The organism is Zhouia amylolytica AD3, assembly GCF_000511935.2.
GTDB classification, from domain to species: Bacteria; Bacteroidota; Bacteroidia; order Flavobacteriales; family Flavobacteriaceae; genus Zhouia; species Zhouia amylolytica.
The window spans coordinates 519043-576713 of the sequence record NZ_AYXY01000023.1 but is presented as its reverse complement, the minus strand read 5'-3'; the positions used below and the strand labels follow the sequence as shown (position 1 = coordinate 576713).

At 37.7% G+C, this 57671-nt stretch carries 59 protein-coding genes, 1 tRNA gene and 1 riboswitch (2 of these 61 only partly in view); of the genes, 37 read left to right on the top strand and 23 right to left on the bottom strand.

The genetic code is table 11. The features are described 5' to 3' along the window. From P278_RS13335 to P278_RS13280, 11 genes are all read right to left on the bottom strand, one after another. Positions 1-460, bottom strand: partial view of a hypothetical protein gene (locus P278_RS13335; protein WP_038267710.1) — the 5' portion only. It extends 443 nt beyond the left edge of the window; only the first 460 of its 903 coding nucleotides appear in the window; its start codon is at positions 458-460; its stop codon lies beyond the left edge, outside the window. 219 nt (positions 461-679) lie between these two features. Continuing rightward, on the bottom strand, positions 680-1369 hold the full coding sequence (locus tag P278_RS13330) for a LipL32 family surface lipoprotein (protein WP_038267708.1): 690 nt from the start codon (positions 1367-1369) through the stop codon (positions 680-682). Between the two features lie 204 nt (positions 1370-1573). Next, on the bottom strand, positions 1574-2140 hold the full coding sequence (locus P278_RS13325; RefSeq protein ID WP_038267705.1) for a hypothetical protein: 567 nt from the start codon (positions 2138-2140) through the stop codon (positions 1574-1576). A 131-nt stretch (positions 2141-2271) separates the two neighbouring features. Next, positions 2272-3009 carry a LytR/AlgR family response regulator transcription factor gene (locus P278_RS13320; RefSeq protein WP_038267703.1) on the bottom strand — a complete coding sequence of 246 codons (738 nt, stop codon included), beginning with the start codon at positions 3007-3009 and terminating at the stop codon, positions 2272-2274. Positions 3010-3018: 9 nt separating this feature from the next. Then, entirely contained in the window at positions 3019-5046 is a 2028-nt protein-coding gene (locus P278_RS13315; protein ID WP_235444297.1) for a tetratricopeptide repeat-containing sensor histidine kinase, read from the bottom strand. A gap of 490 nt (positions 5047-5536) precedes the next feature. Next, positions 5537-6145 carry an intradiol ring-cleavage dioxygenase gene (locus tag P278_RS13310; protein WP_200909619.1) on the bottom strand — a complete coding sequence of 203 codons (609 nt, stop codon included), beginning with the start codon at positions 6143-6145 and terminating at the stop codon, positions 5537-5539. An 842-nt stretch (positions 6146-6987) separates the two neighbouring features. After that, positions 6988-9144 carry a prolyl oligopeptidase family serine peptidase gene (locus P278_RS13300; protein WP_038267692.1) on the bottom strand — a complete coding sequence of 719 codons (2157 nt, stop codon included), beginning with the start codon at positions 9142-9144 and terminating at the stop codon, positions 6988-6990. A gap of 154 nt (positions 9145-9298) precedes the next feature. Beyond that, entirely contained in the window at positions 9299-10285 is a 987-nt protein-coding gene (locus tag P278_RS13295) for an aspartate-semialdehyde dehydrogenase (protein ID WP_038267690.1), read from the bottom strand. A 221-nt stretch (positions 10286-10506) separates the two neighbouring features. After that, a complete protein-coding gene (gene mscL, locus P278_RS13290) occupies positions 10507-10923 on the bottom strand; it encodes a large-conductance mechanosensitive channel protein MscL (protein ID WP_038267687.1) in 417 nt (138 codons plus the stop codon). Between the two features lie 68 nt (positions 10924-10991). Continuing rightward, positions 10992-12101 (bottom strand): alanine racemase, encoded by a 1110-nt coding sequence (gene alr, locus P278_RS13285; protein ID WP_038267685.1) that lies wholly within the window; start codon positions 12099-12101, stop codon positions 10992-10994. Beyond that, the gene (locus P278_RS13280) at positions 12094-12750 is read right to left on the bottom strand and encodes a thymidine kinase (RefSeq protein WP_038267682.1); all 657 of its coding nucleotides are present in this window, start codon (positions 12748-12750) and stop codon (positions 12094-12096) included. The genes alr and P278_RS13280 overlap by 8 nt, the downstream gene beginning before the upstream one ends. Positions 12751-12963: 213 nt before the next feature. Between P278_RS13280 and P278_RS13275 the strand changes: the two genes are divergently transcribed. The 3 genes from P278_RS13275 (at position 12964) to P278_RS13265 (ending at position 15343) form a co-directional block, all read left to right on the top strand. Next, positions 12964-13659, top strand: coding sequence for a hypothetical protein (locus P278_RS13275; RefSeq protein ID WP_038267677.1), 696 nt, complete (start codon positions 12964-12966; stop codon positions 13657-13659). A gap of 80 nt (positions 13660-13739) precedes the next feature. Further along, entirely contained in the window at positions 13740-14414 is a 675-nt protein-coding gene (gene rsmI / locus P278_RS13270; protein ID WP_038267675.1) for a 16S rRNA (cytidine(1402)-2'-O)-methyltransferase, read from the top strand. A gap of 8 nt (positions 14415-14422) precedes the next feature. Next, the gene (locus P278_RS13265) at positions 14423-15343 is read left to right on the top strand and encodes an alpha/beta hydrolase (RefSeq protein WP_038267672.1); all 921 of its coding nucleotides are present in this window, start codon (positions 14423-14425) and stop codon (positions 15341-15343) included. A gap of 1 nt (position 15344) precedes the next feature. Here P278_RS13265 and P278_RS13260 read toward each other — a convergent pair whose 3' ends face one another. Next, positions 15345-15935, bottom strand: coding sequence for a carboxymuconolactone decarboxylase family protein (locus tag P278_RS13260; RefSeq protein ID WP_038267671.1), 591 nt, complete (start codon positions 15933-15935; stop codon positions 15345-15347). A 62-nt stretch (positions 15936-15997) separates the two neighbouring features. On the opposite strand from P278_RS13260, the gene P278_RS13255 reads away from it, so the two are divergent. The 16 genes from P278_RS13255 (at position 15998) to P278_RS13180 (ending at position 31203) form a co-directional block, all read left to right on the top strand. Beyond that, positions 15998-16420, top strand: a complete 423-nt coding sequence (locus P278_RS13255) for an OsmC family protein (RefSeq protein ID WP_038267669.1) — start codon at positions 15998-16000, stop codon at positions 16418-16420. Between the two features lie 144 nt (positions 16421-16564). Then, positions 16565-18478: a peptide-N-glycosidase F-related protein gene (locus P278_RS13250; protein ID WP_038267666.1), complete on the top strand. Its 1914-nt coding sequence runs from the start codon at positions 16565-16567 to the stop codon at positions 18476-18478. A gap of 157 nt (positions 18479-18635) precedes the next feature. Next, complete coding sequence (gene recJ, locus P278_RS13245; protein WP_038267664.1) at positions 18636-20342, top strand: single-stranded-DNA-specific exonuclease RecJ; 1707 nt, start codon at positions 18636-18638, stop codon at positions 20340-20342. Positions 20343-20436: 94 nt separating this feature from the next. Beyond that, positions 20437-20898 (top strand): peptide-methionine (R)-S-oxide reductase MsrB, encoded by a 462-nt coding sequence (gene msrB, locus P278_RS13240; protein WP_038267663.1) that lies wholly within the window; start codon positions 20437-20439, stop codon positions 20896-20898. Then, entirely contained in the window at positions 20891-21433 is a 543-nt protein-coding gene (gene msrA / locus P278_RS13235; RefSeq protein ID WP_038267662.1) for a peptide-methionine (S)-S-oxide reductase MsrA, read from the top strand. Before msrB ends, msrA begins: the two co-directional genes overlap by 8 nt. Before the next feature lie 280 nt (positions 21434-21713). Then, complete coding sequence (locus P278_RS13230) at positions 21714-23285, top strand: protein adenylyltransferase SelO (RefSeq protein WP_038268010.1); 1572 nt, start codon at positions 21714-21716, stop codon at positions 23283-23285. Between the two features lie 19 nt (positions 23286-23304). Continuing rightward, positions 23305-23781, top strand: a complete 477-nt coding sequence (locus tag P278_RS13225) for a peroxiredoxin family protein (protein WP_038267661.1) — start codon at positions 23305-23307, stop codon at positions 23779-23781. After that, positions 23762-24280: a peptide-methionine (S)-S-oxide reductase gene (locus P278_RS13220; protein WP_038267658.1), complete on the top strand. Its 519-nt coding sequence runs from the start codon at positions 23762-23764 to the stop codon at positions 24278-24280. Before P278_RS13225 ends, P278_RS13220 begins: the two co-directional genes overlap by 20 nt. Before the next feature lie 11 nt (positions 24281-24291). Next, positions 24292-25518, top strand: coding sequence for a bifunctional alpha/beta hydrolase/OsmC family protein (locus tag P278_RS13215; protein WP_038267656.1), 1227 nt, complete (start codon positions 24292-24294; stop codon positions 25516-25518). 466 nt (positions 25519-25984) lie between these two features. After that, positions 25985-27424: an amidohydrolase family protein gene (locus P278_RS13210; RefSeq protein ID WP_082436159.1), complete on the top strand. Its 1440-nt coding sequence runs from the start codon at positions 25985-25987 to the stop codon at positions 27422-27424. Between the two features lie 17 nt (positions 27425-27441). Next, positions 27442-27957, top strand: a complete 516-nt coding sequence (locus P278_RS13205) for a DinB family protein (RefSeq protein ID WP_038267652.1) — start codon at positions 27442-27444, stop codon at positions 27955-27957. Positions 27958-28002: 45 nt separating this feature from the next. Continuing rightward, on the top strand, positions 28003-28674 hold the full coding sequence (locus P278_RS13200; RefSeq protein ID WP_038267650.1) for a hypothetical protein: 672 nt from the start codon (positions 28003-28005) through the stop codon (positions 28672-28674). A 159-nt stretch (positions 28675-28833) separates the two neighbouring features. Continuing rightward, positions 28834-29790 carry a hypothetical protein gene (locus tag P278_RS13195; protein WP_051413561.1) on the top strand — a complete coding sequence of 319 codons (957 nt, stop codon included), beginning with the start codon at positions 28834-28836 and terminating at the stop codon, positions 29788-29790. Positions 29791-29802: 12 nt separating this feature from the next. Further along, positions 29803-30150, top strand: a complete 348-nt coding sequence (locus tag P278_RS13190) for a VOC family protein (RefSeq protein ID WP_038267648.1) — start codon at positions 29803-29805, stop codon at positions 30148-30150. A gap of 185 nt (positions 30151-30335) precedes the next feature. Further along, entirely contained in the window at positions 30336-30782 is a 447-nt protein-coding gene (locus tag P278_RS13185; protein ID WP_051413560.1) for a cupin domain-containing protein, read from the top strand. Positions 30783-30858: 76 nt separating this feature from the next. Further along, entirely contained in the window at positions 30859-31203 is a 345-nt protein-coding gene (locus P278_RS13180; RefSeq protein WP_038267645.1) for a HopJ type III effector protein, read from the top strand. Positions 31204-31720: 517 nt separating this feature from the next. Here the strand turns inward: P278_RS13180 and P278_RS13175 are convergent. Then, complete coding sequence (locus tag P278_RS13175) at positions 31721-32080, bottom strand: winged helix-turn-helix transcriptional regulator (protein WP_038267643.1); 360 nt, start codon at positions 32078-32080, stop codon at positions 31721-31723. Between the two features lie 200 nt (positions 32081-32280). Between P278_RS13175 and P278_RS13170 the strand changes: the two genes are divergently transcribed. From P278_RS13170 to P278_RS13145, 6 genes are all read left to right on the top strand, one after another. Beyond that, the gene (locus P278_RS13170; RefSeq protein ID WP_038267640.1) at positions 32281-32661 is read left to right on the top strand and encodes a DoxX family protein; all 381 of its coding nucleotides are present in this window, start codon (positions 32281-32283) and stop codon (positions 32659-32661) included. Between the two features lie 86 nt (positions 32662-32747). Then, the gene (locus P278_RS13165) at positions 32748-33680 is read left to right on the top strand and encodes a ClpXP adapter SpxH family protein (protein WP_038267997.1); all 933 of its coding nucleotides are present in this window, start codon (positions 32748-32750) and stop codon (positions 33678-33680) included. Positions 33681-34480: 800 nt separating this feature from the next. Further along, the gene (locus P278_RS13160; RefSeq protein WP_038267637.1) at positions 34481-34921 is read left to right on the top strand and encodes a hypothetical protein; all 441 of its coding nucleotides are present in this window, start codon (positions 34481-34483) and stop codon (positions 34919-34921) included. 70 nt (positions 34922-34991) lie between these two features. Further along, the gene (locus P278_RS13155; RefSeq protein ID WP_038267634.1) at positions 34992-36098 is read left to right on the top strand and encodes a serine hydrolase domain-containing protein; all 1107 of its coding nucleotides are present in this window, start codon (positions 34992-34994) and stop codon (positions 36096-36098) included. Between the two features lie 269 nt (positions 36099-36367). After that, on the top strand, positions 36368-38062 hold the full coding sequence (locus tag P278_RS13150; protein ID WP_051413559.1) for an amidohydrolase: 1695 nt from the start codon (positions 36368-36370) through the stop codon (positions 38060-38062). A 206-nt stretch (positions 38063-38268) separates the two neighbouring features. Continuing rightward, complete coding sequence (locus tag P278_RS13145; RefSeq protein WP_038267632.1) at positions 38269-39189, top strand: homocysteine S-methyltransferase family protein; 921 nt, start codon at positions 38269-38271, stop codon at positions 39187-39189. Positions 39190-39227: 38 nt separating this feature from the next. On the opposite strand, the gene P278_RS13140 is transcribed toward P278_RS13145, so the two are convergent. The 4 genes from P278_RS13140 to P278_RS13125 form a co-directional block, all read right to left on the bottom strand. Next, positions 39228-39605 (bottom strand): hypothetical protein, encoded by a 378-nt coding sequence (locus P278_RS13140; protein ID WP_038267630.1) that lies wholly within the window; start codon positions 39603-39605, stop codon positions 39228-39230. Between the two features lie 146 nt (positions 39606-39751). Next, positions 39752-40531: an alpha/beta fold hydrolase gene (locus P278_RS13135; protein ID WP_161808361.1), complete on the bottom strand. Its 780-nt coding sequence runs from the start codon at positions 40529-40531 to the stop codon at positions 39752-39754. 88 nt (positions 40532-40619) lie between these two features. Beyond that, positions 40620-41378, bottom strand: coding sequence for a UDP-2,3-diacylglucosamine diphosphatase (locus tag P278_RS13130; protein ID WP_038267628.1), 759 nt, complete (start codon positions 41376-41378; stop codon positions 40620-40622). 69 nt (positions 41379-41447) lie between these two features. Continuing rightward, positions 41448-41900, bottom strand: a complete 453-nt coding sequence (locus tag P278_RS13125) for a 6-pyruvoyl trahydropterin synthase family protein (RefSeq protein WP_038267626.1) — start codon at positions 41898-41900, stop codon at positions 41448-41450. 147 nt (positions 41901-42047) lie between these two features. Between P278_RS13125 and P278_RS13120 the strand changes: the two genes are divergently transcribed. After that, positions 42048-42434: a hypothetical protein gene (locus tag P278_RS13120; RefSeq protein ID WP_038267623.1), complete on the top strand. Its 387-nt coding sequence runs from the start codon at positions 42048-42050 to the stop codon at positions 42432-42434. A gap of 88 nt (positions 42435-42522) precedes the next feature. Then, positions 42523-43167: a 2OG-Fe(II) oxygenase gene (locus P278_RS13115; RefSeq protein ID WP_038267620.1), complete on the top strand. Its 645-nt coding sequence runs from the start codon at positions 42523-42525 to the stop codon at positions 43165-43167. A gap of 2 nt (positions 43168-43169) precedes the next feature. On the opposite strand, the gene P278_RS13110 is transcribed toward P278_RS13115, so the two are convergent. Then, positions 43170-43838, bottom strand: coding sequence for a hypothetical protein (locus P278_RS13110; protein ID WP_051413557.1), 669 nt, complete (start codon positions 43836-43838; stop codon positions 43170-43172). A 963-nt stretch (positions 43839-44801) separates the two neighbouring features. Next, positions 44802-44897, top strand: a riboswitch (TPP riboswitch). 100 nt (positions 44898-44997) lie between these two features. Here P278_RS13110 and thiS point away from each other — a divergent pair. The 7 genes from thiS (at position 44998) to P278_RS13075 (ending at position 51056) form a co-directional block, all read left to right on the top strand. Then, positions 44998-45201 carry a sulfur carrier protein ThiS gene (gene thiS / locus P278_RS13105; RefSeq protein ID WP_051413556.1) on the top strand — a complete coding sequence of 68 codons (204 nt, stop codon included), beginning with the start codon at positions 44998-45000 and terminating at the stop codon, positions 45199-45201. Between the two features lie 45 nt (positions 45202-45246). Continuing rightward, positions 45247-47103: a phosphomethylpyrimidine synthase ThiC gene (gene thiC, locus P278_RS13100; RefSeq protein ID WP_038267616.1), complete on the top strand. Its 1857-nt coding sequence runs from the start codon at positions 45247-45249 to the stop codon at positions 47101-47103. A 79-nt stretch (positions 47104-47182) separates the two neighbouring features. After that, a complete protein-coding gene (locus P278_RS13095; protein WP_038267613.1) occupies positions 47183-47782 on the top strand; it encodes a thiamine phosphate synthase in 600 nt (199 codons plus the stop codon). Between the two features lie 99 nt (positions 47783-47881). Continuing rightward, entirely contained in the window at positions 47882-48517 is a 636-nt protein-coding gene (locus P278_RS13090) for a thiamine phosphate synthase (RefSeq protein WP_038267983.1), read from the top strand. 58 nt (positions 48518-48575) lie between these two features. After that, complete coding sequence (locus P278_RS13085; protein WP_038267611.1) at positions 48576-49355, top strand: thiazole synthase; 780 nt, start codon at positions 48576-48578, stop codon at positions 49353-49355. Further along, entirely contained in the window at positions 49348-50472 is a 1125-nt protein-coding gene (thiH, locus tag P278_RS13080) for a 2-iminoacetate synthase ThiH (protein WP_038267608.1), read from the top strand. The genes P278_RS13085 and thiH overlap by 8 nt, the downstream gene beginning before the upstream one ends. Positions 50473-50693: 221 nt before the next feature. Continuing rightward, a complete protein-coding gene (locus P278_RS13075; RefSeq protein WP_139226649.1) occupies positions 50694-51056 on the top strand; it encodes a hypothetical protein in 363 nt (120 codons plus the stop codon). A 35-nt stretch (positions 51057-51091) separates the two neighbouring features. On the opposite strand, the gene P278_RS16685 is transcribed toward P278_RS13075, so the two are convergent. The 4 genes from P278_RS16685 to P278_RS13060 are packed head-to-tail and all read right to left on the bottom strand — an operon-like array spanning position 51092 to position 53884. Continuing rightward, a complete protein-coding gene (locus P278_RS16685; RefSeq protein ID WP_175496554.1) occupies positions 51092-51256 on the bottom strand; it encodes a hypothetical protein in 165 nt (54 codons plus the stop codon). Between the two features lie 3 nt (positions 51257-51259). Beyond that, entirely contained in the window at positions 51260-52027 is a 768-nt protein-coding gene (locus P278_RS13070) for an enoyl-CoA hydratase/isomerase family protein (protein ID WP_038267606.1), read from the bottom strand. 22 nt (positions 52028-52049) lie between these two features. Then, positions 52050-53378: an MATE family efflux transporter gene (locus P278_RS13065; RefSeq protein WP_038267603.1), complete on the bottom strand. Its 1329-nt coding sequence runs from the start codon at positions 53376-53378 to the stop codon at positions 52050-52052. Next, positions 53375-53884: a GNAT family N-acetyltransferase gene (locus P278_RS13060; protein ID WP_394331295.1), complete on the bottom strand. Its 510-nt coding sequence runs from the start codon at positions 53882-53884 to the stop codon at positions 53375-53377. Before P278_RS13060 ends, P278_RS13065 begins: the two co-directional genes overlap by 4 nt. Positions 53885-53982: 98 nt before the next feature. On the opposite strand from P278_RS13060, the gene P278_RS13055 reads away from it, so the two are divergent. Then, positions 53983-54056 (top strand) — tRNA-Ala (locus P278_RS13055). Between the two features lie 72 nt (positions 54057-54128). On the opposite strand, the gene P278_RS13050 is transcribed toward P278_RS13055, so the two are convergent. Next, positions 54129-54557 carry a hypothetical protein gene (locus tag P278_RS13050; protein ID WP_038267601.1) on the bottom strand — a complete coding sequence of 143 codons (429 nt, stop codon included), beginning with the start codon at positions 54555-54557 and terminating at the stop codon, positions 54129-54131. 182 nt (positions 54558-54739) lie between these two features. Here P278_RS13050 and P278_RS13045 point away from each other — a divergent pair, with 182 nt between their 5' ends. Beyond that, a complete protein-coding gene (locus P278_RS13045) occupies positions 54740-56971 on the top strand; it encodes a tetratricopeptide repeat protein (RefSeq protein WP_038267598.1) in 2232 nt (743 codons plus the stop codon). A 120-nt stretch (positions 56972-57091) separates the two neighbouring features. Continuing rightward, on the top strand, positions 57092-57671 hold the 5' portion of the coding sequence (locus tag P278_RS13040) for an SDR family oxidoreductase (RefSeq protein ID WP_038267596.1). 134 nt of this gene lie beyond the right edge of the window; only the first 580 of its 714 coding nucleotides appear in the window; it begins with the start codon at positions 57092-57094; the stop codon falls past the right edge of the window.

Sequence of the window (57671 nt, the reverse complement as noted above, 5' to 3'; positions counted from 1 at the left end):
AAGTATGATTTCCCTTTTTGATACTCCCGGAATATCCCAGACTGTCTTCATGTTTTAAGAACGTACTGATCTTTTCAATGATATCTTTATTGCGAGTTATAAGAGGATTGCCTGGAGAGATTGATGATTGATACTTGCTGAACTTTATATTTGGTGATAATGAAAAACTGTTAATACTATTGGTTGTATCGTTTGTAAAGACATAAATATTTTGATTAGCCATAACAGTGCTGTCAACTGCTTTTTTAAGTGTAATAACTTTATTGTTATAAAGCTCTATAGAAGCTTCAGCTTCTTCTTTACTACCTCCGTAGAAGATTTGCTCCTTTTCTTTTTTCTGTTTGTAGTAACTTATTATGCCCGGGCCAAACCATTGAAACAGGTAAACGGAGAGTGTGAAAGTTACCAGGCAAAAGACAATAAGGTAGTATCTCCAATCAATTTTTTTATTGTTTTTCATTTCTTAAAAGTCAGGCTCAACGGTCTCGCTTATGACGATTGATAGATTTCAGTTTTGTCTTTTCAAATAATCTATTGGGTTTATTTCTTTTGCTAGTGGGTAAATTAAATGAGTAATAGCAGGTAACGTAAAAATTCAAATTAAACTGTCTACAGTCCTTGATATTTTATACATCACCTGCTATTGCTTATACAAAATGTTATGGGTAAATTATACTATCTATTTCATTTGCTCTAATAATGCATCAATTGTTTTCGCCATTTGTACACCGGGCAATTTAACCGGAGCGGCTACTTCAGCTAGGAAAGTACCCGAAACCTCACCTTTTTTATAAGTTGTAAACCCTACACGGTATAAACCAACTGTTAGTGCTTTTAATGGATCACTTACGTTACTCTTATATCTTAATAAAGAATTATACTTTCTTCCTCTCGGGTCTTTTGGTAGCTCACTGCTATCATCATTTTTTTCTAAAGTAACCCATTCAGCATTTGCTACTGCTTCGGTAGAAATATCCTCTTTTTTAAGAATGCTTGAACGCTCAAGTGTAATGTAAGTATCAAAATAATCTTTTGAGTCTTTATTATCAAGGTATTCTTGCGACTCAATGGCATCTTTAATTTTCATCTTATCAACTGGCGATATCATACGAACACCTAGTTCAGGTGCAGCCGCTGGAATCCAAATATAGATATAATAGAATTTTTTTCCATCCTTTACCTCATCTTCATTGCCTTGGGCTGCATATCCTAAATAGCTCACGACATCTGTGTAAGGTACTCTAACTGTTTTCGGGCCTATTTTTTTCTCAGTAGAGCTACCAAATTTTTTAAGCTTTTGAGCCTCTGCGTGTGAAATTGAAAAAATAGTAATGACTAAGATTGCTATTCCTTTAAATAATTTATTCATAGTGTTTCTTTTTTTATAATTAATTGAATTGTTTTTTCATAATAGATGGTTAGTACTTGATAATCTTAAAATTCACCCATAACAATTATTATCAATACCATTATACTTATTGTTACTACTATATTTAAGTTGTTATTTATCCTATAATTGTGATTTAAACGCTCTAATGTTTGTGTACAAATGGAGTATATTATTGGGTAGGGATTAATAATCCATTACCATAAGATCTCCATTTAACTTATAACTAAAAGTGAAAGTTGTGCCACCGTTAGGAGGAGTCAATATCACAACATATTTTGTTTTATTAGAATCACCGTTTTCTGGAAATTTGATAAATGCCATGCTTAAGACAGGGTCGTTGATGGCCTTTTCGGCAGTTAATTGCTTACTTGATTTTTCCACTAGTTCACCTAATTTTGAAAGGGAGATAGTATTGTTTAACTGAAACATAAAATCCGCAGCTTCACTTCCCTTAGGCACTTCTATAGAGATCTCTGAGCTTTGCAACCAGGTACCTTCTGTTGAATCCCATTCTTCCATTTTTAATGATTCGGGATTCTTAGAAACAACAACACTAATAATATTGCCTATCGATTCGTCATAGGTAATCGTTAGATCTGTATAAAAAGCGTTTTCACCAAACTTGCTCTTAAGTTCTTTTTCTATGACGGTAAACCCTTTTTGGTCTGGCAATTTTTTACCAGTTGAGCCTCCACAGGAAATCAACAAAACAACTTCTGTTACGCCTACAATGAATTTAAATATTTTCACGTTGGTGTTTTTTTATGTTTTATACCACCAAAAATAAATAGGAAAAAAATGCCTAGAAATAGAGAATCTATTTCCGAAGCATTACAGCAAATAAGTGAGGAGTTTTATGAAACATCCGTAAGAGTAATAGTTTAACTGTTAGTCCAACTTAAAAAAGTAGTTAAAAACTGTTCTTTTTTTCGGGAAGATACTGGTATTTTTTTACCGTTTTTCAGGTAAATGACTCCTGATTTATCATACTTGTCTATATACCTTAAGTTGACAATAAACGATTGATGCGTACGTATAAAATCAGTGTTAGAAAGACGTTCTTCAAATTCTTTTAAGGTTTTTGAAACTACGTGTTTTTTGTCGTCATTACAGTAAAAAGTGGTATATCCTTTATCTGATTCGCAGAAAAGTAATTCGTTTAAATCAATCACCTGGAAACTGTTATGCAATGATAAAATTAACTTTGAATCATCATTATTCCATGCCTGTTTAGTAACTCGCAGCTGATTTTTTTGTTGATTTAAGGGGAGTTGGACTACTTTTTGGAGTGCTTTCTGCAATTCATCTACATCAACAGGTTTTAGCAAATAGTCTATCGCCCCAATTTTTAAAGCGCGAAGCGCATGTTCTTCATAAGCGGTTATAAAAATTACTTTAAAGTTGAGGTTTTCTGTTTGGTCTAAAAAATCAAAACCAGTACCATCGGTGAGGTTAATATCCAAAAAAACCAACTCAGGATCACAAGCATTGGCAACGATGACTGCATCTTTTACCGATTCGCATTCCCCCAGTACCGTTATTTCAGTATCTAGTAGTTGCAGTAGATTGCGCAAACCTTTTCTAATGTATTCTTTGTCTTCTACTAATAATGCTTTCACCGGGTTATATTATTTTATATAAGGAATTACCAATGTAACAATGGAGCCTTGCTCATTATATTTTTTTCTGTCTTCGACGGTAAATGAACCTTTCTTTTTAAAATCTTTTGATAGTATTTTTAATCGTTCGGAGGTGATGGTGGTTGATAATGATTTTTTATTTTGATTTTTATTCACCTTTAAAGAATCAATGCCAATACCATTATCGGTAATAATACAAATTAATTCTTGGTTAGAGAGGATAAGTTTTATCTTGATTATTCTACCTTCTTTCTTATTAACAAAAGCGTGTTCTATGGTGTTTTCTACAAAAGGTTGAATAAGCATTGGAGGGATTTTAAATAGAGAGGTATCTATGGTTTCTTCTACAGAAATGGTATATACATAGGTTTCATTTTCTAAATTTTGAAGAGCTAAATAGTTTTCAATAGCAATTAATTCTTGAGAGAGCAACACGGTTCTGTCTCTGGAATTTTCTAAAATAATGCGAAGCAATTTTGAAAATTTTGATAAATAGGAAACCGATTTTTTCTGTTCTCTATTCAAGATCATACCTTGCAAAACGGAAAGCGAATTAAATATAAAATGAGGTGTCATTTGCGAGCGCAAAAGTTTTTGTTCTATGACTACATTTTGGGTTTTCGATTTCGCATTTCTAAGTTTTAAAAAGAAAATGATCGCGACTAATATTAATGTCGTAACCAAAAAACCGATAATGCCAAGTAGTAAATTACGTTGTGACCTTTTTAAGTTTTGAGAAGTGTTCATCACTGTCTTTGTGAGCTTTAATTCTCGAATACTGGCAGAATCTAAGGCTTGTTTATACTTGTATTCGTATTCTAATTGGGCAATTTTTTCAATGTTCTCTTTATTAAAAATACTATCGTTCAGTATTTTGTATTGTTGAAAGTTTACGAGAGCCTTTTTGTAATCACCTATGTTTTTATAAATTTGAGAGAGAATTCCTGAGGCTTTTTTTTGATTTTCTAACAGTTTAAGTTCTCCTGCTATTTTATTACCCTTTATGGCGTATGAGAGTGCTTTTTGATACTGTTTTACAAATAGATAGGTTTCAGCAATTCCTAAAAGACTAGCGGATAGAATACGGTTGTCATTTATTTTTTCACTAATGTCTTTCGCTTTTATATAGTTGTCTCGTGCAATTAACAGTTCGTTTTGTAGTAAATAAATATTTCCAATTTGTGCATAGCAAATAGCAATTTGTTTTAGATTAGTTATCTCCTCGCTGGCTTTTAATGACATTTCGAAATATTCAAGAGCCTTTGTATATTCTCTTTTTTTTAGGTAGATGTTACCAACATTACTATTGTTTGCAGCTATAAGGGTCTTGTGTCCTGTTTTTGATAAAAAGGTTAAGGCCTTTTCATGATATTCTAAAGCTTTGTCGGGTCTTCCTATTGAAGTGTAGGATTCTCCTAGATTATCAAGTCTTTTTGCCATGCCTAAAGTGTCGCCTGTTTTTTTATCATAGGCTAAACTTTTGTTATAATATTCTATAGCTAAGGGGTAGTTGCCTTGTCTTGAATATAGAACGCCTAAGTTTCTGTGAACAAATGAAATACCGTCTTCGTCATCAATAACTTCACTTAAAATTAATGCTTCTTTATAGCTAGCAATAGCTTTTTTGTACCTTCCCGTTTCAGAATATATATTTGCCGTGTTGATCAGGCTGGTAACAAGCCCTTTTTTATTATCCAAAACCTTATAAATATCAATAGCTTTTTTATAATTATCCAAAGCTTCTTCATATTGAGATAAATCATAATTTGTGATGCCAAAAGCAATGTAGATATCTGCGATTCCTTTTTTGTATTGAATAGATTGATAATGGTCTAGTGATTTTTTAAAATAGTTTAAACTTTCTGAATAATTTAATCTTGAGTTTTCCAGTATTCCTTTCAAATAAAATACACGTGCTTTGCCCTTTATGTAATTTAAAGCGTTATTCAAGTCTTCAGATTCTTGAAGATATAATTTGGTTTTCTTGATGTCTCTTTGAAAGTGAGCATATGCCAAATCGAATAAAATGTTTGCCCGTGTAGTATCTTTGGTCTTGTGATTTTCTAATTCAATTTTAAGACTATCTATTTTTTTGGATTGAGCTTGTAGATTAATTACGAAAAATATGTAAACAAATAAATAGAAGATGTACTTGTTAATTGAAATCATACAATTTTTTGATCTTTGGCATTGGAAATAATACGCGCGAATCTACCGATTTTTTAGAATAGGTTAGAACTACTTTATATTTTCTGATTAATTATATAGTTATAGTCTTATAATAGGTTTTGTTCATTTCCGATTGTTTACATTTCCATGAAAAGACAATAAGTGCATAAATAATTACCGCTAATTTGCTACCTTAAAGCCTCAATTTTATTTTAAAAGTACCCTTCTGTTGTAATAGGGAATAATTAATTGCGCAATGTAAGAAAATATGTGCGTATAATTGTAAAGTTGTAGTAAAGAAAGGAAGTGCAAAAAACACTTTTTTTATAAGGTAAGATCAATCTTTATCGCTATATCCCGGTACATTTCTGCCTAGTATAAGATCTCTTTTACCAACGAGGAGGTCACCTTCTTTGGTAAGTGTAAGGATGCCTGAGCCACCACCCCGAGGATTTAATTGTTCCTTTTCAGCTGCTTTTAAAAGTGAATCACCTTCGAAAAGGTAGTTTTCAACCCAGTAGTATTTTCCATTAGGTTCTAAAATGGTTAAATGAATATGAGCAGCTGCTGAGCGATTTGGATAGACCCCAGGTTTTAAAGTGTAAAATGTATACTGTCCTTTGTTGTTGGTTTTAATCCAACTGCGGATATAACCATGTCTTTTACCCCAACCTGTTTCAGTGCCCTTGGCAGGATAAACACCATCCTGATCAGTATGGTAGACATATAAAATAACATCTTTAGCCGGGGATTTTCCATCGGGTAGGTAAACCGTTCCCGATACTCTTAACCGTGGACCGTCATTATTAAAATCAGGAAGTGTATCTGTAGCATTAAGACGAGTGCCAGCATATTCAAATACAGCTTCACACCCTTCGCAAGGGCCGCCGATAAGTTGTGGCGTCATTTTATCTTGCGAACAACCAACAGTAGAAATGAAAAACAATATATAAAGTAACTTTCTGATAATCTAAAGGTTTTATTCACATAAAGTTACAAATTTATAGGGAATGAAAAAGATACGAATTAATAGAGTCTAGCGTCTGTCATTCCGCACTGGTTGCGGAATCTATGTAATGTGGAGTGCAAACAGGAAGTGTCATTCCAATGGTCATTCCGCATTTATTGCAGAATCAATTGTTCTTAGTAAATTGAAATTTGAAGATTAAAATCACTTCTTGATTTCATTGCTTAAAAAGTCAAAATAGCGTTTACTTTTAGAAGGTATAGAATGAGGTATGTAATTCCACCGCTGACAAATAGTGTACCTTGCCAATAAATGGCTTTGGATCCAAACTTTTTCCACATTTTTTCTCCGTAAACCTCATTTTTAAAATATGTGTGGGTAAATCTCCAAAAAAGAAAAGTGATAATTAAAAAAAGAGGTATGGCTATGATCCAAATATTTCCCATTGCTTAAGTTTTAATTTAGGTTCTTAAATAGAAAACTCCGAAAATAATCGAAATTTTTTAATCCTACAATGTAGGAAATCAAATTCAATCCTTATCATCCCACCTCCTTGCCATTCCGAATTAATTGCAGAATCTATGTAATGTGGAGTGTAACCAGAAAGTGTCATTCCAATTGTCATTCCGTATTTATTACGGAATCCATCGTGGAGTGAATTTGAACTTCACCCTTTTTATTACGGACCTGTTACGGAATTTATTTCCTCTGGCGAATTATTATTTGAAGACATGCTGATCAATACAGGATCAAAAAAAACCCGCTGCCATTGGCAGCGGGTTTTTTTGTTTTGTAAATAAGATAGTATACCTATCTGATTATTACATAGTATCTTTTACCTCGTCAAGGATGGCTTGATTAGGAAGCTCCTTGTAGCCCATATTATACAAGGTAAATCCGAAGATATCAGCATACTCATCGATCACCATTGAAGTAGGCTTCCCTGCACCGTGCCCGGCATTAGTATTAATTCTTATCAATACCGGGTTGTCACCGCTTTGCTTCTCTTGTAGTTCGGCAGCAAACTTAAAGCTATGTGCCGGTACCACACGATCATCATGGTCTCCCGTGGTTATCATAGTGGCAGGATACTGTGTACCCTCTTTTACATTATGCACCGGAGAATACCCTTTCAGATATTCGAACATTTCTTTGTTGTCTTCTGCAGTTCCATAGTCATAAGCCCATCCTGCACCAGCAGTAAATGTATGGTAACGTAACATGTCTAATACCCCAACAGCAGGTAAGGCAACCTTCATCAGGTCAGGACGCTGAGTCATTGTAGCTCCTACTAAAAGCCCACCGTTAGATCCACCACGAACAGATAGATAATCTGGAGAAGTATAACCTTGCTCAATTAAGAACTCTCCGGCACTGATAAAATCGTCAAAAACATTCTGCTTTTGCATTTTAGTTCCCGCATCATGCCATTTTTTACCGTACTCTCCACCACCTCTTAGGTTAGGAACCGCATAGATACCACCTTGCTCTAACCAAACTGCCATAGCAGTACTGAAGGAAGGGGTAAGGCTAATGTTAAATCCACCGTAGCCATACAGCATTGTTGGGTTCTTTCCGTTCTTTTCTAAACCTTTTTTATAAGTTATGATCATCGGAACCTTAGTGCCATCTTTAGAGGTGTAAAACACTTGCTCCGAAGTATAAGCATCACTGTTAAAATCGATATTCGGACTCCAATAGTTTTCTGAAACACCTGTTTCAGGATCAAACTTTAATATCTTACCTGGAGTGCTGTAGTTCGTGAATGAGTAATAAAGTGTAGTGTCTTCCTTCTTACCACCAAAACCACCTGCAGTACCAAGTCCTGGTAGTTCAATTTCACGAACTAGCTTACCGTCATAGTCGTATTGCAATACTTTAGATAAAGCATCTACCATATATTTTGCAAAGAAATAACCACTACCGGTAGAAACGCTTAATACGTTTTCTGTTTCAGGTATAAAATCTTCCCAGTTGTCCGGAGTAGGATTCGAAGCGTCTACTGTAACGATACGCTTATTAGGGGCATCGAGGTTGGTAGAAATATAGAGTTTAGAACCAACATTCTCTATGATGCCACTATCTGAATCATAATTATCGGTTATAGTAATTAATTCCGCATCAGGATCCATAAGATCTTTGATAAATAATTTATTTCCCGATGTGGCTACAGAGGCAGAAATTACCAAATAGTGATCGTCTTCAGTTACATAACCACCGACATACCTGTTTTTCTCTTCCGGAGTAGCCCCGAAGATTACCTGGTCGTCTTTTTGAGCTGTTCCTAGCTTGTGATAATATAATTTATGTTGATCGGTTTTTGCCGATAATTCACTGCCTTTAGGCTTGTCGTAACTAGAGTAGTAAAAGCCTTCGTTTCCTTTCCACGAAACACCACTGAACTTCACATCAACGAGTGTGTCTTCAATAATTTCCTTTTTAACGGCATCGATCACAATGATTTTTCTCCAGTCGCTACCTCCTTCAGAAATAGAGTAAGCTGCTAAAGAACCATCTTTAGAAAAGCTCAATCCTCCTAAGGAAGTAGTACCATCTTCTGAAAAGGTGTTTGGGTCCAGGAACACTTCTGCTTCCTCACCATCCTTTTCACGGTATATGACAGATTGATTTTGTAAACCATTGTTTTTGTAGAAGTACGTATAATCACCTTCTTTAAAAGGAGCTGATACTCTTTCATAGTTCCATAATTTCTCAAGACGTTGCTTTAAGGCTTCGCGATAGGGAATGTTTTCAAGGTAACCAAAGGTTACTTCATTTTCTGCCTGTACCCACTGTGCCGTTTCTTCAGAACGGTCGTCTTCCAGCCAACGGTAAGGATCTTTCACGTCAGTACCGAAGTATGTATCAGTGGTATCTACTTTTTTTGTAATTGGATATTTCAATATTTCTTTCTTTTCTCCTGAGCTGCAGGAAATGAGCATACAAGAAGATGCAAATAAAATGAGCGACTTTTTCATATGTGTTAATAGGTTGTTTTTGCGAAGGGAATATACAAAAATGTCAATTTTAAGATTTTAGTGTTAAGATAGTTTTAACGATTCCCTCTGAAATAAAAAACCCTTTCTGATGAAAGGGTTTAAAACAAAAAACAACTTAATGTCGCTGATATGATTATATCAGATCATTGGCAATAAGATATTCAGCTATCTGAACAGCATTGGTAGCTGCTCCTTTACGTAAGTTATCAGCAACAATCCACATATTTAATGTGTTTGGCTGAGATTCATCTCTTCTGATTCTACCGACAAAAACATCATTTTTTCCTTCAGCATAAATCGGCATTGGATATGTGTTCGTGTCAGGGTTGTCTTGTACAGTCACTCCAGGAGTTTCACTTAAAAGACGACGCACTTCTCCTAGTTCGAAATCATTGTCAAACTCAATATTAACGGCTTCACTGTGTCCACCTACAACTGGAATACGAACAGCGGTAGCAGTTACATTAATATTGTTATCAAGTATTTTCTTAGTTTCTCTTGTTAACTTCATTTCTTCTTTGGTGTACCCATTATCTTCAAATACATCACAGTGAGGTAAAGCATTTCTGTGAATTGGATAAGGATAAGCCATTTCGTCTTTAACACCTGCATATTCATTTTCTAACTGACGAACTGCTTTTACACCTGTACCTGTAATAGATTGGTAAGTTGAAACAACCACACGGTTAATACCATAGGTTTTATGGAGAGGGGATAGGGCCAATACCATCTGAATAGTAGAACAATTCGGATTAGCAATAATTTTATCTTCTTTAGTTAAGCTTTCTGCGTTGATCTCAGGAACCACAAGTTTTTTGGTAGGGTCCATACGCCATGCTGACGAATTGTCGATAACAGTTGTGCCTACTTCGGCAAATTTCGGAGCCCAATCTAAAGAAGTGTCTCCACCTGCAGAAAAAATAGCAATATCCGGTTTCGCTTCTACAGCAGTTTGTAATCCAATTATGCTATATGTCTTACCTTTAAATTCCATTTCTTTTCCAACAGAACGCTCAGAAGCTACTAATAATAATTCTGTAAATGGGAAGTTACGCTCTTCTAATACCCTCAACATAACTTCACCAACCATACCGGTTGCGCCTACTACTGCTACTTTCATTTGTTAATCTCTTTAAGTCTGTTTAGACTAATATTGTTTATATATATGCTTATTATGATACAGCAAATGTACATATAAAATTTACCTGTACAAGACCCCTTGATTAACTTTAAATTAAAAATAACAGAATGTTGTAAATATAACAAACAGTAAAAAAGAACCACCTCATGCCAAGGTGGTTTAGTGAAACATTAGAATAAGTAGCATAGCGGCTACGCGTCTTATTTAGCTTTTAATAAATCTCTGATTTCTGTTAGTAACTCTTCCTGGGTTGGTCCTTTTGGAGCCACGGGTGCTTCTTCTTTCTTCTTTTTAGTTTTCTCATAGGCCTTTAATACTATGAATATGGCAAATCCAATGATTATAAAATCAATGATAAACTGAATAAAAGATCCATAATTAATACTAACGGCCGCTTGGGTAACTTCCCCTGAGACATCGACAACGGCCTCTTTAAGTACATACTTAAGATCTGAAAAATTAACGTTGCCCAGTAAAAGACCAATTGGAGGCATTAAGATATCTTTGGTGAAAGATGAAACAATTTTCCCAAAGGCGCCGGCCACAATAACAGCCGTAGCAAGATTAACAATATCGCCCTTTAGCAAGAACGACTTAAAGTCTTTAAAGAATCCCATATATAAATCGGTTAGGTTAATAATGAGTATCAATTTAGTAATTTTTTTGATACTCCGAAAGCTACCATTTATTTGATGATCACTCTTTTAATTCGTTGAGAGATCCCGGTTATCAATTCATAAGAAATGGTATTGCCTGTTTTTGCAAAATCTTCAGCGCTCACCGGTCCGCCAAAAACAATTACTTCATCACCTTCCTCACAATCGATACCGTTTAAGTCAACCATCAACATATCCATACAAACATTTCCGATTATAGGAGCTCTTTTTGAACCGATGGTAAGGAAGCCCTTTTGTTTTCCAAAATGCCTTCCGATTCCATCTGCATGACCTACAGGAATGATCCCGATACGTGTGGTATTTGTAGCGGTGAATCCCATATTGTAACCAACGCTATCACCTTCGTTAACAGTATGTATTTGTGAAATTATGCTTTTTAAGGTTCCTATGGGTTTTAGTTCCTGGTCATAATCGGGGTCGTTACCATAGCCATATAGCCCTATGCCACTACGAACCATATCGAATTGTCCGATATCAGCATAGTTGAGAATCCCTGAAGTATTTAGTATGTGTAATAAAGGATGAAACCCAAATTGGTTCATAAACCTATCGGTAATATCCTTGAATTTAGAAATCTGTTTTAAGGTAAAGTCTTTTACGCTCAAATCCTCAGAGGCAGCCAAATGAGAAAATAATGATACTATGTTAAGTTGATTTTGCTGTCCTAATTGATCATAGAGGTAGTTCAGGTCTCTTGCTTCAAATCCCAGTCTATTCAGGCCTGTATTGAATTTAAGATGAATAGGGTAGTTTTGAATTCCTTTATGCTTCATCAATGACATGAATTCTTCCAACACTTTTTTGTTGTAAAGGTTCGGTTCTAAATGGAATTCAATAATTTCTTCAAATTGCGCTGGAATAGAATGTAAAACCAAAATAGGAGTAGTGATTCCTGCTTTTCTGAGGGCAACTCCTTCATAAGCATACGCCACCGCAAAATATTCAACACCCTTGGATTCCAGGAATTTTGCTATCTCACAAGAATCATTACCATATGCATAGGCCTTTACCACAGCCATGAGCTTTGTGCTTGGTTCTATTTTAGAACGCAGATAACGTAAATTATGTTCCAGCGATGTTAAGTTGATCTCCAGAACAGTTTCATTAGCTTTATGCATTAGATTCTTTGTCTGTATCTTTTTCGGTTGTTAGGTTTTCCGCCTCTCGAACATCAAGGCGGTTCACCTTATCCTGTAGCATTGCTTTAAAGTAAGCTGCTCTGCTTAAAGGTTCATATTCTTCAGTTTCACCCAATAAGACTAGATTGTCATTGTTCGATTTTCTAAAACTGTAGTTGGCCAGATTCCCGGTGCGAGTACAAATAGCATGTACTTTAGTCACATATTCTGCTGTGGCCATTAAATATGGCATCGGGCCAAAAGGGTTGCCTTTAAAGTCCATATCCAGGCCGGCAACAATGACACGAACGCCTTTATTGGCGAGGTCATTGCAAACAGAAACTATTTCATCGTCGAAAAATTGCGCTTCATCGATTCCAATAACATCGCATCCATCGGCAAGCAATCTGATATTTGCCGCAGCAGGAACGGGAGTAGATCGTATTTCATTTTCATCATGAGACACCACCATTTCATCATCGTACCTTACGTCTACCGCAGGTTTGAAGATTTCTACCTTTTGCTTTGCAAACTTCGCTCGTTTGAGTCTGCGAATCAATTCCTCCGTTTTTCCAGAGAACATTGAACCACAAATTACCTCAATCCACCCAAATTGCTCTTTATGATTTACCGTATTTTCGAGAAACATTTTGTATTTTTCAGAACGGAAACAAGTAATCCTGTTTCCTTAGGATATAAAATTAGATAAACCATCATAATTTTATGATTCAAAAATACATAAATTGAAAGACTAAAATTATATGGCAATTATCTGTTTTCAAATTAACAAATAATAAATTAATTTATTCACGGCAAATTTATCAAAAAACCAACGAGCCGTCAGGCTTAAATTGCAAAAGTTATGAAGAAGAAATTGGAAGCTGAGTTAGTAAACATAGCTCAAAGAATCTTAAAGCTCGAAGGAAAACAAGATATAAGTGCGTTGCACAATGAAGTCCTCAAAATCTACGAGAAACTAACCATTTTGAAATTTGTGGAAGAGCAACTAGGCTCATTTCAGCCAACATCAAGCCGACAAGAAGTTGCTGACAAATTTGAAGGTTTAGCAAACTCAGTACTCGATGAAAACAGACATGTTCCTGAGTCAAACCCTCATGAAGGAGAAGACGACCTCATGATCCCGGGTATCGAAACCATAAAAGGGATGGTACAGGAAATGCCGGAAAAAGAATCATTAGATGATATCCTTTCAGGAGTCTTTCCACAACCCACCTTTATAAAGGCAGAAGCCGATCATATTTCCCCCGACATAGAAGTAAAAAAGAAAACTGAAACAAGAAGCAGGTCCCTAAACGACCGCTTGAAAGCAAACAGCCTGAACATCGGTCTAAACGATAAATTGGCCTTTGTTAAACACCTGTTCGGTGGAAGTACAGAAGACTACAACAGAGTGGTTTCACAGCTAAGCACCATACAAGAGTGGAGTGAAGCACAAAATTTCGTTGAAAACATGGTCAAGCCTGATTATAATAACTGGGAAGGGAAAGAAGTTTTTGCCGATCGATTCATTGAAATCGTCGAAAGCAAGTTTTCATAAACGATAAAATATATTTATACTTGGCCGAAAGTTGTATCCCAGCTTTCGGCTCTTTATTTTTACAGGAATAATTAATTACTATGGGAAAACTATACCTGGTTCCAACACCAATAGGGAATCTAGAAGACATCACCCTCAGAGCTATAAAGGTGTTAAAAGAGGTAGATACAATTCTTGCAGAAGATACCCGTACCAGTGGTAAACTCCTTAAGCATTTTGATATCAACACTCCAATGCAAAGCCACCATATGCATAACGAGCATAAAACGGTTGATGCCTTGGTCAAAAGAATGTTGGCAGGAGAAACGATTGCCCTTATCAGTGATGCAGGTACTCCTGCTATTTCAGATCCCGGATTTTTACTGAGTAGAGCGTGTATTGAAAACAATGTAGAAGTAGATTGCCTTCCGGGTGCGACAGCTTTTGTGCCTGCTTTGGTGAATAGCGGACTCCCTAATGATAAATTTGTTTTTGAAGGATTCCTGCCTGACAAAAAAGGCCGACAGACACGGTTAAAGTTACTGGCAGACGAAACCCGAACCATGATTTTTTATGTGTCTCCCTATAAACTCCTTAAAACCTTAAAAGAATTCGCTCAATATTTCGGAGAAGACAGGTCCGTTTCAGTTTCACGTGAAATAACCAAACTTCATGAAGAAACAATTCGCGGAACGATAACAGAAGTATTAAAACATTATGAAGCCAAACCTCCTAAAGGAGAAATTGTAATGGTGGTTGGCGGTAATGGTAAATAAATAACTCAATGAGAAGTAGCTTCTTTATTTTTAGCCTTTATGCGATCATATTCGGAACATGTCTATTGAATGCTCAGGAGAGAGGTATGCCGATTTGGAGAGATCCCATACCAAATAAAATTGCAACCAACGAAGAAGAACTGGTAGAGCGCAGACCTGATAGGTGGATTGAAAAAGTTCAGGTGCCTACTGTAGAAGTATTCTTGCCCGAAAACACCTATGATGCTACTGATGCTGTTGTTATTTGTCCGGGAGGAGGCTATAAAGGAGTTGCTTATGATCTCGAAGGAACCAAAGTAGCAAAATGGCTTCAAAAAAGAGGAGTAGCAGCTTTTGTGCTGAAATACAGACTACCCACTTCAAAATCAGTAAAAGAGAACGAAAAAGTAGCAATACAAGATCTTCAAAGAACTGTCAGAATGGTTCGTGCTAATGCTAAAAAATGGAATATCAATGAAAATGGCGTAGGGGTAATTGGGTTTTCGGCAGGCGGACACCTTACAGCGACCTTGGCGGTACACCATGATACGAATTTCTATGAACCTCAGGATGCAACGGATACCCAGAGCGCAAAACCAAACTTTGTAGCTTTGATTTATCCGGTTATCACTATGCAATCATCATTTAAACATGCCGGTTCTGTCAGGAATCTGTTGGGGGAATCACCAGGCAAACAGACAATTGATTTCTATTCGCCCGAATTACAGGTAACCAAAGATACGCCTCCTTCCTTTATAGTACATGCTTCAGATGATAAGGCTGTGCCCGTAGAAAACAGTCTTGTTTTTTATGAATCCCTGATAGCAAAGGAGGTACTTGCCGAAATGCATATCTACCCCAAGGGAGGTCATGGATTTGGATTAGCCCAAAAAAATCCGCATTTGAGCACCTGGATAGAACGTTTCTATGAATGGATTCAAACTCAATAACCTACTGATGTTTTCCTACTTCCCAACCGTGTTTTCCTAAATATTGATTCCCGCTTTCAATAGCCCCTTCCTCTAGCGTAGTACCCATACTGTCATTCCAGCGGTTTAAATAGCCAAATAATGAAATTACTCCTAACATTTCTACAATTTCGCCTTCATCCCAATGGCGATGAAGCTCTTTTTTAATCGATTCATCAACAGCATTTGGAATAACGGAAGCAGCCAGCGAAAAGTCTAAAGCTGCACGTTCACCATCCGAAAAGGCCGGATGAGTTTTATAATCCCATATATGATCCAGCTTTTCCTGTTCCGCTCCATAACGTTCTGCAGCTCTGATTGCATGTGCCTGACAATATCGACACCCCGTTGCGTTGCTACTAACCCAGGCAATCATTCTTTTAAGCGAGGAGGTGACCCTGCCTTTATTATTCATGACAGCCTTGTTCAAATTAATAAAAGCCCTGGCGATTTCAGGCCTGATTTGCATGGTTAAAACCGAGTTCGGACAAAACCCTAAGGTTTCATTAAAAAAATCCGCCAATTCTTTGGTCTCAGGATCGTGTTCAGGAGGCAGTGGATTTACTAAAGGCATAATATTTCTATTCGTTAATTAATCTGTATTTTTGAATTTACAATTAACGAAAATTTAAAATCATGGCAAATAATCATATTACAACTACCTGGAAAGGCGATATGAAATTCGAAAGCGATAACCCTTCTGGGCATAATTTATTTATAGATGCCGGTGAAGAGAGTGGAGGAAAAGGTGATGGCTACAGGCCAAAAGCATTAATGCTTTCTGCGTTGGCAGGTTGTTCGGGTCTCGATGTAGCCTCCCTGATAAAAAAAATGCGCCTGGATGTCGATGATTTTGAAATCAAGATAGACGCTCAACTTACGGAAGAACATCCAAAATATTACGATAAAGTAACTATGGACTTTCATTTTAAAGGCGATAATCTGGATGAGACAAAACTTACCAAAGCGGTAGATCTTTCCGTTGAAAAATACTGCGGAGTAATGGCGATGTTTCAGAAATTCGCCGAGGTTAAAATCAATATATTTTTCAATAAGTAACCCTTAAAATTAACTAGTAAAATGAAACGGTCATGAGATTTATAATTCATATACCATCCCTGGAATATGATGTAAAATAGCATGAACGTTCCGGAATCTATTATGATGTTTTGCAGGATTCGTGCAAGCAAAAAAATTAAACACATGAGTAAAGTTAGCCTGTTTTTTTATGCTGCAATTTTTGCAGTACTATTCTCTAATGCTCAAACCAAAGAGCATGTTATTTCCCATAATGAAGAAATAATTGTTACCGATCCCTCAAAAGGAGCTAACAGTTACAAACGAACCACTACGTTTCCATCTTCTGATAAAGACATTCGTCAGATTAAGTTATTGTTGACTTTCGAGTGTCCGGATAAAGATAAAATGAGATGTGCCGATTGGGATTATGTGGATCATATTAATGTGATCCCAAAAAACGATACGACGACCTACGAGATCGCAAGGATGTTAACGCCTTATGGAGGTCGTTTTCAGAAAGACTGGATTTTTAAATGGGAGGTTGATGTAACCGATTTTAGTGAAATTCTCCGCGATGAAGTGGTAGTTGATTACATACATACCGGGTATGAGGATAATAAAACAAGAGGGTGGAAAGTAACGGTAGATTTTGAAATCACCTATGGAACTCCAGTCGCAAAACCTCTCGCCATTCATAAAATATATGATGGGAATTATTCCTATGGAGATAAAAACGATCCAATAGAAAACCATTTGAAACCCATCAGCTTAAAAGCGAATGCTGCAACTGCCTTTTCAAAAGTTAAAGTACACCAGACAGGTCATGGAATGGATAAAAATGGCTGTGGTGAATTCTGCGATAAATGGCGCGATATCCTTTTTAACGGAGAGGTGGTAAACCATAAAGATATATGGATGAAGTGTGGAGATAACCCGCTTTATCCACAAGCGGGAACCTGGATTTTCGATCGTGCAAACTGGTGCCCTGGGTATTTATTACAACCGGATGAAGTGCTTATAGCTGCTAAAAACGGAGAAGAGTATACCGTAGACATCAATATGCAGTCTTATGAAACTGAGAAACCAAGTGCGAAGGAACTTCTGGTAGCCTACGTAATAGAATATGGAGAGATTGCTTCGGCAAATGATGTAACCCTGCTTGATATTATCAAACCATCTGCTAAATTAAATTATAGCAGAATTAATCCAACAGGAGGCTTGCCCGTAATCAAGGTCAAAAATAATGGGAGCAAGCCATTGACCAAAATGACAATCAAATATTATCTGGAAGGTCAAAAAGCGAAAAAATATAAATGGACTGGTAATATAGCATTCGGTCAGGAAGCTCAAATCACTCTTCCGGAGGAAGTATATGCTGCTGAAGATGACCTTAAATTCACAGTAGAACTGGAAAGACCAAATGGAAAGCGCGATGGTTTTGAAGCTGATAATACACTTTCATCAACCTATCAAAAGCCTGATATTTTACCTCAGGATATTGTATTGCGTTTTAAAACCAATAAAAAACCTCGACAAAACACTTATCGGGTTGAAGATAGCTTTGGTAATGTGGTGTTTAAAAAGGATAGCACCGATTTAATGCCGGATCATCTTCATATGGATACTTTAAAGTTGAAAGACGGCAGCTATAGCTTTATCGTTGATGACACAGGTAACAACGGACTGGAATTTTGGTTTAATGCTAAAGAAGGCGCAGGAAATGTTAAAATACTGGATACCCTCGGACAGGCCATAAAACAATTTAAATCAGACTTCGGTAAAAACATCACCTATAACTTTGTAGTAAGAAATGGAGAAGAATACTCACTCGATCCTAATCCATCAGTAAGCATGTTTGGAGCGCGCACCGATGGACCGGTTATTGTTGATTATTTTGCCAACAAAGCGCAAGAGGTAAAGATCTATATTACTGAACAGGAGAATCCAAAAAACATTGTTCAGGCGCATATGTACCAAAACTTTAAAGAAGGTATTCTGGAATATGATTTGTCATACCTGCCAAAAATGAGATATACCATTATGGTAGTGGTAAACGGAGAAACAATATTTAAAAATAGAATCCGCCTCAAAGAATAATATAGGTTGAGTTGCCTGCCCGTTTCAAACGGGTAGGCAATAAAATATGTAAACCTATAACCGAAAGTGACATATCACTACAGAAGTATTGATTTTTTTATTAGATTTTTATAAAAAAGAGGCTGAAAATAGCTTTAAAAATAAATAAGTAAAACCTATGCGTTGGACGCTGAAGCCCAAACCGGAAATAGCTAAAATAAAAGAACTGGCTCAACAATTAAATGTTGATACATTTATAGCAACACTGCTATTGCAGCGCGGTATTGAAACGTTCGACGATGCAAAAAGGTTTTTCCGACCTTCACTTAATGATTTGCATGATCCTTTTCTGATGAAGAATATGGATAAGGCGGTAAGTCGTATCGAGGCTGCGATTACTAATAATGAGAACATTCTGGTGTATGGAGATTATGATGTAGATGGAACGACTGCGGTTTCTCTCATGAGTTCATACCTTTTGTCAATCTATCCTAATGTGGCTACATACATTCCCGATCGATATAATGAAGGTTATGGAGTTTCTTATCAGGGAATTGATTTTGCAGAAGATAATGACTTCTCATTAATAGTTGCGCTCGACTGTGGTATTAAGGCCATTGATAAAGTAGCGTATGCCAGTGAAAAAGGAATCGATTTTGTTATATGCGATCATCACAGGCCTGGTGATGAAATACCTCAAGCCATTGCCGTTTTAGATCCCAAACAAACTGATTGCCATTACCCCTATGATGAACTTTGTGGTTGTGGTGTTGGCTTTAAGCTTATTCAGGCACTGGCATCAGGGAGAGGACAGACAATAAACGATTTAATTCCTTATCTTGATTTGGTAGCAACCGCCATCGGAGCAGATATAGTGCCCATTACAGGAGAAAACAGGGTGTTGGCTTACCACGGCATGAAAGTGATCAATAACAATCCAAGACCGGGAATAAAAGCAATAACCCATCAGCTTAATAAAAAGAAATTAACCATCACAGATGTTGTATTCATTGTAGCCCCGCGTATCAACGCCGCGGGTAGAATGAAACACGGACAGCACGCAGTAAATTTGCTTACAGAAAAAGATCTTAATGTTGCCATCGGATTTGCATCAGAGATAGAAGATTTTAATTCAGATCGTCGTGACCTTGATAAGCAAATAACAGAAGAAGCCCTCGAACAAATACATGCTAATAATGAACAGGAAAGATATACGACCGTAGTGTATAAAAATGACTGGCATAAGGGTGTAATTGGTATTGTAGCTTCAAGATTAACAGAAACCTATTACAGACCCACTTTAGTGTTTACTAAAAGTGGTGAAAAGCTGGCAGCTTCGGCACGTTCCGTTAAGGGTTTTGATGTATATAATGCCTTAGATGCTTGTAGAGATCATATTGAACAATTTGGAGGACATAAATATGCAGCAGGTCTAACCTTAAAAGAAGAACAATATGAAGCCTTCAAACAAAAGTTTGAGGAGGTGGTCGATAGTACCATTGATAGAAAGCTATTAACACCGGAAGTATTAGTGGATGCAGAAATTGACCTCGATGTGATAACCCCTAAATTCTATAGAATTATAAAGCAATTTGCTCCTTTTGGCCCCGGGAATATGACACCTGTTTTTATGACGCAAAACCTTATGGATACTGGCTATGGTAAAGGAGTGGGAGCAGACGAAGCACATCTAAAGATAACGGTTACTCAATCCTTTGAATCTACCATTGGGGACAGTAAATCCATTGCAGGTATCGGTTTCAATATGGGTGATAAAATAGAGTTGATTAAAAACAAAAAGCCATTTAGTGCCGTATATTCAATAGACGAAAACGAGTGGAATGGTAATGTAAGCTTACAACTTAAGTTAAGAGACATTCGATAAGTTCGGGTGTTGTAAGGAGCATGCCTGAGAAACGACTACCCTTTCGTGAATAACGATCCATAATCACAACGATTTAAAGAAAGGAACTCATAATATGTTAACCTGGAGCGATATTATACACTTTACAGTTAAAGGGAATCCAACTCCTGATCAAAGGATGGAAAAAACAGAGGCCGAATGGAAAGACCAACTAACGCCCGAAGCGTTCAGAATTACACGACTTAAAGGAACGGAAATGGCTCATTCCGGTGCATTATGTGCTACCCACGATGCCGGTAAATATAATTGTGTGTGTTGCAGCACCCCCTTGTTCGATTCAACCATCAAATACAATTCCGGATCCGGTTGGCCTAGCTTTACTCAGCCTATTAAAGAAAACGCCATAAAGTATGAAAAAGACACCTCTTTCGGTATGGTGAGGGTTGAGGTTATGTGTAATACCTGTGATGCTCATTTAGGACATGTGTTTCCGGATGGTCCTGAGCCTGGAGGGTTAAGATATTGCGTAAATTCAGCATCCATTAAAATAGAAATAGAAAGGGATAGAAATGACTAATAAAAAACTTGAGATAGCAACGATCGGAGGTGGCTGCTTTTGGTGTACAGAAGCTGTGTTTCAACAAATAAAAGGAGTAGAAAAAGTAGTGTCGGGTTATACTGGAGGAAATGCCCCCGGAAAACCAACATACAGGGAAATATGTTCAGGATTAACAGGTCATGCTGAGGTAATTCAAGTACATTACGACCCGGAGCAAATAGCATACGAAGACCTGCTGGTTATTTTCATGACCAGTCATGATCCAACAACCCTCAACAGGCAGGGAGCTGATGTAGGAACTCAGTACCGATCAGTTATTTTCTACCACAACGAGAAACAAAAAGAAGTTGCGGAAACCGTACTAAAAGAAATGATTACATATTACCAGGACCCAATTGTTACAGAGATAAGTCCGGCATCTGTCTTTTATGAAGCAGAGGATTATCATCAGAATTATTATAACAATAACAGCACCCAGGGATATTGTAGTGTAGTGATTACTCCTAAACTGACCAAACTTCGACAACAGCATGCCGATAAATTAAAGGGGTAAACCTTATAAATCCATACAGGAATTTGTATCTTAATGATAAGAGTTTTAAAATGTTACTTGATAACTAGCATTTTTGACAATGGTAAATTATAATGAAGTTAATAGGTAAATCGAAAGGTTTAGCCTATGTGTGATTTAATATACTTAAGAAAAGATTCAAAGGCTAAAATCCCATGGAAAAGAAAAGTATAGCATAACGATTGTGTTAATTAGGTATGAAATTAAGGTATTTGATTATCAGTGTTGTTAAATGGAGCTCAATAACAAAATCCATACATCAATGAACAAACTAAAATTAAACATAAAAGACACTTTTAATAAAGAATTACCGGCAGATCCTGTAACTGACAATACCAGACGCCAGGTAAAGGAGGCTTGTTTCTCTTTCGTAACTCCGCGGAAAACTTCTAAGCCTGAGCTGGTTCATGTGTCTGATGAAATGTTGTTGGAAATTGGATTAACTACCGATGATGCTAAATCAGAAACTTTTCTACAGGTATTTACCGGGAATGAGATATTGGAAAACACGCAGCCTTATGCCATGTGCTATGCCGGTCATCAGTTCGGTAATTGGGCCGGACAACTGGGCGATGGACGGGCAATTAATATTACTGAGGTAGTACACAAAGGAAATCGCTGGGCTTTACAGCTAAAAGGGGCGGGAGAAACACCATATTCTCGAACCGCAGACGGATTGGCCGTATTGCGTTCGTCTATTCGTGAATACCTTTGTAGCGAGGCGATGTATTACCTGGGCGTACCCACTACAAGAGCATTGTCACTGGCACTTACCGGCGATAAGGTACTTCGCGATGTAATGTATGATGGCCATCCTGAATATGAAAAAGGAGCGGTGGTCTGTAGAGTCGCTCCCAGCTTTTTACGATTTGGGAACTATGAAATATTTGCTGCAAGGCAAGATGATAAAAACTTAAAAGTTTTAACCGATTACACAATAAAGCATTTTTACCCGCACCTTGGGGAACCTTCTAAAGAAACTTATATTAAACTCTTCAATGAGGTAAGCCAAAGAACCCTCGAAATGATTGTGCACTGGCAACGTGTAGGTTTTGTGCATGGTGTCATGAACACGGATAATATGTCAATTCTCGGACTCACTATAGATTATGGCCCATACGGTTGGCTGGAAGGTTTTGAATACGGATGGACTCCCAATACTACTGATGCCGGTACCAAACGATACCGTTATGGCAACCAGCCCAATATGGGATTGTGGAACCTGTTCCAACTGGCAAATGCTTTATACCCTTTAGTGGGAGAAGCGAAACCTTTTGAGGATGTTTTGAATCAGTACAAATTAGATTTCGAAAAGAAATCACTCGAAATGATGCGCGCTAAACTCGGATTGGTAGCTGAAGAACCTTCAGATGTTACACTTACCGCACAGCTGGAGGATAATTTGCAGCTTTCTGAAACCGATATGACTATCTTTTTTAGATTGCTGGCAGATTTTAATGTTGAACAACCACAAAATGGTTTAAGCGGGGTGCATAAAGCATTTTATAGCCCTGACGAATTAGATGACGAAAGAAAACAAAAATGGAATGATTGGTTCGCCGATTATGCTAAGCGATTAAAAAGGGAGGACACTAATAGTATGGAACGTAAGAAGCAAATGAATGCTGTTAACCCTAAATATGTATTGCGAAATTATATGGCGCAATTAGCAATCGATGCAGCTGATGAGGGAGATTATAATTTAATTGAAGAATTATATCAGCTGTTGAAAAAACCGTACGATGAACAGCCGCAGTACGATAAATGGTTCGCTAAAAGACCGGAATGGGCGCGTAATAAAATTGGGTGCTCCATGCTTTCTTGTAGTTCCTGATTTAATTATTAATATAAATATGGAGTTTAATTTAGTAGGTAAAACGATTCCCGAATGGCAGCTGCTTCCCATTTTTAATGAGAAAGTACCAACAGTAAAAGATTTTCGAGGAAAACCTTTATTGATCTTATTTTTTTATCTGGGGTGTCCTGGATGTAAGGGAAGAGCAATTCCTTATGCAAATAGAATAGTTTACGAAGATTTGGGGGTCAATGTAATCGGAATTCATACCAGGTTCGCGGGGAAAGTGTATACTGATGAACAACTACAGGCAATAAAAGAGGAGTTTCATATGCGGTTCCCTTACTATCGGGATAAGCCTGAAGCAACTACCTTTAACACCTATTTTGCAGGAGGAACACCTCATTGGGTATTGGTAAATAGTGAAGGTACGGTAGTGCAGTCGATGTTTGGTTCCGATCCTAATAATGCGCTGTTGCGATTAGACCTGAAAATCAAAGAGTTGTTACAGAGCCATGAAACCAAAGAAGGATAAAATAGCTTTTAGTGGAGGTTGCTATTGGTGTTTGGAAGCCGTTTTTCAATCTTTGAGAGGAGTCGATTCCGTCGAACAAGGGTTTATAGCACCAGATGCAGAGCCTAATGAATTTTCGGAAGCAGTAATCGTACATTATAACCCTGCCCGGATCGCACTCAAAACTCTGATCGAAATTCACTTACATACCCATAAAAGTACGGTTAATCATAGCATGAGGAGTAAATACAGGTCAGCAGTTTATGTATTTTCAAACAGATATTTGCCTGAAGTAAATGAAATTTTAAAAGAGTTACAAATACAGTTTGATGAAAAATTGATCACAAAAGCGTATCTTTTTAATGCTTTTGAACCATCGGAAGCAATGTTTAAGAATTATTATTATACCAACCCCCATAAACCCTTTTGCCTGAACTATATCAACCCGAAACTTCAGTTGTTAATTCAGAAGTTCAAGGGGACTGTCAATTTAGAGCAATTAGATGCGAGTAGTTTATAAATATAATTACCATGAAAAGCACGATACTTTCAATTACCAATAAAAAAGGGTATAATCTGCATGCCTCTCTGGAATTACCAGCCAATCAAAAACCGAACTATTATGCCGTTTTTGCTCATTGCTTTACCTGCAGCAGTAGTTTGATAGCCGTAAAAAACGTGAGCAGGGCTTTAACCAATCACGGATTTGGAGTGGTGCGTTTTGATTTTACAGGACTTGGGAGAAGTGAAGGTGAATTTGCAGAGAGCCATTTCTCTGCTAATGTTGAGGATTTGATCGCGGTTTACAATTTTATGTTGGAAAATTATGAGGCTCCCGTTCTTTTCGTAGGGCATTCTTTAGGCGGTGCGGCAGTTTTGGTAGCAGCCTCAAAATTACCTGAGGTAAAGGCAATTGCGACTATTTCAGCTCCCGCTGAAGTATCCCATGTAAAACATTTGTTTTCCCATCAATTGGAAGAGGCCGAGGCCAAAGGAGATGTAAAAGTGAATATAGGAGGCAGACCATTTGTAATTGATGATGAATTTGTAGAAGATTTTGATAAAACAGATTTGCCCGCTATTGTAAGGTCTTTGCGAAGACCATTGCTTATTATGCATGCGCCATTTGATACGATTGTCGGAATAGAAAACGCTCAAAAACTTTATAACAGTGCCATACACCCCAAAAGTTTTGTGAGTTTAGATGGAGCTGATCACCTGCTAAGTGATACCAAGGACAGCTTGTATGTTGGTGATATAATAGGTGCCTGGGTGCAACGTTATTTTGAACCTATGGAAAATAGGATGTTGGATACGGAGGGAGAACAATTGGTGGCTCATTTAAATTTGAAAGAAGATCATTTTACAACTAATATGCAAACCAAAGACCATGCAATGATCGCCGATGAACCCCTTAGTTTTGGAGGTGATAACTTCGGTCCTGGTCCTTACGACTATTTAAGCGCATCTTTGGCGGCTTGTAGCGCTATGACGGTAAAACTTTATGCCGAGCGCAAAAAATGGAATCTGGATGAAGTATTTGTTTATGTGACACATTCTAAAAAGCACACCGACGATTTAATGCTGGATGTAGAAAAGCCGGGACGAATCGACCATATGTCTAAAAAATTAAAGTTTGTTGGTGATCTGGATGAAGGTCAAAGAAATCGCCTCACCGAGATCGCTGCTAAATGTCCTGTGCATAAAACACTTCAGAGCGAAGTTGTTATAGTAACAGAAAGGATCAAAGAAGACTAACCCTTCTGTCATTCCGCACTTATTAAGTAACCCCCTGGAACAGGGCCGTAAACCAGACCATGCTGTCTAAATTGTCATTCCGTATTTATTACGGAATCCATTCAAAGACGCCTCCAAATCATCCCCCTGTCATTCCACACTTATTACGTAACCCCTTAGAACAGTGCCGTAAACCAGACCATGCTGTCTAAATTGTCATTCCGTATTTATTACGGAATCCACAGGCTATGGAACCGAAGCCTACTTCATTCCCCTAATGAATACTTTTCTTAACCACCTTGCGTTTATTAAGAAATTTCTCTTAATTTCGGAGGTATTTAATACAGAAGTAAAGTTGTTTTAGTGAACTCAATTCTGGTAGAGAATAACAAAGGTTAATATAAGTCATTCATTTGCCAGGATTGTAAAGCTTTGAACCCTTTCGAATTAAGATGAGCCAATTTCATGAAACTATAAAAAAACAGCGTTGAGATATTTTACATTGATTTTATTATTAGTAACGGTTTTAAGTTGTAAGCAGTCTGACAAAGTACAATTCATCAGTCTGAATTCACAGGCCAGGCTAACTTATAAACAATCAGAGCCAAGTCCTGATGTGCTTAAATATATCAAGTATCAAAACAATAGTATCGCTTTAACAAATGCTACCTTCTATGATGGTAAAGGGAATCCCCCCAAAGAAAATCAAACTCTTATTGTAGAAAATGGCCATTTTGTTTCCATTGGAAAAACCTCGAAAATTGCAATTCCGGAAGAAGCAGTGGTCATAGATCTGAAAGGAAAAACTGTTATCCCGGGTATCGTAGGAGTCCATAATCACCTTCATATCCCTCGCTTTCCGTTCATTGGAGAACTTGCTTCAAAATTATATTTGGCATCGGGAGTAACAACGATTCAAACGTGTGGATCTGCAGCACCACAGCAAGAAATTGAGTTAGCAAAAAGAATTGAAAAGGGGAAGTATATCGGACCGGATATTGTAACGAGTGGTCCTTATTTTACAGGAAAAGGAGGAAACCCAAACATGATAATCCCTGAGAGTGAAAGTCAAATACGGGATACCATTCAATATTGGGCTCAAAAAGGAGTTCGGTGGTTTAAGGTATATCGCAATACAACTCCTGAAGATCTGGAGATTATTATCAATGAAGCTCATAAACAAAATGCAAAAGTAACCGGGCACCTATGTTCAATTACTTTTGAGGAAGCAGTTCACCTCGGAATCGATGGGATCGAACATGGCTTAAACAGTACAAGTGATTTTAGGAATAATAAAACTCATGGTGTTTGTAATGGTTCCAGGGAATATATGGATGAACTGAAAATAGAGAGTGATGAAGTAAAGAACCTTCAGGAATTGATGATTAAAAATGATGTGTTTCTAACGTCGACACTGGCGATATATGAAGCAAGTATTCCGGAAAGAGCTTATGCAGACCAACGTACCCTGGCTATGATGTCTCCTTATTTAGTATCCCAATATCAAGAAAGAAGAAGAAATTATGATCTCAGAAAATCAAAAGATAGTATAAGAGTAAAAAGACTAAAGCGTATCATGGAATTCGAACATCAGTTTTATAAACTTGGCGGCACCTTAACTGCGGGTGTTGATGCCGGGAGGCATGTGTTGCCTGGCTTTGGTGATCAAAGAAATTTCGAATTGCTGAAGGAAGCTGGTTTCAATAATCAGGAAGCTTTAAAAATTATGACCGGTAACGGAGCCAAGGTTCTTTCAAATTCAGCTATAGGAACTATTGATATTGGTAAAAAGGCCAATTTTGTCATTTTAAAAGGTCCCATTGAAAACTCCATTCGACATGTTGAATTAGTTTTTAAAAATGGCTTTGGCTACGACCCATTATCAATTTTAACGGAGTTAAAAGGTAAATTTATAGAGGAACAGTAAAATAATTATGACATAATATGAATGAAGTGAATCAATTAAAACAGCGATATATCGATTACGCCAATTATAATATTTGGGCCAATAACAGATTAATCAGCGACCTTTTAGCACAAGAAGAAGGAATAATGAATAAAGAGGTTGCAGCAAGTTTTTCAAGCATACGTGCTACGGTTTTACATATTTGGGCAGCTGAAACTGGGTGGCTGTCCCGTCTGAAAGGAAACGGATGGAGCGAGGTATCAAAAGTAAGAGACTTTTCAGGGAGCAATCAAAGCTTGTTTAAAGCTTGGCAAGAAACTTCCGAAGAATTTAAAAACTTTCTGGTATCTGCCGATTTGGAGGAAGAAGTTTCGTTTGAACAGAAAGAAGAGAAGTTTTCGATTCCGGCACGGGAAATTACACAGACAGTTTTTAATCATGGGAGTTATCATAGGGGGCAGGTAGTTATGATGATGCGACAGTTGGGGGTGTCGAAAATCACCCAAACAGATTATATCGAATGGTGTAGAGAAAAACAAAGAGGCAATGTCTAAGGACAAAATGTAATTAAGATCTATTACTTTTTATAAATCTTTTATATGACAGAACAACTTCCGGTATATATAAAGGTCCTGTTCGGTTTAACGGTACTAATTACCTTAGTATGGTTCTTTAAAGCTGTAAAATCAAAATCAGTTTTAATAGTTATAATCATCTGGACTCTCATTCAAACTGTATTGGGGTTAAATGGGTTCTATCAGGATACAACCCATTTACCGCCAAGGATCTTGCTTGTTGGTGTTTTTCCGCCACTGATATTGATAGCAATCACCTTTTTTACCAGGAAAGGTAAATTGATAATGAATCAGATGGATCTTAAAATCCTTACAAACTTTCACGTTATTCGAGTACCGGTCGAGATTGTTCTGGCTTTACTGTTTTCTTATGAATTGGTATCCGTCTATATGACCTACCATGGAACCAACTTTGATTTGCTTTCTGGACTTACTGCGCCTATTATAGGCTTTATAGCATTCAAAAAAGAGAAAGTCAACAATAAACTTTTATTGATATGGAACATAGTATGCCTTCTGTTGTTATTGAATGTGGTTATAACGGCTGCTTTTGCCCTGCCTTCACCTTTTCAAAAAATTGCGCTCAATCAACCCAATGTTGCGCTGCTTTATTTTCCATTTAATCTGCTCCCTTCAGTAATTGTTCCGTTGGTGCTTTTTGCTCATTTAGTGGCGATTAAAAGAATCATAAAATAAAGTGCATTTCTTGTAGAATTGATCATTATTTGTTGAGTGATTACTAAACCATTGACCTTAAAAAAGAACCGTTTGGAGAGTATTCTCCATTGATTAACGGATCGTTTGCTAACTTGAAGAGATTGTAAATTATTGAATTTTAAAGTAAATTTTACGTTTATGAAGTTTTCACTTTCTTCCAGAAGCTCCACCTTTTTTGCCATATTAATAATGATTTTTTCGGTTTCTTGTAAGCAGAAAGAAAAATCTAAAAATGAAGCAACCGCAGTGAAAGAGCTCGCTGAGGTGATAGAAGTAACCACAGTAGGTATGGAATTTCAACTCGTCAATGAAATTGAGAGTGGTTGGACTACCTTTAGATACATCAACAAGTCCGAAGAACCTCATTTCTTTATTTTAGAGAAGATGCCGGATAGTATTAGAATTGACGATTATAAAAATGAGCTGTTTCCTCCTTTCATGGCAGCCTTTAAGCTATTTGACCAAGGGGATATGGAAGCCGGAATGAAGGAGTTTGAAAAAATTCCGCAATGGTTTTATAAGGTTGAACTTGGTGGTGGGGTAGGCCTGGTCTCTCCGCATACTGAAGCTATGTCAACCATATATTTAGATCCGGGAGTTTATGTGATGGAGTGTTATGTTCGCATGCCTAATGGGCAAGCACATGCTTTTATGGGGATGGTCAAAGAGTTGGTAGTTACAGAAAATAATAACGGACAAAAAGAACCAATAGCAGATTATCAAATTTCCCTTTCAAGTGAAACAGGCGTTCAATTTGTAGATTCATTAAAGGCGGGAACCTACACTTTAGGGGTTACCTTTAATGATCAGAAGTTATATGAGCATATGCTTGGTCATGATGTTAATTTGGTAAAGCTGGATAAAGGTGCAGAATTGGATACTTTAGGAGGCTGGCTTAATACTATGGATATTAAGGCATTTAGAACCCCGGCCCCAGAAGGGTTTACATTTATGGGAGGTGTTGAGGATTTGAAGGCACAACGAACCGGGTATTTTACGACTTCCCTAACCGAGGGTGATTATGTGCTTATATCAGAAATTCCGAACACTCTTGAGCGAAATATGTTCAAACGGTTTACAGTTCATAAAAATTAAATATAAATAGCCATGGGTTTGAAGGATAACCATGTTAATTACATCGAGCTGAGAGCTCCAGACTTAAATAGTGTCAAGGAATTCTATTCAACTACTTTTGGATGGACCTTCACAGACTACGGACCGGGCTATACCGCCTTTTCCAACAGTGGACTTGATGGGGGTTTTGAGCAGAGTGATAATGAGATTTTAAATGGGGTGTTGGTAGTCTTGTATCATCAAGATCTGGAAGCGGTAAAAGATGCGATAGTCGATAATGGTGGTAAGATATCAAAAGAGATTTTTTCATTTCCCGGAGGTAGAAGGTTTCACTTTTTAGATCCTGCAGGGAACGAGCTGGCTGTTTGGTCAGACCAATAAAAGAGAGAAGTACCTAGGCAATACATTAGACCTGCTAAAAAGTGAGTTTATATGAGATCCATCTTATCAATGAGATTCCCTTAAATTCACTATCTTAGATATGAAATCCCTCAAGCATTACCTGTGATAATTTAGCCTGTATAGAATGCGTTTAAAAATTGGAGATAACCAAAATTTGTTGCATTATGAAACTAACAACAATCACAGGGCTAGCGCTACTTGTTATAGGCATGGCAGCCTGCAATGACAAGACCAAATCACCCGATACAGATAAAGAACCTATAGCAAAAGCCGAACCCATTACAGAGTTAAAAATTGAAAGCCTTTTAAGAGATTCCTTAGCGCTTCAACCCAACCTTGAAGTTATTGTAAGTTATGTAGAAGTTCCTCCTAATATGGCATTGGAAAAGCACTATCACCCTGGCGAAGAATTCGCGTATTTAATAGAAGGTTCGGGTGAGTTCTGGTTAGACGGAGAGTCAATTGTAATTACCAAACCGGGAGAAGCCTCTAAAGTGCCCCTCAAGCGAATGCATAGTTTTAAAGCACTCGACAATGGTGCCAAATTCATTGTATTCAGAATACACGAAAAAGGGGCGCCGGAACGAATCATGGCCAATGAGGCAAACTAAGGGGTTATGTTTAGAGAGTTCACTCCATGTTATTACATTTGTGCTTCTCAATTAATAATGGATTAAATACAATAACATGGAGTTAAAAGCATTTATAGAACAATTATCAAATCATCCATCTGCTATAGAATTTATCGATACCATGGCCGTAATAGATGCACATTATTCATTTACACCTACTGAATTTAAAAATGGCGATATCCTCAACGAGGCTAATCAAAACAATGGTTCCTGTAAAATATTTGCTTTTGCACAACTCAACCAATTATCAAAGGAAGCTACATTGGCTTGCTTCGGAAAATTCTATACCGAAGAGGTATTGGAAGATCCTGAAGGAGATGGACACCAAAATATTCGTAATTTCATGAAATATGGCTGGGATGGTATCCAGTTTAAAGGGGAGGCCTTGATATCAAAATAAACCTAAAATTCAGGTTCTGATTTTCGTTCCCCTTTTCATCCCTATTGTCATTCCGAAATCGTTGCAGAATCCATAAAAGAAGTCAGTTCAAATCATCCCACTGTCATTCCGTACTTATTACGGAATCTACAAGAGAATGAGCCGAAACCAAAATACTCCATCCCCATTGTCATTCCGCATTTGTTGCGGAATCCATCTGAGGAAGAATTGTAACCAGAAAGTGTCAGCCAATTGTTATTCCGCATTTATTGCGGAATCCACTAGAATAGGTGGTCAAAATCATCACTCCTGTCATTCCGAATTCTTGTGCTGAACTTGCTTCAGTATGTTGCAGATTTTATTAAAATTGGAAATGAAAGTTTCTTATTGTCATTCCGCACCTGTTGCGGATTCTTGGCAGGAAGAATTGTAACCAGAAAGTGTCATCCATTTGTCATTCCGCATTTATTGCGGAATCCACATGAATAAAAGTCGATAACAGAACATTTAAGAACTTCGTGATGAAGGGATAAATGAATTAAGAAGCCGTCATAGAATCGCGATAAGCAGCTCCCCATTTTGCAAGCTCCTTAATAATGGGCTCTAGCGTTTTGCCATGCTTTGTTATGGCGTATTGTACCGTTACAGGCTTGGTGTTCATGACTGTTCGGGTAATAAGCTGATTCATCTCCAGATCTTGTAATTCTTTGGAGAGCATTTTGGTGCCTATACCTTCTATTTCCCTCATTAAATCCATAAATCCCAGTTTGTCCCCTTCTATTAGGGTTCCCAAAATATGGAATTTCCATTTCCCTGATAATACGCTCATGGCGTCATTAATTGCTTGAATTCTTACCTGACAGATTTCAGTACAATTTACTATCGGTTTTTTTTTCATGTATTTCCATTGATAAAATCGTAGCCAAAAGTACTAAATCATCAGGCAGTTTCCTAGAGGAACCTGGTTTCCAAAAGGAAACCCATAGCAATAATAAACAGGCAGTAATTTATGTTTGCAGCAGTATTATAAACAAAAAACCTTGGGATAAAACCTCAGGGTGTTTAAAACAAACACAGTTTGATTTTACAATAAAAATTATGAAAACATATAAAACGCTATTTTGGATAAGCACGGGTCTTTTTTCGGCCTTTATGTTGTTTAGTGCATTCAATTACCTTACTTCAGAAGAAATGAAAAACGCATTTGTTTTTATGGGGTTCCCGGAAGATTATTTTAGAATTCAACTAGCCATAGCGAAGATGTTAGGTGCTCTGGCTTTAATTTTTCCCTTTATCCCTAAGCCTTTTAAGATATTCGCCTATGTAGGTTTTGCTATTAACATTATATCTGCTATTATTGCACATATAGCGAAAGACTACCACGCTTATGGGTTTATAGTATTTTCACTGATACTTCTGATAGTTTCATATTATACCTACGAAAAAATCAACTTAAAAACGATACAAGCTGCTAGCTAATTATGAAAGGGAAAAGTGCTTTGGTTGTATTACTAATAGGCTTTTTAAGCTTTAGTGCTTGTGATGGACAGTCAAAAAAACATAGTATGAAAAACGAGACCAATAACAATCCGTTATTATGCGATCCACAGACAGGGGTGTGCGAAATGCCTGTTAACGATTCAGCTACGCAAAATTATAATACGCTGAAAGCTTCTGAAAAAACAGTTAAGATCATTTACTATACAGACCCAATTTGTTCTTCCTGTTGGGGTATTGAACCGCAGCTGCGTAAATTAAAACTGGAGTATGGTAATGAGGTCGATATAGAATACAGGATGGGAGGATTATTACCGGACTGGAGCTATAATAGTGGTGGAATTAGTAAACCTGCCGATGTCGCAAGTCATTGGGATGAGGTAAGCTTGTACTACGATATGCCTATTGATGGTGATGTATGGCTAGAAGATCCTTTGCATTCTTCGTATCCACCATCCATTGCTTTTAAAGCTGCACAAATGCAAGACAATAAAAAAGCACTCCTGTTCCTTCGCGAGATCAGAGAGATGGTATTCTTACAAAAAAAGAACATTACCAAGTGGACGTATTTGGAGGAAGCAGCTAAAAGAGTAGCCTTAGATATAGTCCCGTTTAAAGCTGATTTTGAAGGGAAAGCCAACTTATTGTTTAAAGAAGATTTGAAACTGGGGAGAACTATGGGTGTTCACGGATTCCCAACGATGTTCTTTAGAAACAATGATGGAAAAACAGAAATGGTATATGGTTCCAGGCCATACGCTGCTTATGAAAACGCTATACTGAAGTTGCTGCCAAACGCTAAAAAGCAGATGTATGATAAAAGCCCGGAGGCTATATTTTTGGAATATCCTACCCTAACGGCTAAGGAGTTTTCAGAACTGACCGAAACTTCGAGAGAAGAAGCTGAAAAAACATTGGACGAAATGACAGCAGATGGAACTTTGGAAAAGTACACGACCAAAAACGGTGCTATTTGGAAACTAATAAATACCAGTAATTAATAAGATTCAAAAACCTAAGGGTTAGGTTTGGTTACACTTTTTCGGTGTAATTTAATCTTCTGACAGCGGCTGGAAAGTAGAATGCTTTTCGTCGCTGTTTTAGTTTAACAAGGCAAGGAAGCCATTTTACACAATTTTCCTGTAATTCCGCCCCAATTGTCATTCCGCACTTGTTGCGGAATCCTCTCCCCACTGTCAATTCTCAGTCAATGTCATTCCGCACTTGTTGCGGAATCTAAAGGAATTGGAATTAGAATCAGAAGATACCACCCCAGTTGTCATTCCCCACTTGTTGCGAAACCCACAGTAGGTGGAGTCAAAATCATAACCTAAATCGTTATTATGTTCCTTTCATCAAAATAGTGCTCGCAATTCGAATAATAATCAGAAATTATTAGTAACTTAAATACTCATAATCAAACACTTTCAAAACCATCTGGAGTATAAGTAAGCAAGGCAGAAAAGCCTGTGCTATTTAATGAATAATCGGACTTTTTAAATGCGTCCCCTCCTCTCCCTCAAACCTCGTTTTTGTTAACGAAGAGGCTAGTTATGCAATTCATAGGTCCATATTAAGTATATCTTCCCATTAAAAAGTTTGATGCCATATCGGTAGAAGTTAGTAGCTGTAGTCTTATCCGTCTTTATAAGGGGATATAGTAATATTGGATTCCTATATTGCTTTTTAGTGTTAATTCCCCTATTTTCGAACTCAAAATTTGTAGGTATATTTTATATCTGAAAGTAATAATTAGCTTTCAAGCACAAATTGAATAGAACCCATTAAAACCAACATTACCATGAGAAAAATAATCTTATTGTTTTTATTCTTTATTTCAGTTTCCGTTTCAACTGCGCAACAATCACCACAGGAAATAACTTTTAACTTTTTCGAAACATATAAGAATAAAGGAGCCTCCATGGCCCTGGATCAATTGTATAGTACCAACCCATGGATGTCAAGATCAACCGATGCTATTACCAATGTAAAAAGTCAGTTAGAAGGATTAAATGAAGATTATGTGGGGAAGTATCACGGATACGAAAAGCTTAATGAAAAATTATTGGGTACCAGTTATATGCTGTTAAGTTATATGGTGAAGTTTGATCGCCAACCCATTCGATTCATATTTCATTACTACAAGCCAAAAGATAAATGGGTGATTTACCTATTTAAATTTGATGCTGCTATCGACGATGAAATGAATGAGGCAGCGAAATTGTATTATGAAAACTTATAGGTGTAATCAAATCATATTGCGTGCGAATTAATCGCTACCTATAATGTTAATCCTATAAAAGGAACTTTCAATGAGAACATTAATTTTGACCATAGTTGTTGCTGTATTTTTAATAGGGAAGGTATCCAAAGCCCAAATCAAAAATCAGAATTTTCTTGAGGAGCTCAGACAAGAAGTTCAAAAAGCCAAAATACCCGGATGTGCTGTTGTGGTTATTAAAAATAATGAGGTGGTGATATCCGAGTCTATAGGGCAGGCTGATGTGGCATTTTCAGTACCTGTTGACAAACAGACTATTTTTTCAATAAATTCACTGGCGAAAATCTTTGCCGGAACCGCTATTATGCAATTGAAAGAAGCGGGTAAGATTAATTTGTCTGATCCGGTTTCTCGCTATTTGAATGATCTCCCGTTGTCCTGGCAAAAAATTACCGTAAGGCAACTTCTGAGTCATACTTCAGGATTACCAGATATTGAAGATGTTGAAAATGGCGGATTGATTGGAGGAAAAGGCGATGAATATGCATGGGATTTAGTACGGGAAAAACCGATTCGATCAAAGCCGGGAGAGCAGTTTAATTACATCGCTACCAACTACCTGTTAATTCAAAAATTGATTGAGAGATTCGGACAGATGGACTATGTAGAGTTTTTAAAAAAGAATCAATTCGATAAAATTGGTATTAGTGATCAGGTGGTATTCGGAAGTTCCTATGACGTAGTTAAAAATAAAAGTACTACGTATATGTATTATATAAAAGACAAGCGAACCAAGGAGTATGTTAAAGTGGATGAACTGAATGAAATATCAGAAGACCTCTCACCAATTGTTTGGGCCGATACAGGTGCTTTTGCTACTGCTGATGCCATCACCAGGTGGATATTAGCACTTGAAAAGGGTGAATTTATTTCAGAAAAGAGTAGGAGTGAAATGTGGACACCAGTCTCTTTAAATAATGGTCAATATGGAGGTTTTGGAGAAGTCTTGAACGGATATGCCTATGGCTGGCCGGTAATCAGGAGAAGTAATCATCCGGCAATCGCACCCATAGGAGGTGGGCGTGCTTCTTTAATTGTGTATCCGGAAGATAAGCTAACCATTATTCTCCTTACAAATCTAACGGGAAGTTCTCCTCAAAAAATTATTGAAAAAGTAGCTCCCCACTTTTGGGAATAGCAGACGTATATTATTTAACAATTGAAATCAACAAGATGAATACGTTCATTTTGTAAAAGGAATCCTCATGAGATCCTTGTATGTTAATTTAATATTGGTTTTAAGTTTTATGTATTAACTTAGTGTTTGTTTGTAATTAGTTGTTAGTCAGCATGATGAAAAGTAGTTTTGAATCCTGTTAAGAATTTTATCGTAGTTTGTTCTTTAATAAAATCAAATGCTTTATGAAAAGTAATTCGCTCTTCTGTTTATGGGTTATATTTTTAATAATGGCGTCGTGCAAAACCGAAGCCAAAAAGAGTGTTCTTGAAGATGGATTGTCAAGCGTAACCATATATTATAATGGAGATATTATAACAATGGAGGGGAATGAAGCTAATTATGTAGAGGCTGTGGTTCAAGATAATGGTAGAATACTTTTTACAGGTACTAAAAATGAAGCCATAAAGCAGTATCCAAAGGCGGTTGATTTTGATTTAAAGGGTAAAACCTTAATACCAGGATTGATTGAGCCACACTTACATCCATCGCTGGCAGCTATAATGCTTCAAAATGAAATTATTGCTCCTTATGATTGGAAGTTGCCATCCGGTATAAAGAAAGGCGTACAGGGTCAGAAGGCCTATCTGGAAAGAATTAATGAATCCATAAAGTCTAATGCACAGCCTGATAAACTGTATTTTATATGGGGGTTTCATCAACTTTGGCATGGTGAACTGTCAAGAGAAGTTTTGAATAATTTAGCTGGAGATCAGCCAGTAGGGATTATTCATAGATCATTTCACGAGATTTATTTAAACGACGCAGCCATAAGTATGTTGGGCATTAAAGAAAAAGACTTTAAAGGAAACCCACAAGTTGACTGGCAAAAGGGACATTTTTATGAAGGTGGATGGCTAGCACTAGTACCTAAAATGGCTCCTGTGCTGTTAGAGCCCGAAGGGTACCTGAAAGGGTTGAGTGTTATGAGTGAGCTATTACTTCAAAATGGTATAACAACTATTGCAGAACCAGGATTTCCTAGCTCTGATTTTGACATGGAAATGGAGTTGCTTATGAGAGAGATGGATAATGATCCTCCTTATGATGTATACTTAATACCTAATGGAACTCAGCTCTATACAATGAAAGGAGGAAACCAGGAGGCAATGACTTTTATGGAGACGCTAAGTACCAATGAGCATTACAATACGGAAAAAGTTCACTTATTACCTAAACAGGTTAAGTTATTTTCAGACGGGGCTATATACTCGCTACTTATGCAGATGAAGGAAGGTTATTTAGATGGTCATGACGGAGAGTGGATGACTCCACTCGAATTGTTTGAAGAACAGTTAACGATGTATTGGAATAATGGTTATAAGATTCATGTGCATGCAAATGGAGATTTGGGACAACAAATGGTAATTGATTTGGTGAAAAAGAAACAGGCTGATAATCCAAGAGAAAACCACCGTCTAACACTTCACCATATGGGTTATTTTGATGAAGATATGGCTAGGGAAATGGAAGAATTAGGAATGGAGGCTTCGGTGAATCCGTATTACCTTTGGGCATTGGCAGATAAATATTCAGAATATGGATTAGGAAAAAAAAGGGCCGAAAATCTCGTAGCTCTCAAGCTGCTTACAGATCGTGAAATTCCACTCTCTTTTCATTCAGACTTTTCAATGGCACCTGTAGAGCCTTTAACCCTTGCCTGGACAGCCGTAAATAGAGAGTCTTCTCAAGGGAGTAAATTTTCACAAGACCAAAAAATATCAGTTTTTAATGCTATGAAAGCTATAACAATAGATACTGCTCGTACCTTGAATTTGGAGAACGAAATAGGATCAATACAAAAAGGTAAGATTGCCAATTTTACTATCCTGGATCAAAACCCTTTTGAAATTAACCCTAATGGTATAAAAGATATCAAAGTAAATGGGTTGGTCTTTAAGGGAAAATATGTATCAAGTAATTGATAAGATAAAGTTGATGCGTTCAAACCTGTCCATATTAATTAAGGAATCCATTGGAGCTCGCAGTCAAAATAGCCTCTAATGTCATTCCCCACGTGTTGCAGAATCCACTTTTAATTTTTTTGGTAAACCATTCAAAGTCTGACTGAAATGTACTTTACTATTACGTTCAATGTTACCTTTGTAACTCAAATAATGAAAAAGAAGCTATGTCTAAAGATCAAATAAAGTCGATCATTAATGATAATTCACTGATTCTTATGCAAGGAGGAGTAGTGGAGACACTCCGACGCTCCGGTAAGGTGAGTTTTCATCCTGATCTGATCCACAGCCCCCTCATTTATGATGAACATGGATCTATTGAAATGAAGACTGTTTTTAAAAGTTATATTGATTTAGCCAATAAAACAGCTTCACCTTTTGTTGTTTGTACCCCTACCTGGAGAGCCAATAAGCAAAATGTATTTAAATCCGGGGTCAATGTAGAAATAAACCAGGATGCTGTAAAATTCATGCAATCACTTAAACAGGAGTACCCTTTGTTGGAGAATAAGTTGGTCATTGGAGGTACCATTGGGCCTAAGAATGATTGCTATCAGCCTGACCAGGGGTTATCAGCAGAAGAGGCAGAAGAATTCCACGAATGGCAAATCGAAGAATTAGTTAAAGGAGGGGCTCAATTTGTGATTGCAGAAACCATCCCTAATGTTACCGAAGCACTCGGAATAGCCAAAGCGTGTTCAAAGAAAAACATCAATTACATCATTAGTTTTGTTATCGCTCGAGATGGAAGGATTCTTGATCAAACCGATATCAATACTGCCATAAAATACATCGATAGTGAGGTTGAAAGACCTCCTTTGGGATATTTTATCAATTGTGCACATCCATCCTTCTTATGTGCCGATAAACAACCCAAAGAAGTTTTTGACAGACTGATCGGATTCATGGGGAATGCTTCTGATCTCGATCATTGTGATCTTGATAATGCAACCCAATTACATACAGATGCTATTTCCAATTGGGGTAATGAAATGTTGACCTTAAATCATGTATATGGGGTCAAAATACTTGGTGGGTGTTGTGGTACGAATGCAGAACATATCAATTATATGAGAACGCACCAGTGAACGCAATAGGTAGCAGGAATTACAAAATCTGAAAAAGTTTAATTACATGCCCTGACAAAGTCATAATCAATACTCCAGGCAATCGTATTATCCAATTTCAGCCGTCCTTCATTCAGGATTATGATTTTATATTCGTCAAGCCCTTTTTTACCCGACTTAAAATTAACCCTCATAACCAAATTGTCATCAGATAGTTTGTAGGTCCCACGGTTGGTATCATTCATGAATTGGATTTTAAAAGTCATATCATCATAGAACTCCCATATGTGAGTTCGGTTATTACACTCCCAAACTACATGCCAGGTGCCTAAGATTCCTTCTTCAATATTTACAGAGATTGGAGAGATGCCTTCATCATCTGATGAACAAGAAAAAAACAGGAACATTCCGCCTAGTGTATAGATAAACCATTTCATCAACTTCATTTTCTATGCTATCAATAAGTTACGAACTTATTCTGGTGTTAGCACACGAAAAACAACCTATTGCACTAATAATCGTTTAAAAACATATATGGTTTAGGCTAAGATTTATGTCTGCTGTAGGGAGGCTATAATATTTCTTAATTCATCAATGTCAGGATATTTTCTATAACCAGTTTTTCTTTGGTCCACGGTGTAAAATGGTTTTCTCCTTTTAAGGTTTTCCCCGTAAAATATTCAGGATTGAAATGTGATTCGGCGAACTCCAGATTCTTATAGGGAACTAACATATCTTGATCCCCTTGAAGCATTAAAACCGGTACTGAAACCAGTTGCCAGTCATTCACATGTTTAATTAAAGCTTCGGCATGAGAATATTTTTCATCTCCAGAGACATTCCAGGAAGTAGGAATGAGCCACCGGGTTATTTGCCATTGAGTAAAATTTCCCGCCCAATAGTATTTTTCCAAATCCGGATCTAAAGCCGGAGCAATAAGAAGCGTAGCTTTAATATCTTTGGAAAGTAATGGAGCATAAGCAGCGATGGTTCCTCCATAAGAGTGGCCAACCAATACCACATTTGTTAAATTGTATTGAGCGATAAGCTCTACAACCACTTCGCTTTGGGTTGTTATTTCCGTAACAGCGTCACCAAATCCTGAGTATCCATACCCCGGACGATCGTAGGTAATAATATTGGCCTTCTGGTGAAGGCTGTCATTATTCAGGTAGCGATAGAAAGCATTACCTGAACCGGGAGATCCGTGTATAAAAATCACAGATTGATCTTTGTCAAAGCCTGTTGCAACGACCCTAATATCTCTGTCAGTCGCTTTCGACTTGAAATAGTCAATCTTAATGTCGGTGTGTAGTTCTTTAAAATAGGCTCTTGTTTCCCTGTCAGACGATCTGAAAGTCATAAATATATGTGGTAACACAAGGGCAATAAGTAGGAGAAAAAGAAAAATATATCTTTTACGTTTATAAAATGCTTTATTTGAGGCGCCCTTAGCCTTCATATATTTTTCGTTCCAGTTGTTTTCCGTCGAAAACGGCATAGGTATAATGCGTAATCCAGTCCCCCAGATTAATATACTTCGCATGATCTCCCAGGTCTATCTCCATAGGAAGGTGGCGGTGACCAAATACATAATAATCTCGGTGTTTACTTTCCTGTTTAAGTTTGGCATACTGTACCAGCCACTCGTTGTCTTCGCCTAAAAAGGTAACGTCCTCATCACCCGATATCAGTTTGTTTTTAACTGACAAGTATTGGGCCAGTCGAACCCCGAGATCAGGGTGTAACCATCTGAAAAACCATTTGGCTACCGGATTTGTAAAAACCTTTTTCATTCGTTTATATCCTATGTCACCCGGTCCTAAACCATCGCCATGGCCAATAAAAAAAGTAGTTCCGTTAAAGGTGAATTCCTGTGGTCGATGATACACCGGAATATTGAGCTCCTCTTCAAAATATCCATCCATCCACAGATCGTGATTCCCTACAAAAAAATAAACTGGGATACCCGAATCAGTAAGTTCTGCAAGCTTTCCCAAGGTGCGGGTAAAACCTTTTGGAACCACTGTTTTGTATTCAAACCAAAAGTCGAAAAGATCTCCCAATAAAAAAACAGCCGCAGCATCGTGCTTGATTTCATCGAGCCACTTTACAAATTTCTTTTCTCTTGGAAGACTTTGTGCCGGGGTTGGAGCGCCGAGGTGATTGTCGGAAGCAAAATATATTTTCTTTCCTTCAGGAATATTCATTCTGTTAAGTTCTTCTTGTAAATATATAACAAAATTTGCGTTAGATAGATTTGTAGATGCAAACAGTCTTTATAGGTTGTCGCTAGCATACCATTCGGCAAACGAAGTTTCTGTTTCTTGAAGCTTTAAGGAATGTAATTTGATATTTTCAGGGAGTCTTGCGCTGATCTTATGGGCAAAATCAATAACCATATTTTCACTGGTAGGCTGATAGTCTACTAAAATCACATTATGACCTCTGTCTTGAAGCTCCTTGGCAAGTTCAATATGTGGGGTGTTTTTATTAAAAACGGTGGCGTGATCAAAAATATCCACGATATCCTCCTTAACGATCTTCTTTAAATCACCAAAATCAATTACCATCCCCAGTTTTACATGAGACGTGTCAGTGATAGGAGAACCAATAACCGTAACAGCAAGTTTATAACTATGACCGTGAACGTTGCGACATTTACCGTCATAACCATAAAGTGCGTGACCGGTTTCAAAATCAAATTGTTTGGTGATGCGAATTTTAGACATACTAAATCTTATTTAAAATGCAAAGATACGGGTTTCGTGTTAGGGTTAAAGGAATCAAATTAATAATGTGAAAGTAGCTCTCGGATTGGTCCGACAACCACGCAACCTAAATGATTAAAAAGCATCTATTAAATAAAAAGCAAACCTATGAAACTGTATAAGATTATGATCTTACTGCTCACTATGAGTACAATGATTGGTTGTGAGAATGATGATAGCGATGATACCATTAGTGGAACCTACCAGGGAACCTTTACAGTAACAGATCCGGAAGGGCAAACTTTTACGGAAGATGTAACAGTAATATTCAGCGGGAATCAATATAGCTCTTCTTTGAGAGGGAGTGGGTCCTACATACAAAAATCGAAGACCATGATTTTTAGTGATAAGAATATATGGACAGCTGAATTCGATTGGGGATTAATCCTTAACGGGGTTTATGCATATGAATTTGGAAAAAATAGTCTTCGGTTAACAAAGGGAAATGGGGAACAGTTTCCAACCTACCAATACGATCTTGTGAAATCGGAGTAGTACACCATTCATTTTTTAAATTTTCGAACGTGAAAATGAATGAAAGTAGCCGTATATTTGTAGGCTTTTTTGAAATACTTATACCAAAGTGAACGAACTATATGAGCAGTTGGATTTCGTTGAAAATCCGCTGTTCGAGAAGGTGATTGCTGATATATCTGATCGGCATTATAGTGTAGTAGATAATTTCTTTTCTGCTGAAGAGGTCGTTTCCTTACGCAATTCGCTATTGCAAAAATATGAAGCCGATAGATTTAAAAAATCGGCAATAGGAAACCGAACAAATGAAATGATTGAAAAGGAAATTCGCGGCGATTTTATTCTTTGGATGAATGAAAATGAAACTAATGAAGCCGAAACTACGTTCTTTAATAAAATAAATAACCTGGTTAACTATTTAAACAGAACATGCTTTATGGGGATTCTCCATAAAGAATTTCACTATGCCTTATATCCCGAGGGTACTTTCTATCAAAGACATTTGGATACGTTTGAAAACGACGATCGTAGAGTGCTTTCGGTGGTGTGTTATTTAAATGATCAGGACTGGGATAACAATAACGGGGGTGAATTGGTGTTGTATTTGGATGAAAATGGAAGTGAAGTAGAAAAAAGGCTTTATCCACTTCCGGGACGTGTAGTGATTTTTGAAAGTCAGCGTATTGAGCATGAAGTTATGCGTGTTAATTCCTCCGAACGACTAAGTGTCACTGGATGGTTGAAAACCCGCTAAGATTATTCTTCCGTGTTGAGTTTAATAAAGTCCAGGTAGTAGCTTCTGAGTAAAGATTGCACAAGTTTTTTGTTGGTGTTTTTGTAAAGAAGCTTGTTCTTTTCTGCCACAAAGTAAATGAATAAGCCGAGCTGACTGCTTGGAACTTCAAGGATGTCCAGAATATAAAGGGTATATCCATTCTCTAAAAATGAAGCAGTACCTTCTTTTTGTGAAGCGGCATGCTCTTTTTTAAGTTGTTTACGACGGCCTGAGATCATATTGATTAGCGGATCGGCGCCGAAAACCATTCCTTTTTGTAGAAAGTCATCGGCATATTCAGAGGCGCTTTTCTTCTGATAACTGGCAGCGTATAAACGCCGTTCAGTCGGTGTCATGGCTTTTTTACTATTTATAAAAGGATAGTTCCGGACAGTCTGATGGACTGTAACCGCTTCAAGATCGATGATATCATTGTCAATGTCGATTTGTATTTTACCTGCCGATACATCTCTTGAAGTAACTTCATAAACATATTCCTCAAAACTTGAAGATGCTAATAACAGCCGGTCTCCTGTTTTAGCTTTTATTGTAGTAAAATCATCAGTTATTACCCCTTCAGTTCTGGAATCGATATTAGCAATTTCAAATGCAGAAATAGCTTTACCGTTTTTGTAAACAAAAACAGTCATTAACGAATCTTGCGCTTGTAATTGAAAGCAGCTTAGCAAAAGGAATAGTAAAATACCTCCGCTGGAGATCTTCTTAAGAAGGGGATAGTTGGTGGTAATAACCGTTCGTTTTTTGATTAATGTTGGATGAAATAACGAATAAAATGCATTGGTTACAAGCAGATTAACGTTTCTGAAACACTATTTGTGAACATGTTAACTTAATTAAATCATAAAATCCTTCCATTGTCATTCCGCATTTATTACCGAATCCACCAGATTAGGTGGTCGAAATTATCACCCATGTCATTCCGCACTTGTTGCGGAATCCATCGCAGAAGTTGGTTCAAAGTAGCCCTGTTCACTCTCCTGTCATTCTGTATTTATTACCGAATCCATTCGAAGAGGTGTTGAGACCATCCCCTTGTCCTTCCGCATTTATTGCGGAATCCATCACAGAAGTTGGTTCAAAGCAGTCCTGTTCACTCTCCTGTCATTCCGTATTTATTACGGAATCCATTCAAAGAGGAGTCAAAATTATCCCCTTGTCCTTCCGTATTTATTGCGGAATCCATCACAGAAGTTGGTTCAAAGCAGTCCTGTTCACTCTCCTGTCATTCCGTATTTATTACGGAATCCATTCAAAGAGGAGTCAAAATTATTCCCTTGTCCTTCCGCATTTATTGCGGAATCCATCACAGAAGTTGGTTCAAAGCAGCCCTGTTCACTCTCATGTCATTCCGTATTTATTACGGAATCCATCGCAGAAGTTGGTTCAAAGCAGCCCTGTTCAATCTCCTGTCATTCCTTATTTATTACGGAATCCATTCGAAGAGGTGTTGAAACCATCCCCTTGTCATTCCGCACTTGTTGTGGAATCTCCTATCCCTTGCTTAACCTCCTTTTTCTATAGAAACACAAAAAGAATAGGCTTAAAACCCAAGAGTTCTTTTAAGTTCCAGATATTATTCTATACCTTTGAACCTGAAACTTTAGGGGTGCTGACTTTGTCGGCTGAGATGATGACCCTTGGAACCTGATCCGGTTAATACTGGCGAAGGGAAAAGTTAGAACGCTTCATGTCTTAAAACAAACTTCTGTCGAAGTATTGTTTTCTGTTGTGTTGATACAGCCTGTATTGACGGTTCTCCTAAAGTTTATTGTAAAAAAGCATTTAGAAATGATTACAGTAAACGTAAACAGTGAGACAATTCAAGTTCCGGAAGAGAGCAATCTTAACCAGTTAATCGAGCAATTAAACATGTCAGACGACGGCATTGCCATAGCCCTCGCCAACAATGTGGTACCCAAATCTGAATGGGACACCACCTGCCTCCGGGAAAATCAAAACATTTTAATTATTAAAGCAACTCAGGGAGGATGATAACTTCATTCCTTCAATTAATAACAACACAACAATATTAGGTATATGAAAAAAGACAAAACACCAGGTAAACAGGCAATTTCAAGAGCTCCTTTTCCGAATTCGAGAAAGGTATACGTAAATGGATCTCTCTATCCAGACATAAAAGTACCCATGCGTGAAATCGCATTGAGCGATACCGTAGACAAGTTTAATGGGACCAAAGAACCAAATGAACCTGTATTGGTATATGACACTTCAGGACCCTATACCGATCCGGAGGTAACTATCGATGTTAAAAAAGGACTGGAGCCAATAAGAGAAGAGTGGATTACAAAACGAGGAGATGTAGAACAATTATCGGGTTTAACTTCAGCTTATGGGAATGAACGTTTGAACAATGAAAAGCTGGATGAGCTTCGTTTCAAGCATCTGAAAAATCCTCTTAAGGCGAAGAGCGGGGAGAATGTTACCCAAATGCATTATGCGAAAAAGGGAATTATAACCCCTGAAATGGAGTATATAGCCATAAGAGAAAACCAGAAGCTACAGGAAATTAAAGCCATTACAAAACAACACCCGGGAAATTCCTTTGGGGCCAGTATCCCTCCTGTAATTACTCCTGAGTTCGTAAGGGATGAGGTAGCCAGCGGACGCGCAGTGATCCCGTGCAATATAAACCACCCTGAAAGTGAACCGATGATTATCGGACGTAACTTTTTGGTAAAGATCAATGCCAATATAGGGAACTCAGCGGTTACCTCTTCGATTGAAGAAGAAGTAGAAAAAGCAGTTTGGGCATGCCGATGGGGAGCAGATACCATAATGGACCTCTCTACAGGGAAAAATATTCACGAGACACGAGAATGGATCCTTAGAAACTCTCCGGTGCCAATCGGAACGGTTCCAATCTATCAGGCTTTAGAAAAAGTAAATGGGAAGGCAGAAGATCTTACCTGGGAGATATTCAGAGATACACTAATAGAACAGGCAGAGCAGGGAGTTGATTATTTTACAATCCATGCCGGAGTGCGTTTACGCTATGTGCCTCATACTGCAAAACGCGTTACAGGAATTGTATCCAGAGGAGGATCTATCATGGCAAAATGGTGTCTGGCACATCATAAAGAAAACTTTTTATATACCCACTTCGAAGAGATTTGCGAGATTATGAAAGCCTACGACGTTTCTTTTTCTTTGGGAGATGGACTACGTCCGGGAAGCATAGCCGACGCTAACGATTATGCACAGTTTGCTGAATTGGAAACTTTGGGTGAACTAACTAAAATAGCATGGAAGCACGATGTGCAAACCATTATTGAGGGCCCGGGACACATTCCGATGCATATGATAAAGGAAAATATGGATAAACAACTGAATGAGTGCGGAGAAGCGCCATTCTACACCCTCGGACCACTAACTACTGATATTGCTCCGGGATACGATCATATTACCAGTGGAATCGGAGCTGCTATGATTGGATGGTACGGATGTGCTATGCTTTGTTATGTAACCCCGAAAGAACACCTCGGATTGCCAAATAAAGCAGATGTTAAAGAAGGAGTTATTACCTATAAAATTGCAGCCCACGCAGCAGACCTTGCAAAAGGACACCCGGGAGCACAGCATAGAGACGACGCTATGAGTAAAGCCCGTTTCGAATTTAGATGGGAAGATCAGTTCAATCTGGCACTCGATCCTGATACAGCACGTGAATATCACGATGAAACCCTTCCTTCAGAAAATGCAAAAGTTGCACATTTCTGTTCAATGTGCGGACCTAACTTTTGTTCGATGAAGATCACACAAGATGTTAGAAATTATGCTAAAGAACATGGTTTGGAAGACGAGAAGGCTTTAGAAGAAGGGATGAAAAAGAAGTCAGAAGAGTTTAAAGAAAAGGGAAGCGAGGTTTATTTGTAATATACCATTCCACCTGTCATTCCGTACTAGTTGTGGAATCCATAGAAAGTGGAGTCAATATCAAATAACAACAAAACCAATGTTAATAGTCATAACACCAGAAAATGCAATGATGAGCGAGTGCCGGCAGTTGAACGAAATGTTCGCTGCCGGACTCCAATATTTGCATCTCCGCAAACCCGGTTATGACGAAAAACAATACATAGCGCTATTGAAAGGTATTGAGCAGGAGTATCTCAACAAGGTGGTCTTACATGAGCACCATCACCTCTGTAAAAGTTTTGGATTAAAGGGTGTTCATTTAAAGGAAGGATTTCGAGAAGGTTTAACTACGCAACTCCCTGATTACCTCTTGGAGTTTAAAAGAGAACAATTTACGGTAAGTACCTCCTTTCATGATTTGTCAAAATTAATGCAACAAAACCATTGGTTCGATTATGCCCTCTTAAGTCCCGTTTTTAATTCCATCTCCAAAGAAGCATATGAAGGGAGAGGGTTTCGGGTAAAGCAGCTGAACGGAAAAGTGGTTGGACTCGGAGGAATATCATATGATAACATGGAAAAGCTTGTTGATCTGGGATACCACGGAGCGGCAGTTTTAGGAGCAATATGGCAATCAGAAGATCCGATAGCAGCTTTTAAAAATATTAAGTCAAAATATAGCTTTCAAGATGTCTGATGATAAAAAATTCAGGATGGAGTAGGGAGGAAAATGAAATGTATTTTGAATCGAAAAACAGGAACAGGAGATTCAAACCCTTTAATTAAAAAAGGAACTATGAAGAGTATTTCAAAAATACAATATATATCACAAGGAGGTACCCCCGCCGAACACTTGTTGAATATAAAACAAGTGTGTAAAGGGGGAGTTGATTGGGTGCAATTACGATTAAAGATGGTGTCGGATGAATTATATGCTGAAACTGCAGTTTTGGCAAAGGGAATCTGTGATGCTTACCAGGTTAAACTCATTATTAATGATAATGTTCAGGTAGCACAGGATATTCAGGCGGATGGTGTACACCTGGGGAAAGAGGATATGCATCCGGAACAGGCCAGGCAGATCTTAGGTTCTGATAAGATTATAGGAGGAACCGCAAATACCCTTGATGATTGTATACGATTAAGCCAGGTCGGGGTTGATTATATTGGTCTCGGACCTTATCGCTTTACAACGACTAAAGAAAACTTGAGCCCTGTATTGGGAATCGAAGGATATCAATCCATTGTCAGGGATTTAGTAAATCGTGAAGTCAATTTGCCTATAATCGGAATTGGAGGAATCCAACCTGAAGATGTCATTCACCTGCACCAAACAGGTGTGCATGGTATAGCAATATCCGGGGCTTTAACAAACCCGAATAATATAGATGAAGTAATCGAAAATTTTAGAAACACCTACAGTCAGGTCTAAGGCTTGGCTGAAGGAATTTCTAAGGATTTATGACCTCAATTAAAAAAAGTTTTAAAGAATGAAGAACGACATATTAAAAATTGCCGATAAAGAATTTAATTCTCGATTGTTTACCGGAACCGGAAAATTCAGTGCTTCTGAATTAATGAAACAAGCAATTGTTGCATCCGAAAGTGAGTTGGTTACAGTAGCTTTAAAGCGGGTTGATGTTAAAGATGATCAGGATGATATGCTTTTTCATTTAAGAGATAATCGTATAAATCTTTTGCCTAATACTTCCGGAGTCAGAAATGCTAAGGAAGCTGTCTTTGCAGCGCAACTAGCCAGGGAAGCACTCGAGACCAATTGGATTAAACTCGAAATTCATCCAGATCCTAAATACTTACTGCCAGATCCCGTAGAAACACTTAAAGCGGCTGAAGAACTGGTTAGCCTTGGGTTCGTAGTAATGCCTTATATCCATGCCGATCCGGTATTGTGCAAAAGACTGGAAGAAGTAGGTGCTCAATGTGTAATGCCTTTGGGAGCTCCGATTGGTACGAATAAAGGATTAAAAACACGTGACTTCCTGGAGATCATTATAGAACAAAGCAAGGTGCCGGTTGTTGTGGATGCTGGTATTGGAGCTCCTTCTCATGCCGCAGAAGCTATGGAATTAGGGGCGGATGCTGTATTGGTAAATACAGCCATTGCAGTGTCGCAAAACCCAATAGCTATGGGAGAAGCCTTTAAAATGGCTGTTATTGCCGGTAGAATGGCCTATAATGCCAGGCTGGCCCCTGTTGAAGATAAAAAAGCAATTGCCAGTAGCCCCCTAACCAGTTTTCTTTATGAGTAGTTTCAAAGATACATTGAGTCAATTCGACTGGGACGACACTATGCAAAGCATTCTCGGTAAAACGGCCGTAGATGTGCAGCATGCCCTGAATTCAAAAAAAAGAACCTTAGAAGATTTTAAAGCATTGATCTCACCGGCGGCAAAACCCTATTTGGAAGAAATGGCTCAGCTTAGTAGCCTGATTACCAAAAAGCGTTTTGGGAATACCATGCACATGTATGCGCCATTGTACCTGAGCAATGAATGCCAGAATATTTGCACCTATTGCGGATTTAGCCTTACCAATAAGATTCCACGTCGTACCCTTACAGATGAAGAAATTTTAAAGGAGGCGGCATTTTTAAAAGCTAAAGGTTACGATCATATATTATTGGTAACAGGAGAAGCCAACAGAACCGTTGGAGTTGATTATCTAAACAATGCAATTCAACTCATACGTTCACAGTTCTCCAATATTTCTATAGAGGTACAACCTCTTGATCAGAATGAATATGAATTGCTGGCCTCTAATGGCCTGTATGCCGTATTGGTATACCAGGAAACCTATCATCGTGAAGAATATAAAAAGCACCACCCCAAAGGGAAGAAGTCTAATTTCGATTACCGTTTAGAAACCCCCGACAGGCTTGGTAAAGCAGGAATGCATAAAATCGGTTTAGGAGCGCTGTTCGGCTTGGAAGATTGGCGAGCAGATAGCTTTTTTACCGCCTTGCACCTTAAATATTTACAAAAGACCTATTGGAAAACTAAGTACTCTATTTCCTTTCCACGTCTACGCCCATTCAGTGGTGGATTGGAACCCAAAGTAGAAATGACCGATACCGATTTGGTTCAGCTAATATGTGCCTACAGATTATTGGATGAAGACGTCGAACTCTCAATTTCTACCAGGGAAAGGGAAGTGTTCAGAGATCATATAGTGCAATTAGGTATAACATCAATGAGTGCTGAATCGAAAACCAATCCGGGAGGTTATACAATAGATAAACAATCCTTGGAACAGTTTGAAATTTCAGATGAACGAAGTACCGAAACCATTTCCCAAATGCTTAAAAGCCAAAACATCGAACCCGTCTGGAAAGACTGGGAAAATGATTGGATCTCTGCAATGCCGTAAATGAATTTTATGCGCTTCAGAGCTTTTGATAATTCAAACGAGAACTGAGCTGTTTTATTCATTGGATTAAATCATCGATATGATAAGGACAATAGTAACCTTGTGTAGTAATTTGAAGGCTAAATTTTAATATTGAGTTAAAGTACTTTTAATAATGACTTCTAATTGATAATTTTGTTTTTGTTAATTTATAAGGGTTAATATTGTTAAATAAACAAAAAATGATGAGAAAAATAATAATTCTTCTGTTTTTAGGGTTTGCAGTAGGCGTTTATGCAAACGAAAATGAAAAGGAATGGCAAGATGTTAAAGTTGGAGATACTTTTATCATTTCAGAAGCATCAGCTCATGAATACCAACACCTTCAATTTCCTAAAAGAAATATCATTCTTAAAAAAGGAGGTACGCCTGATTATAAAAGCGTGGAAGGGAATCGCGTACAGGTAACTGAAATTACTACCGAAGCAGATGGCGATGTAATCGTTACATTAGAGAGAACTGATGGAACTAAATTCTACAATAGATATAAAACGGTAAAAGCCAATATTTCTGATGCGGTAAGCAGCGGAGAGTTGGTTGAATAGGGAGATAAATAATTATTACTTAGAGAAACGGCTTTTTAGCCGTTTTTCTTTTTTTGATACCTGTATATGAGATAGGCAATTACCACCAATACCACAAAAGGCAACATGTTTCCAATAAAAACTCCTATGGAATAAGCACTATCTGGAGCATCCTGAAGTTTTTTTTCAATATCTACTTGTAGTAATAATAAATTAACCATGTCTTATTTTTTAAACTTTACTAAAGCTTGTTTGGTGAATTCCGAAAGGACTAGTTTTCCTGAGGTAGCAGCACGATCACTAAGAAGAGTGTCCCAGTTTTCAGTACCCTCCCAAAGTACAGCCTTCATTTCTTTTAATCCTGCAGGATTGTAAGAGGCTAATTTATGTGAAAGAATTGCTATTTCCTTATCCAGGTCTTTTACAGAATCAAAAACGCGCGCATAAAGACCTTTCTCCTTGGCCCAATAAGCGCTTTTCCATTCTTCTGCTGCAAGCGTAAGTTCTCCTAAACCTGAAACACCGATCTTACGTTCCACCGCTGGAGCGATTACAAAAGGTCCGATACCTATGGTAAGCTCAGAAAGCTTAATTGAAGCAGCTTCTGTAGCCATCGCATAATCACAAGCAGCAATTAAACCGACACCCCCACCAACAGCCTTTCCTTGTATCCTTCCGATAATAATCTTGCCACAAGTTCGCATTGCATTAATCACATTGGCAAAACCACTAAAGAATCTTTTTCCCTCTTCCAGGGTTTTTATGGCCACAAGTTCATTGAATGAGGCTCCTGCACAAAAAGCTTTCTCTCCTTCACTCTTCAAAACGATAATATGAACAGCATTGTTTTGTGATAAAGAGTTTATTTCATTCGTAAGTCTGTCCAAAAGTTCAGAGGGAAATGCGTTGCTTGCAGGATGTCCGAATTCAATCGTGGCAACTTTACTTTCGATCTGAGTATATAAACTTCCATTCATTCTTTCTGTGGTCATCTTGGTCGTTTTAGTGTGTGCACTAAGTTACGGCTTTTAAATATTTTCTTCGAAACTTAACCACCAAAGTTATGCTCCTGATCAACATCCATACAACAAAGGAAATCCAGATGGCATAGAGCTCAAGATCAAAATGATCTGCAATCAATAAGGTTGGCCAAAACCCAAGAAAAGTGGCAGCTAAAAGTACATTTCTCAAATAAGCCGCTTCTCCCATTCCCTTAAACATTCCGTCAAACATAAAAGCAATGGCATTGATAGGCTGCATTAAAAGAACAATCCAAAATACCGAAGAAAATAAAGTGAGTACCGATGTCTCTTTGTTAAAAATCAATCCGATCTGATCATAAAATAGCCCACAAATAATCATGAGAAGAACTGCAATGATCGTTGAGTATAAGCTAATATCTTTACTGAGCTTCCAGAGTTTTTTATAGTCTTTAGCTCCTAACAGTTTTCCCGAAATGGCATTGCCCGCATTCGCATAACCATCGATAAAAAAGGAAAAGAATAACCAAATGTTCATTAAAATACTTTGAGCAGCAATATAATTTTTACCATAATCGGTAGCATAGGCATTAGCTAAATAAATGGCAAAGTTTAAAGCAGCGGTTCGTACAAATAAATTAGCGCTCATTATGAGAAGATCCTTCATTCTGGGGTTTATGCTTCTTTTTACTTTTAATCCAAATGGCGTCTTGGTAAAAAAGAAATAAAAGGCCATTAGAAGCATAACCAACTGCGAGATCACACTGGCAATAGCAGCGCCCTTTAAATGCATAGCAGGGATAAAATCTTCAATACCATAAACTAATGCATAATCCAGTAGAACATTCAATAAAGCTCCTGTTAAGCTGCACTTCATGGCCCAAAGCGTGTTCTGAAGCCCTCTGAATACTCCAAAAATCGCAAATGTAACGAGGGTTAACGGATAGCCCAGTGCCCTGATCTTGTAGTATTCGGCAGCATAATTTAATATAAGACCATCGGCATTGTATATTTTAAAAATAGCCGTTGCAAACCAGGCCGTTGATGCATAGATGGCCAGGCTGAACAAAAAATTGAATAGAATAGCCTGTGGTACTAACGTTTTAACAGCATGCAATCGGTTAGCGCCCAGATGTTGTGAAACAATAGAGGATATGGCAGTTTTGGTTTGGGCTACGATCCAAATAATGGCAGATAAAAAGGACCCCACGATACCCGCCGCAGCCAGAGCCTCAACCGGATTTTCGTCTACATTTCCAATAACTCCTATATCAGTTAACGATATCAGTGGTTCAGCAATACCTGCAATGATAGCAGGGATGGCCAGTTTGTTAATTTCCTTAAAAGAGATTTTATGTTTCAATGCAATACTTTCTCGTAACAATAAAATGGATGCTCACTCTGCTTTGGAAAAAAGACTTCCCCTAAGCGTTTGTAGCCGCGAAGTTCGTAAAATTTTTGGTTACGGAGATTCTTGCTGAAGGTGTCTAATCTTATAGAGATATAACCATTATCTATGGCGTAACCTTCCGCATAGTCCATAAGCGATTGAGCATAGCCTTGTCCTTGTAGGTCAGGATGTATAGCAAGCCGGTGAATGTAAATATGGTCCTGGTCGTTCGGGGTCAACCAGGTAATAGGTTCATAAACGTCATCCATGATAGTTGATATAACAATACAGCCTGCAATCTGCCCCTCGACTTTTAATGTGTAAAGCTCTTCATGGTCAATGTCCGTTTCAAAGGCGGCCCTGGAAGGATAACTTTCATTCCATTGATAGATGCCCTTCTTTTGCATAAAAGCAGCACAAGCCTTTGTGAGCTTCAGTAATGCATCGATTTCGTTTTTTTGTGCCCTCGAAATAATCATAAGTTAGAATTAGAGTAGGTTGAGGGTTCGAATTAAATAAAATGAAAGTTTATTATCAAATTCTCTAAAAATAATTTATTTTTGACCTTTGAAATTCTGGGGATGTAGCTCAGCTGGCTAGAGCGTTTGACTGGCAGTCAAAAGGTCGTGGGTTCGACTCCCATCTTCTCCACTTAAATAAAAACCCTCGTAAACCATTAGTATGCGAGGGTTTTGTTTTTTTAGCCTTTAATTAATTTAGATTTCAATACCCATATAAAACACCCTCACCGGAATTTGTAATGTTCAGTTGAACACGGTTGCCATCTACTTGTAGGTTTGTGATATCAAAGGTTAATTCTTTAGTGATATATGCTTCGCAGAGTTCTTCATTCTTGAGTGATAATCTTAAATTTCTTTGTGGGGGATTTGATTCTAAAACAACTCCGGAATCAATGAGTTTTAATTCCCACGATTCTCCACTGCATCCTCCTGAACTAAAATTAATTTTCAAACAATTGCCTTCTATGGCTAAACTGTTTATGGTTAACTTGTCTGAAGGAGCGCTGGTGTACTGTTCAGAGCTTATTACAGTTTTGCGATCACAGCCATTTGAATTGCTGTTGTCATTATCATCATTAGAACAACTTAAAAGGATGAATCCTATTAACGTTAAGGTTAGTAAATGCTTCATTTATTACAGCCTGTTTCTTTCTAGATGAAGTTCTTTTCATATGGTTGCTTCAATACGAAATAATAGATGATTTCTTCCAAAATAAATCCCTGTTCATGGGGTTTATACAGACAATTTAAAATATCTTTATTGTGTAATTAAAGGTTGTCAGGTAGACTGGTTTGTAAACATAAATAATTATCATGTTATCAAAAATTGGTTTAACCTTTAGTTTTTTGCTGCTATTGCTATTAAGTGCATGCAAGAAAGATGCTTATATTAATGTAAAGGAGTCTGATCATGTCGCTGTCAACGCAGAATTCGTAGGTGATCAGGCCTGTATTTCATGTCACCAAAAAGAGTATGATTCCTGGAAAGGATCTCACCATGATCAGGCTATGAAAGTAGCGGATTCTGTGAGTGTTTTGGGTAATTTCAATAATATAGCTTTTGAGTATAATGGAGGCAAGGCAAATTTTTTCAAGAAAGGTTCTGACTACTATGTGCAAATTACAGGACCAGATAATTTAATTCACGATTATAAAGTAAAATATACCTTCGGAGTTACTCCATTACAACAATACATCGTAGCGCTTGATAATGGGGAATTCCAATGTCTGACCATTGCCTGGGATAGTGTCAAAAACAAATGGTTTAACCTGTATCCCGATTTAACGATAGCTACTGATGAGTGGATTCATTGGACAGGGGGAGGAATGCGATGGAATACAGCCTGTGCCGATTGTCATTCGACCGATCTGCATAAAAATTACAATCCGAATACAGATGTTTATAAAACAAGCTTTAAACAAATTAATGTAAGTTGTGAAGCTTGCCATGGTCCTGCTGCCGATCATGTTAATTTCTACAAACAAGGATTGGCAAAAGAAAGCCCTCAAAAACTCTTTATGAATGGAGACGAAAGTTCCGTTGAGCTGGTAGATCGCTGCGCGCGTTGCCACTCGCGCCGTACACAGCTCACGAAAGACTATAAACATCATGAAGGTTTTAAAGATCATTACCTGGAGGCTTTATTAACACCGCCACTGTATGAGGGTGATGGACAGATTAATGATGAGGTGTATGTTTATGGGTCTTTTAAGCAAAGTAAAATGTATCATAACGGCATATCATGTAAAGATTGCCATGATGTGCATTCATTAAAATTAAAAAAACAGGGAAATGCGTTATGCCTTAGTTGTCATGAACCAAAATACAATTCGGAAGCCCATCATAATCATGCAAATGGAACACCGGGTTCGGAATGTATAAATTGTCACATGACAGGCAAAGTGTACATGGGGAATGATTTTAGAAGAGACCATAGCTTTCGTATTCCGCGACCTGATCAATCAGTAGCCTATGGCACTCCCAATGCATGTAATTCTTGCCATAATGATAAAAGCGCCGAATGGGCGGTTAAAGCGTTACACTCATGGGGAACCGATAAGGCAATGTCGGATAAAGCTCATTTTTCAGATTACCTGCTCGCTGGATACTCAGGAAATAAAGAAGCGTTTTATTACTTGCTTAATAATCCGGCATTTCCTGAAATTGCCAGAGCAACTGCACTGAGAAATTATACGAATATGTCGTTGTCTGAAGCTGAGGTAAAACAGTTAAAGAAGTTTTTAAGCGACTCCTCAGCCTTGGTAAGAAATGAAGCCGTCGTCTCCTATACCAAATTCGGAGATACCAGTGTGGTGAATACTATAGAAAAACTTTTAAATGATACAGTGCGGGTTGTGCGTATCTCAAGTGCAAAATTTATTGGAGTTTATGGTCACGAAAGGGTAAATTCCAAAAAGTTTGAATCGGCTCATAAAGAGTTTTTAGACTTTCTGGAAATGAATTCAGATTTCTCGACCGGGCAAGAGCAGATAGCTGAATATAAATATCTTAAAAATGAAGTCGAAGATGCTATAGAAGCTTATGAACGGGCTATTCAGCTCGATAATTATAATAATAATGCAAGAGTAAATTTGGCTTTCCTGTATTATCAAAACGGGGCAGCCAAAAAAGCAGCCCGGTTATATGCTAAAATTATAGAACAAGAACCGGAAAATAGCTACCCTTATTATATGCTCGGATTGCTATTTAATGAGCTGGGAAAAAATGATGCAGCATTAAAGTACTTGGCACAAGCCTGTGAAAGGGAACCTTTTAATCTTCGAGCTTTCTATAATTATGCCCTCAAATTACAACAACAAGGAAATTATACGCATTCAATGCAGGTAATTGATGAAGCATTACAACATGCGCCCGAAAATGCCGATTTATTATATGTTAAAGCGATTGGAGCACTCGAGTTAAAACAAATAGGACTAGCACGTGCCATTGCCCAAAAGTTGGTCGCCTCATTTCCCAATCAGCCTGGATATGCAAACCTGCTTCAGGAAATTGAAAAACGTGCAGAAAAAATAATGCTTAAGTAAAAAGAGGAGTCTGATATCTGAAATAATAGAATCGGTCTTGGGGTGTTTAACAAAACTATAACCGATCAGGTTTTCTTCTCCATAAAAAGGATTTTATATTTATAAAAAATTGATATAATTATGAGTTTAGTAGATAAAGTGGTGTATATCACCGGAGGAACAAAAGGAATAGGCTATGGTATAGCTGAAGTGTTACTGCATTCAGGAATGCGTGTGGCAATTTCCGGACGTAATTTAGAAGATGCCCAAAAAGCAGCGGCAAGTTTAACAGAAGATGATAGCAGGGTTCTTGGAATAGCTTCAGATGTAACCAAACTCGATGATGAAAATATGGCTGTAAAGGCTATCCTTGACAAGTTCGGGCAGTTGGATGTAGTACTTGCTAATGCGGGTGTAGGTCATTTTGCGCCAATTGATGAACTTGAAGTCGATAAGTGGAATCAAATGATCGACACGAATTTGAATGGAGTTTTTCATACCCTTAAAGCTTCGGTAGACGCCTTAAAGGAGTCAAAAGGTTATTATATAACCCTGGCAAGCCTTGCCGGAACAAATTTTTTCCCAACAGCCGCAGGTTATAATGCAACTAAATTTGGAGTTGTTGGCTTCACTCAGGCAGTAATGCTCGATTTAAGACCTTATGATATAAAGGTAAGTACTATTATGCCGGGTTCTGTCGCCTCTCATTTCAATAATAACG

Bases quoted from the DNA above. Each gene is read 5' to 3' on its own strand.
- P278_RS13170 (WP_038267640.1), top strand. From the start codon at position 32,281: ATGAAAACATATAAAACGCTATTTTGGATAAGCACGGGTCTTTTTTCG.
- P278_RS13070 (WP_038267606.1), bottom strand. From the start codon at position 52,027: ATGACCACAGAAAGAATGAATGGAAGTTTATATACTCAGATCGAAAGT.
- P278_RS13160 (WP_038267637.1), top strand. From the start codon at position 34,481: ATGAGAAAAATAATCTTATTGTTTTTATTCTTTATTTCAGTTTCCGTT.
- msrB (WP_038267663.1), top strand. From the start codon at position 20,437: ATGTTAACCTGGAGCGATATTATACACTTTACAGTTAAAGGGAATCCA.
- P278_RS13280 (WP_038267682.1), bottom strand. From the start codon at position 12,750: ATGTTTCTCGAAAATACGGTAAATCATAAAGAGCAATTTGGGTGGATT.
- P278_RS13275 (WP_038267677.1), top strand. From the start codon at position 12,964: ATGAAGAAGAAATTGGAAGCTGAGTTAGTAAACATAGCTCAAAGAATC.
- P278_RS13220 (WP_038267658.1), top strand. From the start codon at position 23,762: ATGAAACCAAAGAAGGATAAAATAGCTTTTAGTGGAGGTTGCTATTGG.
- P278_RS13260 (WP_038267671.1), bottom strand. From the start codon at position 15,935: ATGCCTTTAGTAAATCCACTGCCTCCTGAACACGATCCTGAGACCAAA.
- P278_RS13110 (WP_051413557.1), bottom strand. From the start codon at position 43,838: ATGACTGTTTTTGTTTACAAAAACGGTAAAGCTATTTCTGCATTTGAA.
- P278_RS13140 (WP_038267630.1), bottom strand. From the start codon at position 39,605: ATGAAATGGTTTATCTATACACTAGGCGGAATGTTCCTGTTTTTTTCT.
- rsmI (WP_038267675.1), top strand. From the start codon at position 13,740: ATGGGAAAACTATACCTGGTTCCAACACCAATAGGGAATCTAGAAGAC.
- thiC (WP_038267616.1), top strand. From the start codon at position 45,247: ATGAAAAAAGACAAAACACCAGGTAAACAGGCAATTTCAAGAGCTCCT.
- P278_RS13045 (WP_038267598.1), top strand. From the start codon at position 54,740: ATGTTATCAAAAATTGGTTTAACCTTTAGTTTTTTGCTGCTATTGCTA.
- alr (WP_038267685.1), bottom strand. From the start codon at position 12,101: ATGCATAAAGCTAATGAAACTGTTCTGGAGATCAACTTAACATCGCTG.
- mscL (WP_038267687.1), bottom strand. From the start codon at position 10,923: ATGGGATTCTTTAAAGACTTTAAGTCGTTCTTGCTAAAGGGCGATATT.
- P278_RS13155 (WP_038267634.1), top strand. From the start codon at position 34,992: ATGAGAACATTAATTTTGACCATAGTTGTTGCTGTATTTTTAATAGGG.
- P278_RS13060 (WP_394331295.1), bottom strand. From the start codon at position 53,884: ATGATTATTTCGAGGGCACAAAAAAACGAAATCGATGCATTACTGAAG.
- thiH (WP_038267608.1), top strand. From the start codon at position 49,348: ATGAGTAGTTTCAAAGATACATTGAGTCAATTCGACTGGGACGACACT.
- thiS (WP_051413556.1), top strand. From the start codon at position 44,998: ATGATTACAGTAAACGTAAACAGTGAGACAATTCAAGTTCCGGAAGAG.
- P278_RS13085 (WP_038267611.1), top strand. From the start codon at position 48,576: ATGAAGAACGACATATTAAAAATTGCCGATAAAGAATTTAATTCTCGA.
- P278_RS13150 (WP_051413559.1), top strand. From the start codon at position 36,368: ATGGCGTCGTGCAAAACCGAAGCCAAAAAGAGTGTTCTTGAAGATGGA.
- P278_RS13090 (WP_038267983.1), top strand. From the start codon at position 47,882: ATGAAGAGTATTTCAAAAATACAATATATATCACAAGGAGGTACCCCC.
- P278_RS13215 (WP_038267656.1), top strand. From the start codon at position 24,292: ATGAAAAGCACGATACTTTCAATTACCAATAAAAAAGGGTATAATCTG.
- P278_RS13195 (WP_051413561.1), top strand. From the start codon at position 28,834: ATGAAGTTTTCACTTTCTTCCAGAAGCTCCACCTTTTTTGCCATATTA.
- P278_RS16685 (WP_175496554.1), bottom strand. From the start codon at position 51,256: ATGGTTAATTTATTATTACTACAAGTAGATATTGAAAAAAAACTTCAG.
- P278_RS13300 (WP_038267692.1), bottom strand. From the start codon at position 9,144: ATGAAAAAGTCGCTCATTTTATTTGCATCTTCTTGTATGCTCATTTCC.
- P278_RS13165 (WP_038267997.1), top strand. From the start codon at position 32,748: ATGAAAAACGAGACCAATAACAATCCGTTATTATGCGATCCACAGACA.
- P278_RS13225 (WP_038267661.1), top strand. From the start codon at position 23,305: ATGGAGTTTAATTTAGTAGGTAAAACGATTCCCGAATGGCAGCTGCTT.
- P278_RS13185 (WP_051413560.1), top strand. From the start codon at position 30,336: ATGAAACTAACAACAATCACAGGGCTAGCGCTACTTGTTATAGGCATG.
- P278_RS13295 (WP_038267690.1), bottom strand. From the start codon at position 10,285: ATGAAAGTAGCAGTAGTAGGCGCAACCGGTATGGTTGGTGAAGTTATG.
- recJ (WP_038267664.1), top strand. From the start codon at position 18,636: ATGCGTTGGACGCTGAAGCCCAAACCGGAAATAGCTAAAATAAAAGAA.
- P278_RS13200 (WP_038267650.1), top strand. From the start codon at position 28,003: ATGACAGAACAACTTCCGGTATATATAAAGGTCCTGTTCGGTTTAACG.
- P278_RS13180 (WP_038267645.1), top strand. From the start codon at position 30,859: ATGGAGTTAAAAGCATTTATAGAACAATTATCAAATCATCCATCTGCT.
- P278_RS13145 (WP_038267632.1), top strand. From the start codon at position 38,269: ATGTCTAAAGATCAAATAAAGTCGATCATTAATGATAATTCACTGATT.
- P278_RS13175 (WP_038267643.1), bottom strand. From the start codon at position 32,080: ATGAAAAAAAAACCGATAGTAAATTGTACTGAAATCTGTCAGGTAAGA.
- P278_RS13050 (WP_038267601.1), bottom strand. From the start codon at position 54,557: ATGAAGCATTTACTAACCTTAACGTTAATAGGATTCATCCTTTTAAGT.
- P278_RS13255 (WP_038267669.1), top strand. From the start codon at position 15,998: ATGGCAAATAATCATATTACAACTACCTGGAAAGGCGATATGAAATTC.
- P278_RS13120 (WP_038267623.1), top strand. From the start codon at position 42,048: ATGAAACTGTATAAGATTATGATCTTACTGCTCACTATGAGTACAATG.
- P278_RS13330 (WP_038267708.1), bottom strand. From the start codon at position 1,369: ATGAATAAATTATTTAAAGGAATAGCAATCTTAGTCATTACTATTTTT.
- P278_RS13205 (WP_038267652.1), top strand. From the start codon at position 27,442: ATGAATGAAGTGAATCAATTAAAACAGCGATATATCGATTACGCCAAT.
- P278_RS13075 (WP_139226649.1), top strand. From the start codon at position 50,694: ATGATGAGAAAAATAATAATTCTTCTGTTTTTAGGGTTTGCAGTAGGC.
- P278_RS13135 (WP_161808361.1), bottom strand. From the start codon at position 40,531: ATGACTTTCAGATCGTCTGACAGGGAAACAAGAGCCTATTTTAAAGAA.
- P278_RS13250 (WP_038267666.1), top strand. From the start codon at position 16,565: ATGAGTAAAGTTAGCCTGTTTTTTTATGCTGCAATTTTTGCAGTACTA.
- P278_RS13130 (WP_038267628.1), bottom strand. From the start codon at position 41,378: ATGAATATTCCTGAAGGAAAGAAAATATATTTTGCTTCCGACAATCAC.
- P278_RS13095 (WP_038267613.1), top strand. From the start codon at position 47,183: ATGTTAATAGTCATAACACCAGAAAATGCAATGATGAGCGAGTGCCGG.
- P278_RS13265 (WP_038267672.1), top strand. From the start codon at position 14,423: ATGAGAAGTAGCTTCTTTATTTTTAGCCTTTATGCGATCATATTCGGA.
- P278_RS13125 (WP_038267626.1), bottom strand. From the start codon at position 41,900: ATGTCTAAAATTCGCATCACCAAACAATTTGATTTTGAAACCGGTCAC.
- P278_RS13190 (WP_038267648.1), top strand. From the start codon at position 29,803: ATGGGTTTGAAGGATAACCATGTTAATTACATCGAGCTGAGAGCTCCA.
- P278_RS13230 (WP_038268010.1), top strand. From the start codon at position 21,714: ATGAACAAACTAAAATTAAACATAAAAGACACTTTTAATAAAGAATTA.
- msrA (WP_038267662.1), top strand. From the start codon at position 20,891: ATGACTAATAAAAAACTTGAGATAGCAACGATCGGAGGTGGCTGCTTT.